Genomic DNA, 51,414 nt, shown 5'->3' with positions numbered 1-51,414 from the left:
AAGCGCGCGAAATTTTGATGGTTTGGAAGGGGGTACCCCCTTCCAAACCATCAAAATTCATAAAAGCTGAAAAACATTGTAACCATAGGAAATACAATTTACACAAAATATAGGACTTGACTCTCTGGGAGGTTGACAGTGCCCGAAGACGTGGAAAAATGTCGGTCGCGGTCCCTCTGAGAGGTTGACAGTGCCCGAAGACGTGGAAAAATGTCGGTCGCGGTCCCTCTGAGAGGTTGACAGTGCCCGTAGTCGAGGGAAAATATCAGTCACGGTCCCTCTGATGAGGGCCTTTCTTTTCGGGATTCACATGAAGGAACTTTTTGGAGATAGAGTACCATTGCGACCTTTGGTATAATGGGAATAAAGTTTAGGATTAAGGGATGGTCATTGAGATGAGATCTGAAAAATTGGGTTTGGTATTAGATGTTGAGACAACCGGTTTAGGTCCGACCAAGGATGAAGTAATTGAGCTTGCCTTAAAATTATTTTCCTATCGGGCAGATACTGGCGAGGTGATCGATATTATCGATGAAGATTCCTTTTTGCGTGAGCCGCTGTCCCGTACAGCTAGGAACAATTATGACTCAGCCTATCGGGTTCATGGTATCCCTTACGAGTTAGTTCAAGGGAAAAGCTTTTATGATGTAAAAATCAAGACATACTTCCATCGTGCCGATTCGGTGTTTGCCCATAATGCTTCCTTTGACAGAAGTTTTCTTTATCATATGTATCCGGAAGTCAACGACCTGAAATGGTATTGCACCATGAGAAACATCCCTTGGAAAAATTACGGCTTTCCAAATGGAAAATTACTAACCCTATTACAAGCACACAATATTACAGACTACCAAACACATAGAGCACTAGACGATATTACATACTTATTGGAACTGCTCAAAAAAACAAGTCCGAACGGTAATCTCTATCTTCAAGAAGTGCTAGAAAAGGCACCAATGCGAAAATATCAGCCTGCCGTTTCGCGTTCAAAAATGGGTTAAAAAACTAATCAGAACTTGATTAGTTTTTTTGTTAGGTTGTCAATAATGGTAGGAACTGTACAAGAGGGAAGGTTGTTGTCTAATGTTTATTATCGGTGCAACACAAAAGGTTTTAAAAGAATTGCAGTTTGCAGTAACGGACGATGTAAAGATTTCTAAAAACCTAAATGAATGGCATTTAAATCTATTTAAGATTGGTCACTATTAAGAACGCAGTTCCAATTGAATTAAATAAATTTAATAATAAGCTCATATATAAGCCAATAAACTATCAAAAGCCTAAAAAATATATGAAAGAACAAATTCTAGAAGTATTTTCCCAGCCTATTTAAATTTATGATGATAGATTTTGGGATATTGACAACAGATAGACGATGGAAATCAGCCAATTAAAGGGAGGATGTTTACAATGTCAAAAGTTACACCATTTTTAATGTTTCAAGGAAATGCAGAAGCAGCGATGAATTTTACATATCTTTAATTGAAGACTCAGAAATAACCAATCTTACTCGTTATGGGGCAAACGGACCGGGCGAAGAGGGAACGGTTATGCATGCATCCTTTTCCCTTAAAGGTCAGGAGTTCATGTGCATTGATAGTAATGTAAAACATGAATTTACGTTTACTCCCTCGTTCTCCATCTATATTACTTGTGATACAGACGAGGAAATAAACCGACTATATGAAAACTTATCAAGTGGAGGTGCCTTATTAATGCCGTTAGATAATTACGGCTTTAGCAAAAAGTTTGGCTGGGTAGTGGATAAATTCGGTGTTTCTTGGCAGGTAAATCTACCTTTAGAAAATTAATGGAACTAAAAAAAGCCCGGTCACAACTGGACCGGGCTAATCTATTTCTTTGGTGTATGTAAGATTTTAATGTTGCTTGCCCTCAGTGAAGATTTGGAAACTTACGCCAAACTTATCTGTTAAATTGCCGTATGCAGGGCTGAAAAACGTTTCTTGAAGCGGCATGGTTACTTGGCCGCCTTCTTGTAAGGCTTCAAAGAATTTATGTGCTTGGTCTGCGTCGTTTGTTGAAATACAAATGGTAACTTGATTTCCGATTTGATGCGGCTGGCCAGGGAATGTATCAGAAAACATTAGTTCGGTTTCGCCCACTTTAATCGTCGCATGACTTACAAGATCTTTCGCTTCAGCAGGAAGTGGGAATTCCGGGTTTTCTGGCATTTCTCCGAAAGATTGAGTAAAGAGAACTTGTGCATCTAAAGCCTTTTCATAAAATTGAATCGCTTCCTTCGCATTTCCATTCATCACTAAATAGGGAATCAAACGTACTGTCATAATCAATCTCTCCTCAATTTAAAAAGTATTTTTCGAGATCCTCATCGGATATAACTGGACAATCTATTTAGAGCGTCCCACTTCTTATTATTACCGATATTTTCATTATAAAACAAAGAACAGGTGTTCGCAATCTTTATTTGAGCAAAATTAAAGCCCGTGAGATTAGATGATTTCACGGGCTTTAATTTTGTTTATTTCAATATTGGCAGATATCTTTCAGTAATAATATTGAAATGGTGGAGTGCATGGCCTGCAATAATATAGGCGATGGCACGGGCGGTGACTTCATTGTTATTGGCAAAGCCAATGTTTGCCCAAGCATCTTCCGGCATATTTTGAAATAAAGTAAGCGTAGCTTTTCTAGTTGCTATAAAATCCTCAAGGATATTTTTGATCGGTAGATTGTTGATCTGTGAGCTTTTTACATAATCGTTCTCGTTAAAACCAGCTAGTGCGGTCTTGTCTCCCCGTCCAACCCGGAGCAGACGATAGCTCATAATTCTTTCCGTATCTGCCATATGACCAAGTACTTCTTTGATGCTCCATTTATTTTCTGCATAACGAAATAGGCCATCTTCCTCTGAGAGCGACTCAAAAAGCTCAATCGTTTTTACCAAATTCTCTTTCACAATTGTTAAGAGATTATCTTCCGAAACTAGATTTACATACGGTGTATAATATTCTGGGTACTCACCATCTAAAGGACGTTTTAACATGTTATTTTCTCCTCTCTACCTTTCATGACATCATTCTCCCCATTTTAAAGCTATGAGGGATGGTTAGAACTTTATTCGTAATTTCAACGACATCCTTGTATCTTTCTTATACTTCACTCATTAAAGCATGGGTGTTTTCTTCTGTATCTTTAAAAAATGTCATCCAGGTTTCTGTTTGGCCAACTTTTGCAACGATGTGCGGTTCGTCGATAAAGTTGACACCTTTTTCAATCATTTTTTGGTATGTCTCTTTAATATTCTCGACATGAAAATAAATGACCGAACTGGAGTGAGCGAATTGTTCATTCTCAGGTAAGCTTAAAAAAAGGCGAAGGCCATTGCATTCAAAGAAGGCCATCGTATCAGTATTAAAAAGTAGCGGTAAATCTAGTAAATCCTTATAAAAATAAATGGCTCTATCCAAATCCTTTACAGGAACACCGATTTGTCCTACTTTTTGAACGTTACCCATGATTATAACTCCTATCAATAAATAAGATTGAATTTTTGCATAACTACCCTAGATAATATTAACACAAATGGTAATTAGTTGATACCATACTAAATGAAACTGGATAATTGAATTTCAAAAAGTGTACGGACAGTTTGTTGGCGAATTCATATGATAAATAGATAGTAGATATCATTTAAAGGGGGAGAAAGAATGGATTTTTTCTTGGTAGGAATCGTCTATTGGCTACTAGTTGGCGCAGCTGCACTGCTGTTTGTTATCGGTGTTTGGAAGAAATCATGGAAAGCATTTTTTTGGAGTGGGATTGCCCTTGCTGTCCCAACCATATCAGTATATGTCGGTGGTGCCGAGGGTTGGTTTAGACTAGCTGGCCTGCTGCCGCTTCTTTTGTGGGGACTTGCTTTTTATACAAAAAAATAGCTTTTATATGGAATTCCAAATTAAAGAAAAGAATATTTTTATAAAATCATAAATAAATTTTTCTAATTTGTGCTTTCTAAAAAGAAAAAGAGAATGGCATATGGATGAGAAAAGATAAAATGATTTTACTCGTTATCATGATATTGCCTTGGTTGTCGATGTCGTTCATAGGGAAACGGACAATCAAGCGATTTTATCCTAGAGCCTTCTTCAAAAACTATTCTCATAGATGACACACTATGTGAAACAGTCAGTATTTGCTGTTTTCATAGGGTGTTTCTTTTTTTGGGCTGTGTTAAAGTTGCCTCTGATCTGAGTTCCATGCGCTTCGGTTTCCTTGGGCTTTGCGGGGAGCCTCCTTGGCTCCAATTAACATAGTAAAAAAATCAACAATGACCTTTAACACAGCTTTTTTTAATTAAATTCGAGAAAAGATAAGGGATGTACATCATATATATCACCATGACCGTTTAAAAAGATAAAGAAAACATTGAACCAGAAACACGGGAGGGATGCGAACGGTGACCACAGAAAGTACGTACATTCAAGAGTTTAGAAAAATGCTGCAAGAAATAAAGCCAATCACGAGGATGGATTCCGAACCTGAAAAGATTGGGAAAGACCGGCAACAGAAAGTGAATGAACTCATCCATTTAACCATCCAAGCGGTCGATGCGATGGATTTAATATTACAATCAGCTCTTAAGATGAATCTCAAAGAATGGGGAGAACAGATAGAAGTAATCATTAATGATTACCTCAAGATACTAGAGTTGCAAGGAATTGAGGAAATTAAATCATTAGGCCAATTTATTAATGGCGATACGATGACAAGTATTGGAACCATACCAGAGAGCTTCCAAGCAGAATTACAAAAGTTCCAAGTATTTGGGGTTCACGAACGTGGTTTCCGTGATAAACATACAGGAAAGCTTATCCGTGAAGCAAAAGTCATCACCATTTATTAATCCACATAGGGGGTTTTTAAAGTGTCTTTATTAAGGTTCAATTCAGGAATGGTAAAACTAGACAAGTTCATGTATTGGGTTTTGAGGAAGATCTGATGGAGGTTCTATCGTATAATCTGGCCATTCAATCCTTACAGGTGGAGAGGTATGACGAGGCAGTCATTATTTTAGAATCGATTGTTAACGAATATCCCTTATGGAGTGAAGCTAGCTGGGCGCTAGGGGTAGTTTATGTTCTTGCGGGATTCCCATATCAAGCAATGAAACAATGGGACAACGTACCAGATGCTAACCTTCTTATTTATAAACAAATGGTTGAGGAGAAAATTCCCCTCTATGATGAGCTTTACCTGAAATACAATCAGGCACTTCATTTCGCTCAGTCCGGAGGAGTCCATAGGGCGAAAAATATTTTTCATGATCTTCTTTCTTTTCAAACGCAAATTCCTTTACCAGTTGATTTTTACCATGCCTATTTATTGACTTTGATTGTTTCAGGGGAAGAAGAAAGTGTATCACAAGCATTAAATCAGTTTCCGCTTTATGTAAAAAACAGTTCAGTCATTCGCGAATTGGAACAAATGTTAGATAAACATCAGTTAACTGAACCGGTTGTTACGGGAAAAATATCCTTCAATAAGGGGTGGCCAAAGCGTCTTTTCATAGGTTCAAGTTTGGTAGCTTCTTTATTAATTGGAGGGGTTGGTGTACGGGTTTTCAGCCAACAAAAAGAAATAAAAGAAACGAAGCCAGGGATTGAGCAACATGGAAGTATCCACAAAACAGACACTTTTGAAAAGGAAATAGCGGTTGTATCAAAGGAACAGAGTGGTGGGCAACAAAAGCAGCCGAAACGAAATGACACCAAAAGTCTTGGGGATTTTGACAGGATAGATTCATCTCCTATTGCTGGTTTAAGCAATTATCGAAAAGGGCTAGCAGCATTTAGAAATAAGGATTACAAGACGGCAGAGGCGCAAATGGAAAAGAGTCTATCACTAATGCCAAATGAATATTTTTCAGATGACGCCTTGTTCTTTTTAATTGAAGCGAAGCAAAGATTGAATGAGCAGGAAAACATTTTCTTCTTTTATGATCGCTTTCTTTCCGAAACTAGTCAGCACTATGTCTTTTCACCATATAAGGATGACCTGCTGCTCGGTAAAGCAAAGAAATTGATTGAGGCTGGAAATACCAAAGCTGCTATGTCCTTGTTGAAAAAAATTCTGACCGATTATAAACAAGAGTGGACCTCAATAGAGGCAGTATTACTTATGAACCAAATTAAAGCAGGTGATAAATAGAAGGAAAGGACCTTGGAACCAAAAACCATTGCAAGGTTTTTTAAAAAATGATAATATTTGAATTAACTTTAATTTAATAGGATTGTTACTGTTAAATCAGGCAAAACCTAAAACTAATATTGTCTTTATTAGTTTTAGGTTTTTTTTTATAAATACTTCCAAAAAAGGTGATTTATATGAAAATCGCAAAAGTGATTAATAATAATGTTATCAGTGTTTTGGATGCGCAGAATAAAGAATTAGTGATAATGGGCCGGGGGATCGCTTTTCAAAAGAGACCCGGGGAAGAAGTGGATGAAAGTAAGATCGAGAAGACCTTCAAATTGGACAATAAAGATGTTTCAGAAAAGTTTAAGACGCTATTATATGATGTTCCATTAGAATACATGGATGTTTCGGAAAGAATCATTTCCTATGCCAAGGAAAAACTGGGAAAGAAGTTAAATGACAGTATCTATGTATCATTAACGGACCATATTACTTTTGCCATTGAGAGAAACAAAAAGGGGTTATTGATCTCCAATGCGTTATTATGGGAAATCAAAAGAATTTATAGTGACGAATTTGCGATTGGCTTAAAGGCGATCAAAAAGATCGAAGAAATGCTTGGGATTACTCTTCCTGAAGATGAAGCTGGCTTTATCGCCATGCATATTGTGAATGCTGAGCTCAACGAAGAAATGCCCAATGTTGTCAGTATGACAAAATTAATACAAGATATCCTAAACATTGTAAAATATCATTTTAAAATCGAAATTGATGAAGAATCTTTGAATTATTTCCGGTTCCTTACTCATTTAAAATTTTTTGCGCAACGCCTTATTAGTGAAAAAAACTTGGAAAGTCCAGACGATTATCTTTATGACATGGTGAAAATTAAGTATCCAGATGCCTTTGTATGTACCGGGAAAATAAAGGAATTTATCGAAAAGGCACATAATCATAAAATAACGAAGGAAGAAATGGCGTATCTTACTATTCATATTGAAAGAGTAGTTAATCGAAACTAGATAAAATTTTTATAAAAGAAAGCGTTGACATGAAATGAAAGCGCATGCTAGTATGGACTTATAAATTAATATTAATTGATTAGGATTGTTACTGATTATGCAGGCAAAACCTAAATTGTGATGTCATATTTTTATGGCGTGCAATTTAGGTTTTTTTTATTCTCTTTGAGAGGCAGATGTACGATCGTAAGTTACTGGCCAAAGCTTCCGATTGAATGAGCGGCTTCTTCAAAACTTAATAATAGCAAAACAGGATTGTTACTGGTAAGGCAGGCAAAACCTGAGGAGCTCGAGTTCTGATTTTTTGTGGACTCCTGCTGCTCAGGTTATTTTTTTTTAATAAATAAGGAGGAATCTCACATGAATTACAATAATTCGGCTAAAGAAATAATTGAACTTGTCGGCGGAGAAGAAAATGTTCAACATGTGATTCACTGTATGACAAGGCTTCGCTTTAACTTACATGATAAAAGTAAAGTAGACCGAAAAAAGATCGAAAAAGTAGCTGGAGTTATGGGGACAAATATTAGCGGTGATCAATTTCAGATTATTATCGGAAATGATGTTCCAAAAGTATATAACGCAATTTTAGGAAACAGTTCCATAAAAGCAGATAGCCATGGCAAGCAATCAGGAAAAAATAAAAATGTGATCAGTGCCATCTTTGATGTGATCTCAGGTGTGTTTACCCCAATTCTGCCAGCCATTGCTGGTGCGGGGATGATCAAAGGGCTATTAGCGATTGCCCTTACATTTGGCTGGCTTTCTGATAAGAGCCAAGTTTATACAATTTTAAATGCGATTGGTGATGGTGCCTTTTATTTCTTGCCTATTTTACTAGCAGTTAGCGCAGCAAGAAAATTTGGCAGCAACGTTTATGTGGCAGCAACCATTGCAGCAGCACTTTTACATCCAACTTTAACAGCTTTATTAGGTTCAGGTAAACCGGTTGCCTTCCTTGGATTACCTGTAACCGCAGTCACCTATTCATCAACGGTTATCCCCATCTTATTAGCTATTTGGATTGCAGCAAATGTAGAAAAATGGGTGGACCGTATTATTCCAAGCATGTTTAAACTGATTCTTGTTCCAACGCTTACGATCTTGATTGTTGTACCTGTTACCTTAATTGCAGTTGGACCACTTGGTTCAGTAATTGGAAACTGGCTTTCATTAGGAGTTGGCGCATTATTCGAACATGGTTGGATCTTTGCAGGTTTAATCCTAGGCGGTACATGGTCATTAATCATTATGACTGGTATGCACTATGCATTTATTCCAATTGCAATGAACAATCTTGCAACAAAAGGCTACGACGTGATCTTGCCTTCTATGTTCATGGCCAATTTGGGCCAAGCAGGCGCCGCATTTGCTGTATCCTTACGTTCTAAAAACAAGTCTTTTAAGTCTCTTGCGATGACAACAAGCTTAACAGCCGTTATGGGTATTACCGAACCCGCAATGTACGGGGTGAACATGCGTTTGAAAAAGCCTTTTATTGGCGGATTAATTGGAGGCGCTGTTGGAGGAGCCTACTATAGCGCAGTAGGTGTAAAATATTTCATTATGGGTGGTAATGTAGGTTTACCAGGCATTGCGTCCTTTATCGGAGAAACTTTTGTATGGGCCGTTTTAGGATTACCAATTGCTTTCGCGGCCGGAGCGATTGCAACTTATCTTATGGGGTTTGAAGATGTCGAAAGTGAAGATGAAGCGGATACATCTGCAACAGAAGAGAAACCAGCAACTTTACATTCAGATTTAGTTGTTGCAGCAGAACAGTTATACAGCCCAATTAAAGGTCTAGTCAAACCACTAAGCGAAGTGAATGATGCCACGTTCTCAAGCGGGATCATGGGTAGAGGATTCGCTATTCAACCAGAAGAAGGGAAAGTAGTCTCTCCAGTAGCTGGAAAAATAACAACCATTTTTAAAACAAAGCACGCCATTGGCATCACAAGTGATAATGGCGCGGAAATTCTCATCCACGTTGGGATCGATACAGTGAAGCTTAATGGTAAACATTTTACATCCCATGTGAAGGATGGGGAATTTGTTGAAGTGGGAGATACACTAGTAACCTTTGACTTAGATGCGATTAGGTCAGAAGGTTATGACTTAATTACACCAGTTATCATCACAAATCCGGATCGATATCAATCTATTAAGCCTGTCAAAGAAGGCAAAGTTAATAGCAGTGAAGCATTCATGGCATTACTAGTGTAGGTTCATAAGGGGGAAATCTTTCCCCCTTACATATTCCAATATATAAGCATTAAAGACTTTATCTACAAAACTATAAAACTTATGAGGTGAAATAAAATGACAACAAATGAAACAAAATTTCCAAAAGGATTTCTATGGGGCGGAGCTACTGCTGCTAACCAAATGGAAGGCGGATTTTATGAAGGTAATAAGGGGTTAAACATTGCAGATGTCTTACCAGGTGGAAAAGAGCGACTCTCCATTCTGCAAACTCCTGGTTTTAATTTTGAAATCGACAAAGAGAAGTACAGCTATCCAAATCATGAGGGCATTGATTTCTACCATCGTTATAAAGAAGATATTGCTCTGTTTGCCGAAATGGGCTTCAAAGCATTCCGGATGTCGATTGCGTGGACGCGGATTTTTCCGAACGGCGATGAGTTAGAAGCAAATGAAGATGGGTTGGCCTTCTATGACCGAGTATTTGATGAATTACACAAGTATGGTATTGAGCCTGTTGTAACCATCTCTCATTATGAAATGCCGGTTAACCTAGTAAAAGAATATGGCGGCTGGAGAAATCGCAAGGTTGTGACTTACTTTGAACGATACGTAAATGCTATTTTCAATCGTTACAAGGATAAAGTGAAAAACTGGATGACATTCAATGAAATCAATAGTGGTTTGGTCATGCCGATCATGGGTCTTGGGTTCTCGATTCATAAAGAGGAAGACAAATATCAGCCAACATTCCAAGCATTCCATCATCAATTTGTGGCTAGCGCGATTGCTGTAAAAGCATGCCACAAAATCATTCCTGATGCAAAAATTGGTTGTATGATTATCTTTGCGCCGGTTTACTCTTTCGATTCGAATCCAGAAAACGTTATGCATGCCCTGCAAGAAGAGCGTTTGTTTAACCATTTCTGTGCGGATGTACAAGTGCGCGGCGAGTATCCTGCATTCATAAAACGCTATTTTAAAGAACATAATATTGAATTAGAAATTCAAGAAGGCGATTTGGAGATTATTAAGGAAGGTACTGTCGACTATATTGGTTTCAGTTATTACATGTCTCGGACGGAGAAGAAAGTAAAATCTGAGCTGGAAGCATCACAAGGAAATATCATCGGCGGAGTGAAAAATCCATTCCTTAAAGCAAGCGATTGGGGTTGGGAAATTGATCCAACCGGTTTACGCATTAGCTTAAACAAATTATATGACAGATATCAGGTTCCATTGTTTGTCGTGGAAAATGGGCTAGGCGCATATGACAAGGTTGAGGAAGACGGTTCGATCAATGATGATTACCGTATAGATTATTTACGTGAACATATCAATGCCATGGGTGAAGCGATTGAAGATGGCGTTGAACTAATGGGCTATACCAGCTGGGGCTGCATAGACTTAGTTAGTGCGTCATCAGGTGAAATGTCCAAGCGCTATGGTTACATTTTCGTCGATAAACATGATGATGGCAGTGGTACATTAGAACGCAAGAAGAAGAAGTCATTTTTCTGGTATAAAGATGTCATTGCTACTAATGGAGAAAAACTGTAACGAAGAGAAAAAGCGTCGATAACCCTTGTGGTTATCGGCGTTTTTGTATAAGGATGTTTTCTGAGATATGGTTTCTCTTTTGATTGAAAATATGTTATCAACCATCAATCGTTAACACCAGCTCCCTTACTAAGGTCACAGAAACTAGGATTTTGTCCTTCATAAGCGGCATGAAGGACAAAAGTGGGAGCAAGAATAAAAGATTTGTCCATCATAAGCGGTATGAAGGACAAAAGTGGCCGCAAGAATAAAAGAATTGTCCATCATAAGCGGTCTGAAGGACAAAAGTGGCTGCAAGAATAAGAGAATTGTCCATCAGAAGCAGTATGAAAGACAAAAGTGCCGCAGGAGCAAGAGAATTGTCCATCATAAGCGGCATGAAGGACAAAAGTGGGAGCAAGAATAAAAGATTTGTCCATCATAAGCGGTATGAAGGACAAAAGTGGCTGCAAGAATAAAAGATTTGTCCATCATAAGCGGTATGAAGGACAAAAGTGGCCGCAAGAATAAGAGAATTGTCCATCATAAGCAGTATGAAAGACAAAAGTGCCGCAGGAGCAAGAGATTTGTCCATCATAAGCGGTATGAAGGACAAAAGTGGCCGCAAGAATAAAAGAATTGTCCATCATAAGCGGTCTGAAGGACAAAAGTGGCTGCAAGAGCAAGAGAATTGTCCATCAGAAGCGGCATGAAGGACAAAAGTAGCCGCAAGAATAAAAGATTTGTTCATCAGAAGCAGTATGAAGGACAAAAGTGGCTACAAGAGCAAGAGAATTGTCCATCAGAAGCGGCATGAAGGGCAAAAGTCACCGCATGAACAAGATTTTTCAAGTTTCTATCAACTTTAGCATGATACAATTAGTATAAATTGTTAATATGGGGTGAAAGCGTGAATCCATCTAATATAAACACTATCTCAAGATCCACCGAAATCGATTTAAAAACTATCCTTAAAAATGAAAACAAAGAAGAATTAATTAGGATTATTCTTGACCTATCAGAAGATTTCCCCGAAATTGAAACACGTTTGCTTTTTAAATACACTCCTCAAGTAGATGAAATTTCATCAGCTAAAAAGCTTATTACAGAATCTATTAATCGTGAAAAAAGAAAAGGATTTATCGACTGGCGACAGGTGGGACCAGCGTTACAAGGTGCAGAATTGACACTCCAAAAGGCAGGGGAAAAAGTAGAGAAAGGTGAATGGGAGAGTGCGGTGTTATTATCACTTGTTGTCATGACGCCAGTTGTAAAAATGTTCAATTTTGCTGATGATTCAAATGGATCTATCGGTGAGGTTATGAATTGGGCGATAAATACAATTGATGATGCAGTTATTTCCAGTATGCCATATCTGAATGAAAATGAGAAAAAGGGTCTTTTTCACGCGATTATGAAAGAAGCTGTAAAAGTACATTATGATGGCTGGAGTGATTGGCGATATGATCTAATAAAAATTTGCACCTATTATTCTCCTCGTAAAGATTTGAGAAAAAAGTTAGAAAAACAGCTGGAAACCCTCTTTTTGAAGACAGATTCATCGTGGAGTGATAGATTTGAAAAAAAACAAATTAAATTGCTTCAGCTCGAAATTATTGAAAGATGTGATGGTGGAGACGCTGCTGATACATTTATTTATGAGAATATCCAATATAGCGAATTTCGTGAAAAGGCTATTGCTAATGAACTAGGAAAAGGCGATTACAAGAAAGTGATTCAACTTTGTCTAGATGGAGAACAAGCAGACACCGAATATCGAGGCCTTGTCCATCAGTGGCAGGAATACCGATTTCAAGCCTATGAATTGCTTGGAGATATCGAACAACAAAAGCAGCTGGCGAGAGAACTGTTATTCAAAAATGAATTTTCCTATTACTTAAAACTAAAAGAGTTATATGCAGCAAGCGAATGGGAAGCAACATTGAAAAAAATTGTTGCAGATTTTAATAAAATGGATAACCAGCCCTCCGCGTACCTTTCTATATTAAAAGAGGAAAATTTAACTGCTGAACTTTTAAAATATTGTCAAAATTATCTCCCAGCTATAACCGATCTCTATCCATATTTAATTAAGGAATACTTAGAAGAGGTAAATGACCTTTTTATAAATTATATTGAATACGCTGCAGAGGAAGCTACGGATCGAAAAAAATATCGTACGGTTTGTTCCATCATAAAAACCTACAAAAAAGCCTGTGGAACGGTCCAGTCACATAAGCTAATTGGAAAATTAAGAGAAAAATATAAGCGCCGGCCTGCGTTTATAGAGGAATTGGGAAAAATAAGGTAAGCCATAAGGAGATTGAAACCATGCTGCATCATTTAGAGATTTATGTTTCCAACCTCAGCAAATCAAGTGAGTTTTGGGGTTGGTTATTAACAGAATTAGAATACAATCCCTACCAGAAATGGGAATCAGGAATCAGCTGGAAACAGGGCGAAACCTATCTTGTTTTTGTTCAGGCGGAAGAACGTTTTTTGGATGTGCCTTACCACCGCTCACGGGTCGGTCTAAACCATCTTGCTTTTCATGCTGTATCCAAAGAACAGGTTGATCAAATAACAACGCAATTAAAAGATAAAGGGGTAAACATTCTTTATAAGGATATCCATCCATTTGCAGGCGGGGATGATCATTATGCTGTTTTTTTCGAGGATCCAGATCGAATCAAAGTAGAGTTAGTAGCACCGAAAAAAGTAAACACATCCAAATAAAAGGGGCTTCCCAGTTATGTGCTAATTCGCCAGATGTTAATTTTGGATTTTGCTTATCTTCTGTCATCATTTGTTCCTTCCTTATACGGTTTTATTGTGTTCAAGTTAACGGTTTAGATACGTTTTATTAGAGATGATAAGGGCACGGAAAAATAAATAGGCATCTCTTGGATATACATACTCATTTCAAAAAAGTTGCTCGTCCTTTTTAGAAAGGGATGGAAAATTATGCTTGGGCCCATATAGTGTGATTTAACTCACGAAACGCCATCCGGAATTTCTTTATAATTAGTAGAAATCAGGGGAAAATGAAAAGTGGATGGTGACGAAATTGGACTACAAATTTAAGACGCTGTATGCAGAAATTGGCGGGCAGAAAACGATTGATAAACTCGTAAATGCCTTTTATCCGCGTGTATATGCTGACCCAGAGTTAAGACCATTGTTTGAAGGGGATATGGAAGAAATTAAGCGGAAGCAGCGGATGTTCCTCCCGCAATTTTTAGGAGGACCAGCCCTTTACAGCCAGGAATTTGGCCCGCCGGCCATGAGAGAGCGGCATCTGCCATTTGAAGTCACGCCAAGAAGAGCAACATGCTGGCTCCGCTGCATGAAAGAGGCATTCGAGGAAATTGGTCTTGATCAACAACCTGCAGGACTTGCCTTTTATGACCGTTTAACTCAGGTTGCGGGCATCATGGTTAATAGCCCTGATCATGAATAATTAAATGTATATAACTATAAATCCTTACTTGCTTTTTACGCTGGTGAGGATTTTTTAAAACAATTATTGATGCAGGAAAGATTAACCCATGTTTTGATTTTGTGGTATAGTGTGGTTGTTTATAGTTAGGAGGGAAACAATTGAATTTGAATGATCAGTGGTGGAAGAAAAGTGTTGTATATCAAATATATCCACGAAGCTTTATGGATTCAAATGGTGATGGAATTGGTGATATCCAAGGAATCATCGAAAAACTTGATTATTTAAAATTATTTGGTGTTGATGTCATTTGGTTAAGCCCTGTTTATGATTCACCTAATGATGATAATGGCTATGATATTCGTGATTATCAACAAATTATGGATGAGTTTGGCACGATGGCTGATTTTGATCATATGCTTGAAGAGATACATAAACGAGACATGAAATTAGTCATGGATCTCGTTGTGAATCACACCTCAGATGAACATGAATGGTTTATCCAATCTAAAAAATCGAAAGATAATCCATACCGTGATTATTATATTTGGGGTGAAGGTGAAGAAGGAAAAGAACCGAATAATTGGGGGTCATTCTTCAGCGGTCCTGCCTGGGATTATGATGAAACCACAAACGAATATTATTTACATTTATTTGCTAAAAAACAACCTGACCTAAATTGGGAAAATTCAACGTTACGACAGGAAGTATACAACATGATGAAATTTTGGCTGGATAAAGGAATCGATGGCTTTCGAATGGACGTTATCAATATGATTTCAAAACAACCAGGTTTACCCGATGGGGTGCAAGCGGAAGGTCAACTATATGGTGATGGCAGTCCATACTATATGAATGGACCAAGAATTCATGAATTTTTAAAGGAAATGAATCAGGAGGTTTTATCGCAATATCCTATTATGACGGTAGGCGAAATGCCTGGAACAACACCAGAAGATGCCATTCTATATACGAATTCTGAGAGAAATGAAGTCAATATGATTTTTACCTTTGAGCATATGGACTTGGATAGTGCGCCAGGGGGAAAGTGGAACTTAAAACCATTAAATCTGGTGGACTTAAAGGAAAACCTGTCAAAGTGGCAAGTGGGTTTGCATAACAAAGGATGGAACAGTTTATACTGGAATAATCATGACCAGCCAAGGATTGTTTCCCGTTTCGGCAACGACCAACAGTATCGTGTTGAATCTGCAAAAATGTTAGCTGCCTGTCTACACTTCATGCAAGGCACCCCATATATTTATCAAGGGGAAGAGATTGGAATGACCAATGTGAAGTTTAACTCCTTAGCTGATTACCGTGATATTGAAACGCTGAATATGTATCGAGAACGGAAATCATTAGGTTATTCACATGAGGAAATCATGACTTCGATTTACGCAAAAGGCAGAGACAATGCACGAACACCAGTTCAATGGGATGAAACTGAACATGGAGGCTTCACCTCGGGAACCCCATGGATAAATGCCAATCCAAGGTACAAAGAAATCAATGTGAAAAGTGCATTAGAAGATCCACAGTCGATTTTTTATTTTTATCAAAGATTAATCTCGCTCCGAAAAGAAATGGACATAATCGTCGAAGGAGATTTTCGACTCTTATTAAAGGACAATCCAGCTTTATTTGCCTATGAAAGAAAGTGGAAGAGCGAAATTCTTCTGGTTTTATGTAATTTTAGTGAGAACGAGTTAATCATTGACGATGAAGAACTTGTTAATAGACTTCCAAAATATAAAATGCTCCTTTCCAACTACGATGGTCAAGAAGCCAATGCACTACGTCCATTTGAGGTAATTGTCCTAAAAAAATAAATATAATTGCGAAAAAGCATCAGAAACGACTGATGCTTTTTCACCCTTTAGAAAAGATAGTTTTTTAAAAAAATGATTGCGCATACATTTTAAAGTGTGCTACTATGAATCTATCGATTAGTGCAAACGTTTTCGCTAACGATATATAAAAAGTATAGGGGGTATTAGTAGAGATTACTGTAAAGTAAGGTAAATTTTTATTGAGAAATAACGTTTTTACAGTTTTTCTGCTATTTCGTGCAAACGATTTCGTTGGAACCTAGTGATTTCACTATTTCTAAGATTATTAAAACAGTTCAACATACTAAAAAAATTATTTTTATTTATTCTTTAGTGCAAACGATTGCATTAAAAAGCAGTATTTTAAATATAATTAGTATGTTTAAGGTTTTCTTAGAATATCTAATTCACGCTAGAACATAATAAAATCAACTATGTTTTCCCACGGTTGCACACACTTTTAGATTCATAAAAATTGTAAGTATGGGGGTAAATCATGAATAAGAAAAAATTATTTTCTGGAGTTGGAGCTGGTCTTCTTTCATTAAGTCTCCTTTTAACGGGCTGTAATAACGCTGATAAAGGTGACGGAGCTAAAGAAGGATCAAAAGGCGGAAATGTTACATTAGATGTATTCCAATTCAAAGTAGAATTCAAAAAGCAATTTGAAGATGCGGCAAAGAAATATGAAGACTCACACAAAGGCGTAAACATCAACATCACAACTGTTGGTGGTGGAGAAGATTACGGTGCAGCTTTAAAATCTAAGTTTGCTTCTGGTAAAGAACCAGCAATTTACAACATCGGTGGACCACAAGACGTGGAAGATTGGCAAAAGAAATTAGCTGACCTTTCTGATACAGAAGCATCTAAAAAGGCATTAAAAGGAACACTTGACGGTGTAACAAAGGATGGAAAAGTATTAGGTTTACCATACAACCAAGAAGGTTATGGCTTCATCTATAACAAAGCTGTATTCGAAAAAGCTGGCATTGATCCAAAATCAATCAAGAGCTTTGCAGAACTTGAAAATGCTGTTAAAACTTTAGATTCTAAGAAAAAAGATCTTGGTCTTAAAGCAGTATTTGCACTTCCTGGTAAAGAAACTTGGGTAACTGGTTTACACTTATCCAACGCTTTCCTTGCGCCTGAATTTGATAACAATGTACTAAATGCATTCAATGCTAAGAAGGTTGACTTTAAATATGGTGATGCGTTTAAAAAGGTTCTTGACCTTCAAAACAGCTATTCTGTACAACCAACTGTAAGCCTTGACTATGCTCAACAAGTAGAAGAATTATTCTCACTTCAAAAAGTAGCAATGATCCAACAAGGTAACTGGGCATATGGCTCAATTGCTGGTATTGATCAAGATTTTGCTGATAAGAGCATTGGTTTCTTACCAATCCCTGTTGAAGGCTACAAAGAAGATGCCATTCCTGTTGGTATCCCAATGTATTGGGGTGTAAACAGCAACAAGGACAAAGATACACAAGCAGAAGCTAAGAAATTCTTAGACTGGTTATACACTTCTGACGAAGGTAAAGAAATTGTTCTCAACGACTTTAAATTTATCCCTGCTTATGATGGCTTTGATGCATCAAAAATCAGTGATCCACTTTCAAAAGAAATTTATCAATATGCTCAAGACGGAAAGACAATCGGCTGGGCATTCATGGGCTACCCAACTGGCTGGGGACAAGATACACTTGGTGTTCAAATCCAAAAATATTTGAGCAAAGAAGCTAAGTGGGAAGACGTAGTGAAGACGTCAAAAGAAGCTTGGGAAAAAGCAAGAAATAAATAATCCCTTTTGAAATTTATATAATGGGTCCTTCTTGATAAAAGCAGGACCCATTATAAATTAGTAGAGAGGCAAGCGGCTGGTTCATAAGGGGGGATAGGTTAGTGTTAGGGTTTTCTTATCAATCAGCCCCTTTTCTTTCAAGAATTTACTAACTTATAAAAATTACAAATATCACATTGGAGGTTTTTCCCATGATGCGTACTCGGGATATATCATATTGGTTATTTTTAGCCCCGGTTCTTTTAGCATTATCTATGGTTGTTATCATTCCATTGCTCTTTGGGGTCTATTATTCTTTTACAAACTGGAATGGTATTGAAGTGGGCGGGTTTATCGGCTTTGAGAATTATTTGAATGTTTTTAAAGATAAGGAATTCTTAGATTCATTATGGTTTACTGTAAAGTTTACAGTTGTATCCATCATTCTTATTAACTTCTTTGGGCTTGCATTAGCACTTATTGTTACATCTAAAATTAAGTCAAGTAAGTTTTTGCGTACAATCTTTTTCATGCCAAACCTGATTGGTGGATTAATTTTAGGTTTTATCTGGCAGTTTATTTTTATCAAAGTATTTGCGGGTATAGGAAATTTATTTGGCATTGAAAGCTTAGAAGGCTGGCTTTCTACGACTCAAACCGGTTTTTGGGGCTTAGTTATCCTAATGAGCTGGCAAATGGCTGGATACATTATGGTTATTTATATCTCATACCTAGAGGGTGTACCAACAGAATTGATCGAAGCGGCTGAAATTGATGGTGCGAGCTCATTACAGCGCCTAAGGTTTATTGTATTCCCGTTAGTTGCACCTGCATTCACAGTTAGTATGTTCTTAACATTGTCGAATACTTTCAAGCTTTACGACCAAAACTTATCATTAACAGCGGGTGGACCTTATAATTCCACGCAAATGGTCGCAATGGAGATCTTCAAAACGGCATTTGGTGAAAGTGAAATGGCTTATGCTCAGGCTAAAGCAGTTATTTTCTTTCTCATCGTTGCAGCTATTTCCTTAACACAAGTGTATATCAACAAGAAAAGGGAGGTTGAAATGTAATGGGAAGAAAATATAAATTGCCGCTTGAAATCCTTGGTGTATTATTAGGACTGTTATGGCTGTCTCCTTTTTACTTAATGCTTGTTAACTCCTTTAAAACAAAGAGAGAAATCTTTTCAGACACGTTAAAATTACCGGAAGTATTTACTTTCGATAACTATATCGAAGCATTTAACGAACTTACCTTTTTAAAAACATTCATGAACTCAGTTATTATTACACTAGTAAGTGTAGCCATCATCATTATCTTCTCATCCATGGCTGCCTATGCTTTATCTAGAAATAAAAGCAAAATGAGTACGGTTATTTTCTTTATGTTCGTCGCGGCGATGCTAATTCCGTTCCAATCCGTTATGATTCCGTTAGTTACGATTTTCGGGAAAATAGAATTGCTTAATCGTGTTGGAATTATCTTTATGTATTTAGGCTTTGGTGCGAGTTTATCTATTTTCTTATACCATGGTACTTTAAGCGGGATTCCAAAATCTTTGGATGAAGCAGCAACGATCGATGGAGCCAATCGTTTTCAAATCTTTTGGTACATCATTTTCCCGATGTTAAAGCCAATTACTGTAACGGTTGCGATTTTAAATACGATTTGGATTTGGAATGACTACTTACTTCCATCTCTTGTTATTAACCAAGAAGGAATGGAAACTATTCCATTGAAAATGTTCTTCTTCTTTGGTGAATATACAAAGCAATGGCATTTAGCACTTGCAGGATTAACAATTGCAATTATTCCGGTAATCATTGCTTATTTCTTTGCACAAAGGGAAATTATCAAAGGAATTTCAGAGGGTGCTGTAAAATAATTTCTATTTTATAATAAAGTAAAAATGAGCGATTTATTGGTATTAGGGGGAAGTAATGGTGGTTACAATTAAGGATGTGGCAAGGGAAGCAAATGTGGCACCTTCGACTGTTTCAAGGGTAATAGCTAATAACCCGCGAATCAGTGAACAAACGAAGAGACGTGTAAAAGAAGTGATGGAACAATTAGGATACTATCCTAATTTGCAAGCACGTAGCTTGGTTGCTAAAACAACTCAAACCATTGGAGTGATCATGCCGAATTCGGCCTACCATGCCTTTCGAAACCCATTCTTCCCTGAAGTATTAAGAGGAATCAGTATGTATGCCCATGAAAGTAAATATGGCATTTACCTTTCTACAGGGTCAACCGAGGAAGAAATCCACGAAGAAGTCATGTCGATGGTAATGGGCAGACGTGTGGATGGTATTCTCCTTTTATATTCACGTGTCAATGACCGGACCATGAACTACCTTGAAGAAATTGGCTTTCCTTTTACGGTAGTTGGGAGGCCAAGTGTGAATGAAGAGAGAATTACCTATGTCGATAATGACAATATTTTTATTAGTAAACAGGTAACCAACTATTTAATTGAGCACGGTCATAAAAATATAGCCTATGTTGGAATCAACCCAGATTTTATGGTGACTGTTGACCGAATTAACGGATATAAATCAGCACTTAAAGAAGCTGGACTTACAGTTAATGAGGCGTATCTCGTTAATGAGGAGATGGTCAATGAACAAGGGATAGACGCCATTTGTTCGCTTATGAAGCTTAAGGATCCTCCAACAGCGTTGGTTACACAGGATGATTTAATGGCGTATGAAATCATTAGCCATCTCGAGAAATTAAACATAATAGTCCCTGAAGATATTTCTGTTGTTGGCTTTAACAATCTCTCGTTATCTGAGCATTCAAGGCCTCCATTAACTTCTGTGGATATCGGTACGTTTCAATTAGGACGTGTTGCTACCGAATGTTTAATTGAAAAAATCGAAAATCCTGAAACGTTGCCAAAACGAATAACGATACCAACAAAGCTAATTGAACGGAAATCTGTGCTGTAAAAATAAATTTTGAATAAAATGTGAATAAATAAACATAAAAAGAGTCAGTGAGGATTTTACATGAATAAATTATGGTGGAAAGAAGCAGTTGCCTATCAGATTTATCCTCGAAGCTTCATGGATTCCAATGGAGACGGGATTGGGGATATCAATGGCATCATCTCTAAATTAGATTATTTAAAAGAATTAGGGATTGATGTCATTTGGGTAAGTCCGATGTATCAATCGCCTAATGACGATAATGGCTATGATATCAGTGACTACCAGGAAATTATGGAAGAGTTCGGAACAATGGCGGATTTTACTATTCTTTTAGAGGAAACACATCGCCGTGGGATGAAACTAATCCTTGATTTAGTGATTAACCATACAAGTGATGAGCATCCTTGGTTCATCGAATCCCGTTCGTCCAAAGATAATCCGAAGCACGATTGGTATATTTGGCGTGACGGAAAAGATGGAGAAGAACCGAATAACTGGGAAAGCATCTTCGGCGGGTCTGCATGGAAATATGACGAACTAACCGATCAGTATTTCATGCATATTTTTTCAAAAAAACAGCCGGACCTTAATTGGGAAAATGGAGAGGTGCGGAAGGCGCTTTTTGAAATGGTCAATTGGTGGCTGGATAAAGGGATTGACGGCTTCCGTGTTGATGCGATCAGTCACATCAAAAAAGAAGAGGGCCTAAAGGATATGCCGAATCCTGAGGGGCTGCCATATGTTGAGTGCTTTGATAAAATGATGAATGTCGATGGGATTCATACTTTCTTACAGGAATTAAAAGAAGAGACATTTGCAAAATATGACATTATGACTGTTGGAGAAGCGAACGGAGTAACGGTAGACGACGTGGAAGATGTGGAGCTTTGGGTCGGAGAAAAAACAGGGAAGTTCAATATGGTCTTTCAATTTGAGCATCTAGCACTTTGGGATGCCGAGGCGAAAAAAGAGCTTGATATTGTGGAGCTTAAGGATGTATTATCCCGCTGGCAAAAAGGCTTGGAGAATAAAGGGTGGAACGCCTTATTCATCGAGAACCATGACCAACCACGAGTTGTATCCACATGGGGAAATGACCAAGAATATTGGCGTGAAAGTGCTACAGCGTTCGCGGCTATGTACTTTCTAATGCAGGGAACTCCATTTATTTATCAAGGTCAGGAAATTGGCATGACAAATGTCCAATTTGACTCGATTGAAGATTATGATGATGTATCTGCAAAAAATATGTATCGCTTGAGGAGAGCGGATGGTGTTCCACACGAGGAAATAATGGAAATTATCTGGGCTTCTGGCCGTGATAATTCGAGGACGCCGATGCAATGGTCCGACGATGTGAATGCTGGTTTCAGTACAGGAAGTCCATGGTTGAAGGTCAATCCGAACTATAAAGAAATTAACGTAGCAGTCCAGCAAAAAGATACCAAATCTGTTTTAAATTTTTATAAGAAGTTGATTGCTTTGAAGAAGGCAAACGAAATATTCACCTACGGTAAATATGAGTTGCTTTTTGAAGATAATCAGCAAATTTACGCCTACACGAGGACGCTAAATGATGAAAAGGTAATTATTATTACGAATCTTTCCACCCAACCAGCTGAGATAGAAGGGGTTTCCCTTGATTATCGTCACTTGCTTCTGAATAATTATGAGGTCTCAAAACATGAACCACTGCAGAAAATAACATTAAAGTCTTATGAGGCAAGAGTTTATCGTATGTAGTAATCGAATATTAATAGACGATATCATATGTCTATATGAATGTGAAATGAGCAGAGCCGAAATCCGGTCTCTGCTTTTTTTTATTTTTACAAAGGCTGTGTTAAAGGTTATTGTAGATATTTTAGCAATGTTGATTGGAGCGGAAGGCGCCCCGAGCCGCTCGCGGAAAGCGAAGCCCCTGGAGCGCAAATCATCATTCCGATATAATAACAGCCTTATCAAAAGGAAAAAGAACGACTTTTTTGTAAATTTTGGAATGCTCATTTACCTATGCTTTTTTACATTTCTTTAATGATCTCTATATGCTAATTAAATTTTCACTTAATATTTTTCTAATACAATTTTATATGTAGTACACATATAAAAGGGAGTTGAGGAAAAATGAGAAAAACAACTTTATTAGGAGCGGGCCTTGCGTTTACTTTATTATTTAGTCCGTTTCAGCATGCTTTTGCTGCAGAAACAAAAGGGGAGTTACGACAAGTGGATATTGTTGCTCATCGCGGAGCATCAGGATATGCGCCTGAAAATACTGTTGCTGCTTTTGATAAGGCGGTAGAAATGAAAGCAGATTATATTGAAATTGATGTACAAAGAAGTAAAGATGGGAAATTGGTTATCATCCATGATACAAAGGTTGATAGAACAACCGATGGTACGGGGTATATTAAAGACCTATCATTTGATCAGATCAGAAGTCTTGATGCAGGCAGCTGGAAGGGGGAACAATTTAAAGGCGAAAAGATCCCCACATTTGATGAAATTTTAGATAGATATCATGGAAAAATTGGTATTTTAATAGAATTAAAGGCACCTGAGCTCTATCCTGGAATTGAAGAAATGGTAGCTCAAGAATTAAAAGAACGAAACTTAGATAAACCGCAAAATGAAAAAATCATTATTCAATCCTTTAATTTTGAATCCATGAAGAAAACGAATAGCTTGTTGCCTAAAGTGCCGATCGGTGTCCTTACTTCGAATAAAGTGGACACAACGGAACAAGCATTGAAGGAATTTGCGACCTATGCAGATTATTTTAACCCAAGTTATGGAATTGTGACGGAAGAATTGGTTAATCAAGTACACGAAAAAGGTTTAAAAATTCAATCCTGGACTGTTCGCAGCCATGAAGCGGCTGACTTTCTCTTAAAAATGAAGGTGGATGGAATTATAACTGATTATCCTGATTATGTAGATCCAAGATAATAAGGAAACAAATGCAAAAAGAGTGTCAAAAAGTAGAAACTTTTTGACACTCTTTTTTTGGGTTTAATAAGTTCTGAACTATAGCACTGATCCTAAATTGGAAACATTCATTATTGGAATATCTCGTGGTAAGTTGATAGGGGATATGTTAAATTGAATAGATAATAATAGTCAAAGCTTATTGATTGAGCAATAGATTGTAAGGGTTTTCTTTTGTCTGGGGGGATACGATGTTTTTTTCCTTACGCAATCGCTTATTTATTATATTTACATGTTTGTTAACGATTCCCTTAATCATTTTATCGATTATTATCCCAAGGTGGTTTACATCTATTATTGAAGACCAGACGCAGGATTTAACTATAGAAGCTATGGACCAGTACTCGCTGTATACTGACTCTATTACAACTCAGGCAGAGGATTTAGGAAAACAGGTCCTGGTAAATCAAACCACACAGCAGTGGTTAAGGTTAGAAAAAAAAGATGAAGAAATACCAAGAGAACAGAGTTTGTTACAGAAGAATCAACTGAAAATGCTACTATCCTCGATGATGGTAAACAATTCTAATGGGATGTCTATCTCGGTCGTACTGAATAATGGTGAAGGGGCATGGGGGAATAATCCCAACTTACACAACATCGATTGGTTCCAAGACTTTACGATTAATGAACAACGATTTGTAAAATCACATATTGATCCTTATATGCCAGGACAAGGAAATAGTAATAGTTATATTTTGCCACTCGTTGACTTGAATACGGTAGTTTCCTATGGATTTATAAAGGTGAATTTCCCTTCAACTTTGCTGGAGACAGCCTTAGGAAAAATCTCGATTGGAAAAAAAGGACATGCATATTTAATAGATCAGCAGGGAGCAAATGTGTTAGAAGGGAAAATTGATACTCCAAAGTGGGTATTAAAAAATAGTTTAACTAATATAAAGAATAATCAAAAGCAAAAAGGGTTATTAGAAACGGATTATCATGGTGAAAAATACTTTGTGTTTTTTCAAAAGTTAGCAGTAGGTGATTGGATTCTAGTTAGTGAAGTAACCAAATCTGATTTATTTTCAAAAGTGAATGTGCTGCAACGCAACCTACTATTAATCAGTGCGTTCGTTTTTATTCTAACAATTGTTGCTTCTTTCGTGCTATCATCCAATATCGTCAGCCCGTTAGGTAAACTAGCAAAGGCAATGAAATTTATCGAACGCGGAGATTTTGTGGGTGCCAAAAGCTTTATGCCAACGATTAAATCGTCAAACGACGAGGTTGGTTACGTGGTAAAGGTTTTTGATCATACAGTCGATCAATTGAAGAATTTAATTGAAACAGAATATGAAGCGAACATCCGCCGAAAAGATGCGGAATACAAAGCATTATTACTACAAATCAATCCTCACTTTTTGAACAATACGCTTGAAATCATCGGGGGATTAGCCGTTCAAGGGAAAAATAAAGAAGTCATGAACGTAAGCATCTACTTAGGCCGGATGATGAGGTATTCATTGAATACACAAAATGATGTTGTGAGATTGAGTGAAGAGATCAGTTATATCCGCAGCTACACAGACATTTTAAAGGTAAGATATGAAGATGCTATTACGATTGATATTGTGGAGGATCCGGAGACCAGGAATCTGCCAATTATTAAATTCGTCCTTCAGCCACTGGTGGAAAATGCCGTCAAATATAGTTTTATAGAAAAAACTACTGCTGAAATATTTATTAAGACAGAAAAAATTAACAATCAAGTATTGATAGTTTTAGAAGATAAAGGGATAGGCATGTCTGAAGAAGTGATAGCAGACTTAGTGAGTGAAGAAACAAAGAATGAAACGCTTAGTGTCTTAGCTAGCAAAGGAAACAGTATTGGGCTAAAGAATGTGCTTGGCCGCTTAAAGCTTTACTACGGTCAAAACTTTTCCTATAAGATTGAATCTGAAAAGAATATAGGCACGAGGATTACATTGTGTATTAATTTTGATCGAGGTGATATACATGATGAAGGTCATCATAGCGGATGATGAGATTCAAATTCGTAAAGGCTTGCGGATGAAGGTGGATTGGGAAGAGGAAGGATTTCAAATTGTTGGCGAGGCTTCCAATGGTAAAGAAGCGCTTGAATTGCTCGGAAAAATGGATATTGATTTGGTTCTTACAGATATGAGAATGCCGATTATGGATGGCCTAGAATTAGCTAAACGTTGTCAGCACGAATTTCCAAAAGTAAAAGTGATCGTATTATCGGGTTATTCCGATTTTGAATTGGTTCGTGGTTCAATGAAAGAAGGGGTTAAGGACTATCTACTAAAACCTGTTGCCCCGGATGAATTAGTTGAAGCCTTACAAAAAGTCGGTAAAGAAATTGAGACAGAGAGGCAAAAACAGGTTGAAACGACCCAGATGCGTCAGCTTGTTCTTACCCAACTACAAGAAGTACAGGAACAATACTTGCTCTATTTAGTAAAAGAAGAATGGTTACAGCTAAATTTAGTCATCGAGAGACTCCGCCAGCTTCAACTCGAGGAACTTGTCAATGACAACACGGTGGTCCAATTTGTCACCGTCGAAATTCGAGAGAGGTTTGGTAATCCCAATCGATTAAAAGAGCTCTGGCTTCCTTTTCAAATGTTATGCAAGGAGATCTCTAAAGAGCATGAAGGAACTTATTCTTTTTACGATCCAAGTTATGCAAATATGGTTCATTTTTTACAGAGGATTGATTTAGGAAGTCTTAATAATTCTTCATGTTTAGTGGATTCTGTACAGCGAAATGTGAAGAAATTGCTAAATTTAGAAACGGTGATTGGAATTGGAAATGTGGTAACCGGTCTGGCTAACTTTAAGACAGGTTATATTTCTAGTTTACTTGCTTGGAGTCAAAGTCAGTTAGGCTCTCAATCACAGGTGATTGATGCGGCGATAACAAAGGAGGAAGCCTTTGAATTTTCACCTGATTTTGAGAGAAAGTTAACCAACGCGATTGAAAATGTCCACTTCGAAGCGTTTAGAGAAAATATTGAATCCTTTTTCCGAGGGAACGGGAACCAATCGATTTTATCGTTTTCGTTTGCTGCCAATCGAGTGTTATTTTTGTTAGGGTCGCTGGCCAAAAAATATGATCTCGAAACAAAGGATATTCAAAAAACGATTTGGAATTGCCAACAAAGTATCTGGGAGCTTAATTCGCAAAGTAAAGTATTTGAAAACCTCCTTCAATTAGCTCAGTTAATTATTGAAAAGGTACGTTTGGCACGGTTTTCAAATGGAAGGGTAATCGTGGATAGTGTTCGGCATTATCTGGACCAGCATTATGCCAGTGAGATTTCCCTGACCATATTATCGGAACTCTTTCATATCAATAGTGCTCATTTATCGGAAACTTTTAAGAATTATGTTGGTCAGAATTTTAGTGACTATCTGGTGAACTTGCGAATGGACAAAGCCCAGCAGTTTCTGAGGGATCGACAGCTAAAGATCATTGATGTAGCAAACTTAGTCGGCTTTTCTAACTCCGGATATTTTAGTACGGTTTTTAAAAAACATGTTGGACAAACACCGGTTGAATTCCGTAATACCTTAGATTCCTAAGTTTTCAAGAAAGAAAGGGAATTTAGATGAAAAAATGGTTCACTATTTTTGCAATTATATTTTTAGGTATTTTAGTGTATGCTTTGTCTTTTTTTGATACATTCTCCGGCAGCAGCCAAAAAGAAAAAGAGGAAACGGTAAAGGATTCCAAACGAATCCAGTTGACGTTCTGGCGAAATAGCGGAAACGCGGCAGAAAATAAAGCATTTGAAGAATTAGTTTCTGCTTTTGAAAAAGCAAACCCAAATATTTTGGTGAATATGAAGTCGATTCCCTATAGTGATTATGAAATCAGGCTGCGAACGGAACTGGCCGCAGGGAACCCTCCGGATATATTGACGATTGACAGTCCTACGCTGGCTCTATATGCAAATACCGGATCGTTATTATCCATCGACCCTTTTATGAGAAAAGAGGGAATGATCGATGATATCCCTGACTCCACCTTAAGAGGATTAAGTTATAAGGGGCAAATTTACCTCGCACCGATTGTAGAGTCAAGTATTGCTTTATATTACAATCGGCATTTATTAAAAGCGGCTGGCATTCCTTATCCATCAGAAGATCCCAATAACCCCTTAACATGGGATGAGGTATTGGAGATTGCTAAAAAAGTGAATAATCCTGCTAAAGGTGTGATCGGTATTGACCCAGCACAGGGATTCAATGATGGAGAATCTCCTGCTTATTTTAAAACACCACTTCTTTGGCAGTTCGGTGCTGATATTTTAAGCCCTGATGGAACTACTGCAAGTGGATATTTGGATTCAAAACAAGCATTAGATGCCTTGCAATTTTACAAAGACTTGTATCATAAATATGGAGTTGCTTGGCTTGAAATACCCGGTGGTGCCTTTGAAGAAGGGAAGCTGGCAATGACCGTACTTGGTTCCTGGACTCTCGAAGATTTGAAAAAAAATCACCCTGAATTCAAGTTGGGAGATGATTTTGGGGTAACGCCTTTGCCAAAGGATAAGTATCAGTTTGTTCCAAATGGAGGATGGGCGCTCGGAATCACATCAAAATCAAAACATCCACAGGAGGCATGGAAGTTTATTAAATTTGTGACAAGTTATGAAGGAATGAAAAAGTATGTCACGATTACTGGTGATGTCCCGGCAAGATACTCTGTAGCAAAAGATTTCCCAGAACTGAACGAATATCCTAAGAATATATTTTTACAACAAACTCAAAAGTTTTCAAAGAACCGCCCCGTAACACCGACCTACCCTGTTGTCAGTGATGCCATTAGGAAATTATTTGAGGATGTTGGAATCGGCGGGAAGGATGTAAAGACTGCGGCAAAAGAAGCAGTTGAAAAAATCAATACAGGTCTTAAAGAAATCCAATAGTTTAGGGGCAGGGGGTAAATTAATTTGAATACATCTGAAATAACCATGAAAGGTCTCATACCAATCCTGCGAATATTTGATGAGGTGAAAGCCAAAGAATTTTATTTGGATTTTTTAGGATTTGTGATCGATTGGGAACATCGATTTGAGGAAAATCTTCCATTGTATTTGCAAGTTTCCTATAAAAATTGTATTCTACATCTTTCAGAGCATCATGGGGATAGCTGTCCTAGTGCGGCGGTTCGAATTGAGATCGGGAACATTGAGCTATATCATGCCCAGCTTCTTTCGAAGGAATACAAGTACGCCCGTCCCGGCATCGAAGAAACCCCATGGAATACCAAAGAGCTATGCATCCATGACCCGTTTGGAAATAGAATAATATTCTTTGAGATTATCTCCTCTAGTTAAGATGCTAGAGGAGTTTTTTTGTGGTACCAGGTTGGAGAAGGCTCCTAGGGACAAAATCTCCTAATGGAACAGAAAAAATGTCTATCGTAAAGGCTCCGAAAGACAAAACCCCCTAGTAGTTCCCCTTTTTCAACTGCTCATAGGTATAAGTCGGGTTCCAAATGGAATCGTTTTCAACTGCCGAAAATTTTAAACCCCTGTTTCCAAATATATTAAACTCTTCTCATTTTTTATTTTGTTAAAGTTAAACCAAGATAAACAATAGATAGGAGGTTAATAGCTTGCAAGAATTAGTAAATGTCCAAAAAGAACCAGCAATACAGGTCCAAGCGGACAAGAAAGCGGCATCGAAACTGAAAGGCAGATTGGAATATATCAAGAAAAACTATCATCTTTATTTGCTTATTGCGCCAGCTGTTATTCTAACAATCATTTTTAAATACATCCCAATGTATGGTGCGATTATTGCCTTTAAAGATTTTAGTACCATCAAAGGTATTTTAGGGAGCGATTGGACCGGATTTGATAATTTCACCAAATTCTTATCCTCACCTAACTTTACTGACATTTTTATGAATACGCTTAAACTCAGTTTTTTTGGCTTAATAGTTGGTTTTCCAGTCCCTATCATCCTTGCATTAATGCTTAATCAACTACGAAGAGCAGCCATAAAAAAGAATATTCAACTTGTGCTCTATGCACCAAATTTTATTTCAGTGGTAGTTATTGTGGGAATGGTGTTTATTTTCTTATCACCAACAGGTCCAATTAATCAGCTGGTTAGCTTCATAACAGGGAAGCCGCTTATGTTCATGTCAAATCCTGATTACTTTCGATCAATCTATATCATCTCTGGCATATGGCAGGCAGCAGGCTGGTCATCGATTATCTACGTAGCAGCTTTAGCAAATGTTGATCCTGAATTGCACAATGCTGCCACAATTGATGGTGCAAATATATTGCAAAGAATGATCCACATTGATTTACCGACACTTAAACCGTTAATGGCAGTTACATTTATTTTGGCTGCTGGAGGGATTATGTCGATTGGCTTTGAAAAAGCATATTTAATGCAAACCGCTATGAATTTACCGGCTTCTGAAATTCTGCCAACTTATGTCTACAAAGTAGGTTTACAGGCTGGTGACTATGCCTATTCAACCGCTGTTGGACTATTTAATTCAGTTATAAACGTAATCTTGTTAATTGTGGTTAATAAAGTCGTTAAAAAATTAAACGAAGGTGAAGGTCTATATTAACTTTAAAAGGAGTCTTGAGATGAATATAAAGCACACCCGCATAGACCGAATCATATTAAGCTTTAATAATATCTTTCTATGCATAGCTGTACTAGTCGTGTTAGTTCCCTTAATATACGTCGTACTTGCGTCATTGATGGATCCAACGGTGCTATTAAATAAAGGGATTTCTTTCAATTTTAATGATTGGAGTTTAAAAGGTTATCAGTTGATTTTATCCAATGATGCGATGCTGCGAGGCTTCCTCAATTCCATTCTCTACTCAGTAGGATTCGCCATTGTAACTGTTGTAGTTTGTATTTTTGCGGCCTATCCGTTATCCGTAAATGGTTTTGTCGGGAAAAATTTCTTCATGACCCTATTTATTATAACCATGTTCTTTGGTGGCGGACTCATTCCAACTTACCTAGTTGTAAAAGACCTAGGAATGTTAAACACTGTTTGGGCCATTTTAATACCTGGTGCCGTGAATGTATGGAATATTATCCTGGCAAGGACTTATTTTAAAGGGATTCCTTACGAATTGCATGAGGCAGCAAAGGTGGATGGAGCATCGGATCTATTAATCTTCTTTAAAATCGTATTGCCGCTTTCAAAACCAATCATCTTCGTTTTAGCGATGTATGCATTTGTTGGTCAATGGAACTCATATTTTGATGCGATGATCTATCTCGAAGATCCAAATTTACACCCATTACAATTAGTTTTGAGATCGATATTAATTCAAAATCAGACAGGTCCAGGAATGATTGGTGATCAGCAGGCGATGGCTGAACTAAAAAAGCTTTCTGAAATGATTAAATATTCATCGATCGTAATTTCTAGTCTGCCGCTCATGGTCATGTATCCGTTTTTCCAAAAGTACTTTGAAAAAGGTGTTATGGTTGGCTCATTAAAATAATGAGTTAATTAAAAATAAAATTTTGTAAATGCTTACACAAAAAAGGTTTAGGGGGATTCTTTATGAAAAATGTAAAAAAAGTTATGGCTGCATCACTGGCTACGATATTACTAGTTTCAGGCTGCAGTAATAGTGGCGGCAAAAGTGAAACAGCATCAAAAGAGTATAAACTAAAAGATGTTTCTTTTCCTTTAAAGGAAAAAGTGACCTTAAACTTTATGACTCAAAGCTCACCATTAGCCCCAGCTGATCCAAATAAAAAATTAGTTTTTAAGCGTTTAGAAGAACAAACGGGTGTTCATATCAAATGGAAGAACTATACCTGGGATACATTTGCTGAAAAAAGAAATCTAGCAATGGCTAGCGGAAGTCTGCCTGATGCAATTTTTGATGCCGCATATAGTGACTATGATTTATTAAAGCTAGCAAAAGATGGAGCAATTATTCCAGTAGAAGATTTAATTGAGAAACATATGCCAAACCTAAAGAAAGTTCTTGAGGCAGCACCTGAATATAAAGGAATGATAACCGCTCCAGATGGGCATATCTATTCTTTCCCTTGGATTGAGGAGCTAGGTTCGGGGAAAGAAAGTATTCACTCAGTGGATGATTTCCCCTGGATCAATGTGGAATGGTTAAATAAATTAGGCTTAAAAATGCCAACAACAACAGAAGAGTTAAAGCAGGTGTTGATTGCTTTTAAAACCAAAGACCCAAATGGCAACGGAAAAGCCGATGAAATTCCAATGTCATTTATTAATAAAACTGGCGGCGAAGACTTAGCTTTCCTATTTGGTTCGTTTGGTCTAGGAGAAAACTGGGATCATACGGTTGTAACGAATGATGGAAAAGTTACGTTCACCTCATCGGATAATGGATATAAAGAGGGGATTAAATTTATCAATGAGCTATTTAAAGAAGGTTTAATTGATGTTGAATCTTTTGAACAAGATTGGAATACGTATCTTGCCAAAGGAAAAGACAATCGCTATGGTTTATATTTTACTTGGGATAAATCGAATATTACAGGTATGAATGATAAATATGATCTGATGCCGGCACTTGCAGGGCCAAATGGTCATAAAAACGTAACCAGAACAAATGGAATGGGCTTTGATAGAGGAAAAATGGTTATCACAAGTGAAAACAAAAACCTAGAATTAACGGCAAAGTGGATTGATCAACTTTATGAACCACATCAGTCTGTACAGAATAACTGGGGTACTTACGGAGATGAAAAGCAACAAAACATTTTTGAATTAGACGAGGCTACAGGGATGTTAAAACATTTACCGTTAAATGGAACATCTCCATGGGAATTAAGACAAAAAACATTTGTTGCTGGACCGTTAGCGTTATTAGATGAATATTACGGTACAGTTACAACTAAGCCAGACGATGCTGCTTGGAGATTAGATTTAATGAAAAAAGTTATGGTTCCAGATATGCAGGCAGAAAATATTTATCCTAAAGTATTTTTCTCTAAAGATGAACTAGATAGACTCTCTGCGATAGAAACCGATATGTTTGCGTATGTGCTTAGAAAACGAGCAGAATGGATTCAAAATGGAAAAGTGGATAAAGAATGGGATGCCTATTTAAAAGAATTGGATCGTTTAGGGTTGCAGGATTGGTTAAAGATTAAGCAATCTGGATACGATAAGTTCACTAAATAATAGATTCAAACAAATAGGTTAAGGCTGTAACAGTATATTGCTAGATACAGCCTTTTCCAATTAATAAACTAAAGGAGAAATAAATAATGAAACTAGAGTATAAAGAAAAGCATCGTCCTCAATATCACTTTTCACCTGAGGAGAAATGGATGAACGACCCAAATGGTATGGTCTTTTTTAAGGATGAGTACCATCTATTTTATCAATATCATCCGTTTGGCAGTACGTGGGGTCCGATGCATTGGGGGCATGCCGTTAGTAAGGATTTGATCCATTGGGAACACCTTCCGATCGCGTTATACCCAGATGAGCATGGAGCGATTTTCTCTGGCAGCGCGGTAGTGGATTGGAAAAATACTTCAGGCTTTTTTCCTGATGGACCGGGATTGGTGGCCATTTATACAAGTGCGGATACGTATCCTGATTCCGACTGGCCGCGTCAGCGGCAAAGCCTCGCCTACAGTAAGGACGACGGGAGAACATGGACAAAATATGAGGGAAATCCTGTTTTATCCGATGTCAATATTACTGATTACCGCGATCCAAAAGTGTTTTGGCATGATGAAACGAATAAATGGGTGATGGTATTAGCGACTGGACAATCCATTACGATCTATACCTCTCTAAATCTAAAAGATTGGGAGTTTGCCAGTGAATTTGGAAGTAAAGCCGGGTCACATGACGGCGTTTGGGAATGCCCAGACCTATTTAAGCTGCCGGTAGATGGTGATAATAATAATAAAAAATGGGTCATGTTTGTCAGCATTGGTGATAACGGTCATTCTAGCGAAGGTTCAAGAACACAATACTTTATTGGTGAGTTTGATGGAATGAACTTTGTGAATGATAACCCGGATGAAACCGTTCTATGGATGGATTTTGGCCGGGATAATTATGCAGGTGTAAGCTGGTCGGATATACCAGCAGAAGATGGCCGAAGAATTTACATCGGGTGGATGAGCAACTGGCGTTATGCGAACCAGGTTCCTACTGAAGGATGGAGAAGCGCGATGACCTTGCCAAGAGAGCTATCTCTTACTTCTACCGAGTCAGGAGTTTGTTTGATACAGAAGGTTGTGTCCGAATTTAATTCCATTCGGAATCATACTGTAGTCACTCATGAATTAACCATTGAATCTAGCACCTCCATAACTTTTGAGATGCCAAGTCACTTAATGGAAGTGATTGTTAAATTTGAGAAGAGGGACGCAGCTTTCTTTGGAATTATTTTTGAAAATGGTGAAAATGAAAGGGTTCTGATTCAGTATGATGCTGAAGGTGAAAACTTAATTGTTGACCGAATGCAAGCTGGAATTAACAGCTTTTCCGAATCATTTCCAGCAATACAGGAAACCGCATTGAAAATGGAGAACGGCAAAATAACCTTACAGATCTTTATGGACGCTTCCTCTATTGAAGTACTAGCCAATGATGGTAAGGCAGTTTGCACAAGCTTAGTCTTTCCGAAGCAGCCATATGATAAAATTCTCCTCTTCTCAAACAACGGAACAACGCAGGTCTCCTCACTAGGGCTAATTGACCTTTATTCAATCTGGGGGTAGGTAAAGGATGAAACCAACTTTTATTAAATGGACTTCTGTATTTATGTCCACCTTACTTATCGCAGCCTCCATGGCAACGATTCTTGTTGTTCCTGCGACAGGCTGGGCCACCGAATCGAATGAAACGGTAAGGAATGAAACAAGGGAGGGGGCCGCTATTTTTGAAAGAGTATCCAAAGCAACTACTAATCTAACAGACTGGCAAATTAAAGGAAAAGGCAAGTTAGAAGACACAGACCAGGGACTATTGCTTACTTCAGAACCTAAAGAGAACGTAATGGCTATATCAAGTGTCACATCTGAAGATTTTATTTATGAAGCAGATGTAAAAGTAATAGACAAGAATGCGGATGCCACCTTAGTATTCCGTTCTAGTGAAGATGGCTGGGACTCCTATATGCTGCAAATCGTTCCAAATGCTGGAATCATTCGTCTTCGTGATGCTCGTGATGAGAGGAAATTAAAAGAGGAACGCCGAGTAAACCTCCAAGAGGGAGAAATCTATCATCTGAAGGTGAAGGTGGTAGAAGATACGATCAAAGTTTATTGGGAGAATAAGTATGCTCCTATTATGGATGTTAACAATCCTGCATACGAGAAGGGGTTTCTTGGTCTTCATGTATGGGATGGAGCAGCGTTGTTTCAAAATGTAAAAGTTAGCGCACTTTCAACAAATTTAGGTCCACCCCTATATAAGGAAGGAAACTGGGAACCTGCCATCAAAGGTTTAAAGGGGATTGCTGTGGATGGTATGAAAGCCATGGAAATTTTCAATAAGAGTACAAGTGATTTTATCCTTGAAGGCAATGTTTCTTTTGATCAAAATTCATCGGAAGCAGCACTTGCATTTCGTACAAATGAACAAGGAACAACAGGTTACCTGGCTGCGCTTATTAAAGAAGGGAGCACTGTCAAAGCGCAATTAAAGAAGGCAGATGGTACTGTGCTCAAAACATCGAACCGCACCTATATAACCCAAGAAGGTACCAAACACCATCTTGAAATTATTGCAAACGGCAATCAAATCGAACTTTATGTTGATGGATATTCTGAGGCAGCCGTAAAGGTGACGGATATGAGCTGCAGAACTGGATTTGCCGGATTAACCGTCACATCAGGTTCTGCTTACTTCCAGGATGTATATCTTGTTCCAAAATCCAGCTATTACAAGGAAAAATATAGACCAGATTATCATTATACTCCAGCTCGCGGCTCTGTAAGTGATCCGAATGGTCTAGTCTACTACGAAGGCGAGTATCATTTGTTCCATCAAGATGGGGGGACTTGGGCTCATGCAGTTAGTAAGGATTTGGTGAATTGGAACCGCCTTCCTATTGCTTTGCCGTGGAATGATCATGGGCATGTTTGGTCTGGTTCTGCTGTAGCAGATCTGAATAATGCTTCCGGCTTATTCGCTAATTCTGGTGGTAAAGGGCTGATTGCGTACTATACTTCCTTTAATCCAGATGGACCTAATGGTAATCAGCGTATTGGTCTTGCCTACAGTTTTGATCAGGGCCGTACTTGGAAATATTCCACAGAGCGGCCAATTGTCATTGAGAATCCGGGCAAGAATGGAGAAAATCCAGGAGGCTGGGATTTCCGTGATCCTAAAGTAGTCCGAGATGATGCGAACAATCGGTGGGTAATGGTTGTATCTGGTGGAGATCACATTCGCTTCTTTACTTCTACTAACCTAATTGATTGGAAGCTTACTGACAATTTTGGTTATGGAAATTATGTACGCGGCGGTGTATGGGAATGCCCTGATCTCTTCGAACTTCAGGTAGACGGTTCAGGAGAGAAAAAATGGGTTTTGATGATTAGCACAGGAGCAAATTCGAAGACAATAGGGTCAGATGCGGAGTATTTTGTAGGACATTTGACACCTGATGGTAAATTCGTCAATGACAACCCAGCTGGTAAAGTACTGAAAACGGATTACGGTAAGGAGTTTTACGCATCTATGTCCTTCTCCAATATGCCGGATAACCGCCGAGTAATGATCGCATGGATGACCAACTGGGATTATCCATTCGCTTTTCCAACTACGGGCTGGAAGGGAGAACTGACGATTCCGAGAGAAGTTAGACTGGTGAAAACAGATCAAGGGATAAGACTTGCACAATCTCCAATTAAGGAACTACAGTCGATCCGCAGTACCATATTCCAGACACAGAACAAAATAGTAAATCATGCTAATGCTTCAAACTTGTTAAAAGGTATCTCTTCAGGAGCCTTTGAAATAGAAGCAGAGATTGAAATTCCATCTGCCAGCAAAATAACCGAATTTGGTTTTCTAGTTCGTGAAGGAGCAGACCAAAAAACGGTCGTAGGATACAAAACATCAGATAATCAAATATTCGTTGATCGTGCTGAGTCAGGAGAAATGGATTTCTCCAGATCATTTTCAACCTTCCATGAAGCTCCTTTAAAACCGGATAATAAACGTATCAAAATGAATATCTTTGTAGATGATTCGTCCATTGAAGTATTTGCTAATGATGGAAAAGTTGTTTTTTCAGATGTTATTTTCCCTGATCCTTCAAGTAGCAGTATGAACTTCTACACCAAGGGTGGCGAAGTGAATCTTGTATCATTAAAAGTTCATTCTCTTGCCGACACTTGGAACCAAAACGCGGATGAGGAAACAAGAATTGTAATGGATACAAATCAAAGAGAGATGAATATTGGCGATGCTCTATCAGTGCATGCTTCCGTGGCGAATGGAAAAGGAAAGGGAGCCCAGCCAATAATATGGAAATCTAGTGATTCGGATGTAGTGAAGGTTGACTCATCTACTAGCTCCGAAGCAGTACTTAAAGCAGGAAGCAAGGGAGAAGCGATTATTACAGCCTCTACACCAAATGGAAAAGCTTCAGCAAGTGTAGTTGTAAGTGTGTATGATGGTGAATTCTATACGAATTTGACTGGATGGAAATCAGATCTTTCTGCCTCCAAATGGACAATTACGGAAAATGGAATCCGTGGTACGCATACAAGTGATGCAAACTATATAGCCAAGGAAATTGCAGGAGACTTTACTTACGAAACAGATATGATGCTGGGACAAGAAGGAGGAGCAGGTTCTATTTTGTTCCGGGCAAATGAGGATGGAAGAAGCGGCTATTACTTCAATTTTGATCCGAATATGAAGGCATTCCGTCTTTTTTACAAAATTGACGGCCGCTTTGAGGTACGTATGGTAATTGGGAAAGTTCCTGCCTTTATACAACCAGGAAAGACGTATAAGGTGAAAATCGAAGCGAAAGGTCCTCACATCCAGATTTATGTTGATGGTCAGAAAATCATGGATTTACAGGATGGATCCTTTGCAGAAGGCCATTTTGGAGTAAATGTATTTGGTGGTCAAGCATACTATCAGAATGTGAATGTCAGTAATGTTTCAAAAGCAAACTTAACCGTAACAAGCTTAACGAATGCACCAACAGGGAAAGCGATTTATACTGCTAATTCTCAAAACGGTGAGCCTGTGATTGTTTCGGATGCAGACAAAGCTACAAACTGGACTTTGATGCCAACAGGTGATCAGCATGGTTCTTATTCCATACGTACAGAAGGCGGCAACGCGCTTGATCTGGATACGGGGCAAAATAAACTTCAGCTGTACAACTATCTTGGCTATAATAATCAACGCTGGGTTATTACCAAAAATGATAATGGAACTGTAAGAATCACTTCAGTCCTTAATGGCAAGGCACTCGAAATATCGGAAGAGGGAAATTTGATTCTTAATGATGTGAATCTGGATCAAAAGCGTCAGCAGTGGACACTTTCGTCTAATATAAAATAAAAAAGTTAAAAAGTGTCTTTATTAACCGTAACGGAGTTGGATGCTATTCAGAAAAAGTAATTTTATTTTTATCCAAAGCTCTAATCGAACATATCGGGTTAGAGCTTTGTTTTTTTAAGAGATATATTTTAATCAAATAAATAGAAAAGGATGGATGAATGTAAATGTATATTAATTCATCAGTCATTTGTATCGGAGAATTGTTAATTGATTTTTTCTGTACAGATGTGGATATTGACTTAGTCGAAGGTCGAAGGTTTGAAAAACAGGCAGGGGGAGCACCTGCCAATGTTTGTGCAGCGATTGTGAAATTGGGGGGCAGAGCTTCTTTCTGCGGCAAAGTGGGAAATGACCCGTTTGGGCATTTTTTAAAGAAAACATTGGATGAAGTGAATGTTGATACCTCCATGCTTATATTCGATGATGAGCATCAAACAACATTGGCTTTTGTTTCGCTAAAGGCAAATGGGGAAAGAGATTTTGTGTTTAACCGTGGTGCAGATGCCTTCTTAACGGAAAACGATCTTGATAAACAAAGAATAATGAAATCCAAGATACTTCACTTTGGTTCAGCGACCGCTTTATTGGTTGACCCATTTCGAACCAATTATTTAAATATGATGCAGGCAGCCAGGGATGAAGGAAAATTTATCTCGTTTGACCCTAACTTTAGACATGACCTTTGGAAGGGCAGAAATGACCATTTTATAGACCTGACGAAAAAGGGAATCGCGATCGCTGATTTTGTCAAAGTCAGTGATGAGGAATTAAAGATTATCACTGGAGCAGATGTTTTAACAGAAGGAATTGCTGCCCTTCATCAAATAGGGGCAAAAGCAGCAGCCGTCACGTTAGGGAAAAAAGGAACATTGATCTCAAATGGCCAACAGATTGACACCGTTCCTAGTATTGAGGTTGAATCAATCGATTCTACCGGTGCCGGGGATGCATTCGTAGGCGCAACGCTTTATCAGTTAGCTGGAGAAAAAGAACCGAAAAGAGTGTTGGAAGACTTCGAACAGTTAAAACAAATTATTTTCTTTAGTAACAAAGTGGGCGCGATGGTCTGTACGAAAGTAGGGGCAATTTCGGCTTTACCAGCCCAAGAGGAAGTAAATAGTTTCCAAAATACTCGGATTAATAGTCTTTAAGATCGTCAAATTCTTTAAGGGGAGTGAGATCATGAAACTAGGCTTTATCGGTTGTGGTGTTATTTCGATTGCACATGTGGAAGGATTGGAAGAGTTAAAGCGAAAAGGACTGGAAACATTTGAATTGTCAGCGGTTTGTGACATTCAACATGAAAGAGCCGACCAGTTTGCTTCAGCGGTGGCAAAGCGATTAGGGAAACGCCCTGCAGTCTATACGGATTATCGTGTAATGGTAGAGAAAGAACGATTAGATGCTGTATCCGTCCTGATCAATCATGATTTGCATCATACAGTGGCTGAAGATTGCTTTGCTGCAGGGGTCCATGTACAAATGCAAAAGCCGTTGGCCATTTCACCGTCTTTTGGGTGGAAAATAATTGCTGATGCGAAGAAGTTTAATAAAGTCTTAACCTTATCTGAACCAAGTGTTTTAGGGGCAGAAAATGTGGCCATGGTGAAGGCAATAAAAGATGGTGTATTAGGTTCAATTTCTTTAATTTTGGATTATGCCACTGTTACATTGAATCGCGGATTTTTTGCGGGTACTCCATGGCGGCATATGAAAGGTCAAGCAGGGGCGGGCTGGATTAATGATCATGGAGTTCATCGAACTCACTTCTTTACTGAGATTAACGGTTCGATTGATGAGGTTTTTGCCTATACGGAAATTTTTGAAAAAGAATTAAGTAATGGGTATGTGTCCATTAAACCTACCGGAGAAGATACGACAGTTACAGTTTTCAAATATACCAACGGCGGACTCGGACATTGGATGTGTGCAACATCGGCTCATGGTGAAAAGACCGGAGGTGCATGGATTTATGGAAGTAAGGGGTGCCTTCGCCCGGGACAGCACGTAACTCTTGCAGATGGAAAAAAAATTCTGTTGCCGGAATTAATTGAACGTTATGCACCAGATATCGTGGAACATCCTTTCGCCCATTCCTATGTGGAATTATGGGGAGCCATTGCTGAAAATAAGCCAACAATTTCAAGTGCAGAACGAGGGCTGGAAGCACTTGGAGTTGTGTTTGCTGCACTTGAATCAGCAACGATAGGCAAGCCGGTTAAAGTTCAAGACATACTTAGTGGAGAAAAGCATGCCTATGAAGATACAGTACTTGAAGAAATGAAAATATTGTAAGTTGATTGGAAAATACGAGAGGAAAAAGTTTATACAGATAAAATTTTTCCCTAACCGTCTACTTGCTCACCACAAGCTTGGTTAATACCCTCTTGATCTATCAAACATCAAGGGGGTTAATTTATTTTAGAGGAATATTTTCCTGATCCCCCAAGATATTCAGAGTCCCTAAATATTATTTGAATTATTCAATTTTTCTGAAAAAATATTGAATTTATGTTTTAAATCTATTAAAGTAGTAATGTAACCGTTTTCTGAAATCGATTACAAGAACTGGTGACTTTTATAAAGGAGGGAAAGGGGGGGGATTTTGTTTGGCAACGATTGCCGATGTAGCTAAAAGAGCAGGGCTTTCAAGGGCTACCGTCTCAAGGGTGCTTAACAATCACCCAAATGTGACAGAAGACAAGAAAAGGTTAGTTCGAGAAGCAATGGAGTCGTTAAAGTATGTTCCAAATACAACTGCTCAGAGGCTGAGGAATCAAAAAACAGATACTATTGCCATATTAGTTCCAGTCCTAACAAATCCATTTTTCGCTTACTTGCTGGAAGCAATGGATATGGTAGCAACGAAGAACCATCTTCAGTTACTTATTTGCCAAACGAGATATAGCAAACAAAAGGAACTGGATTTTCTGGAGCTATTAAGAACAAAGCAAGTAGATGGTCTCATCTTAACTTCCTATGAAAACGAGTGGAAACTAATTGAGCCATTTTCAGCGTTTGGCCCCATGGTTTTATGCAATGAATATGAAAGAGATACAAAGGTGCCAATCATCCGGATGGATCAATTTGAGGCCAGCTACATAGGAACACGGCATTTGATTGAACAAGGCCATATAAGAATTGCATGTACCTGTGGCGATAAAAGTAATTTAGCAAAAGATAGACAGGCCGGGTACAGGAAAGCACTTGTGGAAACAGGAATTTCGGTTCAAGAGGACTGGATCTTCTCTAATGTATTCGACATCGAAGACGGTAAAAGGGTATTAAGAACGATTATGAATTTAAAAGAAGCACCTACAGCCGTTTTTACAGGGAGTGACCAGGTGGCAGCCGGAATGATTATGGCAGCCAAGGCGTTAGGTAAAAATGTTCCTGATGATATCGCCATCATTGGTTTTGATGACCAGCCAATTGCCAGGGTGGTAGAGCCGGCTCTTACAACCATTAGACAACCAATCGAAGAACTTGGAAAGACAGCAATGGAAGCAATGATTGATTTCATTGCCTTTAAGAAAGAAGTCAACCACCAAGAGATTCTATTACCCTATGATTTGGTAATTAGAGATTCAACTATGTCAAAATTGAAATCGATTTCAATATAGGGGGAATAACATTGAAAAAGTCGAAAAAAGCAAAACTTCTAGCCGTATTTGCTACATTATCCTTAGCACTTGCTGCCTGTAGTTCCGATCAAACAAGCACAAAGGAAAAGCCAGCTGGCGACAAAACAAAGACAGCAACTGAGCAAAAAGTAAAAATTATCTATGCACGCGGGAAGGATGTAACAAAGGGAACGGAAAAAATGGTAGAAGCATTTGAAGCATCCCATCCAAATATTGATATTGAATTCCGTGAAATGCCTTCCGATACCGGGCAGCAGCATGATGCCTATATAACCGCTTTTAATGCAAAATCTTCTGAAATTGATGTTATTGATATGGATGTAATTTGGCCTGCCGAATTTGCCCAGGCTGGCTATGTGCTTCCGCTTGACCGTTTCATTCAGCAGGATGGAGTTGACTTAAGTGAATATAACCAGGGTGCCTTAGGGGCTGCCCAATTTAACGGGAAACAATGGGCCCTTCCTAAATTTGTCGATGCTGGTCTATTATACTATCGAAAAGATTTAGTTAAACCAAATGAAATACCAAAAACATGGGATGAGCTATTGGCACAAGCTAAGGCAAAGAAAGGACAAGGTAACACGAAATTTGGTTATGTTTTTCAATCGAAGCAATATGAAGGGCTTGTCTGTAACGCTGTAGAATTTGTCGCCTCCTATGGCGGAGCATTTATCGATAAAGATGGTAACGTAGCCGTGAATAGTCCTGAAGCCATCAAAGGATTGAAGAAAATGGTCGAAATTGCCAAGTCGGATGTAGTTCCTGGCAACGTCACAACATTTACAGAAATAGAATCAGACCAAGCCTTTATTGAAGGACAAACCGTATTCTTGCGCAACTGGCCATATGAATATGCAAGTGCAAATGATAAAGAAAAATCTAAAATTGTTGGCCAAGTCGGTGTAGCACCACTTCCAGCAGGTGACAAAGGATCTGCTGCGGCACTAGGCGGTTGGATGGCTGGTATCAATAAGTATTCCAAGCATCCGAAAGAAGCTTGGGAATTCTTAAAGTTCATGGCGGGAGCTGAGGGTCAAAAGATTGATGCAATCTACGGCGGACATGCTCCAACAATTACAAAGCTATACCAAGATCAAGAGATTCTTAAAGCGAACCCAACTTTTGCTGATAAGGGTTTCGTAGATGGTTTAAGTGCAGCAGTTTCTCGACCAGTCGCTCCGAATTATCCAGAAATTTCAGAGATTATTCAAATTAATATTTCAAAAGCAATTGCAGGGGAACAAACCGTTGAACAAGCGGCTCAAAATATGGAAAAAGAAATGAAGGCAGCCCTTAATAAATAATATTTAAAAGCTAGGATTAGCCTTCTCCTTGGGGGCTAATCCGTTTAAATCCCTAAAAAAGGAGGGGTTAACGTGAAAAATAGTGCCCTTAAAGTAGAAATAGATGACTATAAAGCATCGGTTAGAAAGACTTCTATTACCCCGAAGAAGAAAAGAAAAAAGCTCTTTACTGAGAAAACGGCCGGGTATTATCTTGTGGCACCTGCTATGATTTTAATCTTCCTCATTGCCATTTGGCCTGTCTTGCAATCCTTTTATTTCAGTTTGTTTGATTTAAAGTTAAACAATCCCACTAAATCGGAAGTCCATTTAAGTTATAATCTCGACCTAGAACGATATCTGAATAACTATCCGTTTTTAATCGGAACCATTGATAATGAAATTAAGAGTGGGAATGGCACCGAGGAGCTTCAATCCATAAAAGACAAGCTGCAATCATTAGATAAGAAGATTCGCAGCAGATCTGAGATCAGCACAAAATATGATTCCGTAAACGATAAGTTAATGAATTTTGAACAGGTGAACTCTAAGCTTAGCATTGCAAGAATTGATAGAAAAATGGCAAAAGAATATGAAAATACTTCTGAAATTATTAATAATAAAATGAAGAAATTGTCCGTCAATGTTAAGTTCACTCAAGAAAAGAAACTCCTTGGTTTAGTCACAGGATATGGAGATGCGCTCATTCAGCCTAATTTTATCGGTTTGCAACATTACAAAGATAATTTAACATCTAGCAGAATGTGGAAGGCGATTGGAAATACTACTACATTTACGATTATCTCTGTCTTTGTGGAGCTTGTTCTTGGACTAGCGATTGCCCTTTTGATTAATAAGGCTTTCATTGGACGCGGGCTTATTAGGGCGAGCATTCTGATTCCTTGGGCCATTCCGACCGCGGTCTCCGCCCTTATGTGGAAGTTTTTATATGATGGGCAAAATGGCATTGTTGCCAAAATTTTCGCAGATATCGGGTTCGTGGATAAGATGGAAAAACTTCTAGTAACTGACACCGGTGCCATGTTTTCAGTCATCTTTTCTGATGTCTGGAAGACCACTCCATACATGTCTTTGCTGTTATTGGCCGGGCTTCAAACCATTCCAGACTCACTTTACGAAGCAGCTTCCATTGATGGTGCAGGTAAATGGAAGCAATTTATGAAAATTACATTGCCTTTGTTAAAGTCAAGCATACTTGTTGCACTTCTATTTAGAACACTTGACGCTTTTCGTGTTTTTGACTTAATTTACGTTCTAACTGGCGGTGGGCCTGCTAACTCTACTGAAACCATTTCTATCCTCGCTTATAAGGTGATGTTTTCTCAAACTAATTTTGGTGACGGTTCTGCCCTCTCTGTCATTGTATTTATATGCGTAGCCATTATTTCAATGATATATATCAAATTTTTGGGCAGAGATTTACTAAATGACAGATAAGGGAATTCGACAGTACACCATTTTTTTAGGGGGAATTTTAACATGCAGAAAAAAGCAAGCCCGTTCTTTTATGTGTTTCTCATCGTGTTTGTATTTGTTGTAATGTTTCCATTTTTATGGATGCTAATTAGTTCAATAAAACCGGCTACTGAATTGTTCGGGGACAAGGCATTTACTCCCTACACCTCACATCCGACAATGGAAAATTATAAATCCGTTTTCTTTGATCATCCGTTTTTAAGATATTTATGGAATAGTACGGTGGTTTCAACTATTACAACTGTGTATGCGGTTACAGTTGCGTCATTTGCTGCTTATGCCATTGCGAGGCTTCAATTTAAAGGAAAAACTTTTATTCTTGGGATTGTACTATCTGTCTCGATGTTTCCACAAATCGCAACCATTACACCTATTTATATCTTTTTAAAGAACCTTGGACTTACCAATTCCTATTTAGGATTGATTATTCCTTATTCAACCTTCACGCTGCCACTGTCTATTTGGATATTAGTAACCTTTTTCCGCAAAATACCGCTAGATCTTGAAGAAGCGGCAAAAATAGACGGAGCTACCTTAATGCAAACTTTTTGGAAGGTCATCATGCCGCTTGCAGTACCAGGAATATTTACAACCGCTATCCTTGTTTTCATTGCAGCATGGAACGAGTTCTTTTTTGCCCTTACCATCAATACAGATGAAAAGTTTAAGACAGTACCGATTGGGATAGCGATGTTCCAAGGGCAATTTACCATCCCATGGGGTGAAATTGCAGCCGCAACAGTAGTTGTAAGTGTTCCTCTCGTAATTATGGTTTTAATATTCCAACGGAGGATAGTTTCGGGCTTAACCTCAGGATCAGTAAAAGAATAATAGGTAAAGGCTTACAAAAATGTTTGGAATTTAAGTCACTACTTGTTTACATAGGCTGTTTTAGGAGTATCACTTAATCTAGTATTCTTGACGCCTATAAGATCCTGGAGCCTGGCCATACTTCTTTTTAAATACTTTGTGAAAATATGGGTAGGTTCCGAATCCACAATCAACGGCAATCTGCTCAAGCGTCATCGTCGTGTATTTCATTCGTTCGATTGCCGCAGATATGCGGATTTCCTGCGCATACTCCAGCATCGTTTTCCCGACGCTGCTTTTGAATAAATGAACCGACCTGGAGACGCTAAGGCCGGCATGCCCAGCCACATCCTCCACTTTGAATGCGCGCGTGGCATGTTCTTCAATATAGCGCATCATCCGTGTAACCGTATACGGGTGATGGGAAGAAGGGACCGTTTCGTTGACGGCTCTTTCCAGAGATATACATAATGCTTGCAGTAAATATCCGGTGAGCTCTTCGTTTTGGCTGGATGATGGCCGGCGCTTTTCAATCATAATATGGCGCCATAAATTAAGCAGTTTTTCATCAAGGTCGATTCGGGAGACAGCTGGCTTTTCGGATCGGCTCCACCATTCGTCGATCCATGCGCCTTCGCAGCCCAAGTGATAGTCACCGCTATTTTGGCCTTCCTTTACCAGCAGTTCATAATGGTCCCCTGGTTTAATGAACAGGAGGTCTCCTTTCTTAAGCTCATTTTTTCTGCCCTTTACCACAACTTCGCAGAGACCTTCAGTTTGCAGGCGGAATAGATAGGCCGGATAACCGGATTTATATTGGGAATGATACCCATTTGCGTGATAAGAATAGCCGCAAAAAAATATTTTTGTTGTCATAATCATCCTCTGTTCCAAAACATAATAGCAAAATTGTAGATGTTTTAATTATATCATCTATATTTATTTCCTAGATAAACAATATATCATGTAATTAAATAAGAAATGTTATTAGGGGTGAAGAGGTAGGATGGCAAGAATTCCGATAGCTGTACAAATGTATACATTACGAGAAGAAAGTGCCAAGGATTTTGCGGGCACTTTAAAAAAAGTCGCTGAGCTTGGGTTCGACGGTGTTGAGTTTGCGGGATATGGAGGATTGACTGCAAAAGAAGTAAGAGTGTTATTGGATGAGTTCGGTCTTCAGGCAGCGGCCAGCCACATACCGCTGGAAGATTTGGAAAACAATCTTTTCCAGGTTATTGAAGACCAGAAAATAGTAGGGAGCAGCTATGTGGTGTGCCCTTACTTAATGCCAGACCGTCGCAGCAAGGAGGATTATAAAGCTCTTATTTCATTTTTGGATCAAGCAGGTGAAACATGCCGCCGGCAAGGTATCACTCTTTGCTATCATAACCATGATTTTGAACTAGAGCGCCTGTCCAATGGCATGACCGTACTTGAAGGAATTCTTGAAAGAACAAACGCGAACAATTTGAAGGCGGAGCTGGATGTGTATTGGCTTACAAAAGCGGGCGAAAAGCCGGTGGATTGGATGAATCGTTATAAAAATAGAACACCGCTCATTCACCTGAAAGACATGACAACAGATGGAGAACAATTTTTTGCGGAGCTTGGAACTGGTGGTGTTGATATCAAAGCAGTGCTAAAAACAGGAGCAGAAAACGGTGTAGAGTGGTGGGTGGTTGAGCAGGATATGAGCCGCCGCTCTCCCTTCGAAAGCATAGAAATCAGTATGAATTATTTGAAGACGCTGCAGATTTAATAGTTTTTTGTTTAATATTTTCCACCTTTTTTGTCAATGTAAGCTATTTCAATAATGTTCTCAATCTCTAAAATAAAGGTAAAGTAATCGTTATCAAAGGAGTAGATTGTTATGTTGAAAGTTACTATATGGAACGAAAACCGTCATGAGCAAAAAAATCCGGTTGTCAGGGATATTTATCCGAACGGCATCCATGGTACGATCGCTGAATTTCTTCAAGCTGAAGGCTTCGAAACAGGAACAGCAACTCTTGATGAGCCGGAGCATGGCTTAACAGATGAAGTACTCGCTGCTACCGATGTCCTAGTTTGGTGGGGACACCTTGCACATGGTGAAGTAAAAGATGAGATTGTTCAAAAAGTCCAACAGCGTGTTCTCGATGGAATGGGGTTAATTGTTCTTCACTCCGGTCATTTTTCAAAAATCTTTAAAACCTTAATGGGTACCAGCTGTGATTTAAAGTGGCGGGAAGCCGATGAAAAAGAACGTCTTTGGGTGGTTAGCCCGAGTCATCCCATAACAGAAGGGATCTCTGAATATATTGAATTAACGAAAGAAGAAATGTATGGCGAGCACTTTGATATCCCACAGCCGGATGAGCTTATCTTTACGAGCTGGTTTGAAGGCGGCGAAGTATTCCGAAGCGGCTGTACCTTCAAGCGTGGAAATGGAAAAGTATTTTACTTCAGACCTGGTCATGAAACGTACCCGACCTATCATAACGAACAGATTCAACGTGTCATTATCAATGCTGTCAAATGGGCAGCACCTGTCAAACGGGAACGTCCAGTCTATGGGAATGCGAAACCACTAGAACAAATCAAAGGGGGACATCAATAATGGAAAAGTTAAGAGTTGGCATAATCGGCTGCGGCAGTATAGCTCAGCATCGACATATACCTGAATATCAAGCCAATAGAAATGTCGAAATAGTGGCTGTTTGTGATATTGATGAAGAACGGGTTAAAGAAATTGCTGAGAAATATGAACTCGCTGCTTACACCAGTTTTGATGAGTTAATAAGCAGCGGCACGGTTGATGCAGTCAGTGTTTGTACACCGAATTATCTTCATGCCCCAATCTCAATTGCTGCGTTAAATGCAAACTTGCATGTTCTTTGTGAAAAACCGATGGCTACTTCTAAACAGGAAGCAGAAGCGATGATTGCTGCAGCAAAAGAGAGCGGTAAAAAGTTAATGATTGCCCATAATCAGCGTTTTGTCCCTTCCCATCAAAGAGCCCGTCAGTTGATTGCAAGCGGAGAAATCGGTAAGATTTATAGTTTCCGCACAGCCTTCGGACATGGCGGTCCCGAGGGATGGAGTGTAGATGGAAAAGATAGTTGGTTTTTCCAAAAAGAAAAAGCATTTGTTGGTGCTATGGGGGACCTAGGGGTTCACAAGACAGATTTACTTCGCTATGTGTTAGGGGAGGAAATTGTCGAAGTGGGTGCCTTTGTAGAAACTAGTTCTAAGGAGTTTGCTGATGTTGATGATAACGCAGTTTGTGTGTTAAAAACTGAAAGCGGCATGATTGGAACCCTTGCTGCCAGTTGGTCCTATAAAGGCAAGGAAGATAATTCCACGATTATTTATGGAGAAAAAGCGATCCTCCGTTTAGAGGATAACCCAACCTATTCACTAGTTGTACAATATGCGAACGGTGAAGTCGTGAATTATGAGCTGGGAAAAATCCAGTCCAATGATGAAGGCGGTCAAAATAATACACATGTCATCGAGAAGTTTGTTGATTCCGTTCTTCAGGATCAAGAACCGCCGGTACCTGGTGAGGAAGGTATGAAGTCACTAGAGGTTATATTAGCGGCACTAGAATCAAATGAAACTAAAAAAATTGTCAAAGTGAATGAGCTATGACAAAACTTCGAATTGGAATCATAGGGGTTGGCGGTATTGCACAAGGCCGTCATATCCCTGCTTTTCTTCAATTAAATGCAGTTTGTGAATTAACAGCTGTAAGTGATGTCAATATCGAACGAGCGAAGGAAATTGCCGAAAAATATAACATCCCTCACGTATTTGAGGACTATCGAGACCTCTTTTCAGAAGTGGATGCTGTTTGCATTTGTACACCCAATAAATTTCATGCGGAGATTACGCTTGCCGCATTCGAAGCAGGAGTTCATGTTCTATGTGAGAAACCGATGGCTCTCAGCGCAGAAGAATGCGAGAAGATGATTGCATCGTCTAAAAAAGCAGATAAAGTGTTGGCTATTGCCTATCATTATCGTTTCATGAAGGAATCGCAGGCGGCTAAGAAGGTAATGCAAGAGGTAGGCACTCCGCTTGTTGTGAGGGTCAAGGCCTTAAGACGCCGAAAGGTACCGGGCTGGGGCGTTTTTACCAATAAAGACCTCCAAGGCGGCGGCAGCCTGATTGATTATGGTTGTCACCTTCTCGATTTAGCTCTTTGGCTGATAGGAAATCCAAACCATATTGCGGTGTCAGGCACCACTTATAACACGCTAAGTAAAATGCCCAACCAAGTGAACCAATGGGGATCATTTGATCATGAAACTTTTAATGTGGATGATCATGTGACAGCTTACATGAAATTTGAAAATGGAGCGTCTATGCTATTCGAAACCTCATGGGCGGCCAATATAAAAGACGACAACGAGCACCTGAGCATTTCAGGAGTAGATGGTGGTTTAAGTGTATTTCCTTTAGAACTCTATACAACAAAAAATGGCATTCTGTTTAACAGTGAGGCAGCCTGGATTCAAGCTGAAGTTGATCCAGGCCTGCTTCAGGCGCGAAATTTTATTGAAACCTGTCTTGGAACAAGTGAATTGATCGTTAAGCCTGAAGAGGCACTTCAAGTTTCTCAAATTATCGATCAAATATATAAGAGTGGGGGAACTCAAATATGAAATTAGGTGTATTTACTGTCTTATTTGCGGAAAAAACATTCGAAGAAATGCTGGATACAGTAAAGGAAGCAGGACTCCATGCAGTGGAAATTGGAACCGGCTGTTACCCTGGTAACCACCACTGTGACTTAGACACGTTATTAGAAAGTGGTGAAGCACGCCAACAGTATATCCAAAAAGTAGAGGAACGCGGACTAATCATCAGCGCCTTCAGCTGCCATGGAAACCCGATTTCACCAGAGAAGGAATTTGCGAAAAACTCTCATGAAACACTCTTAAAAACAATTCAACTTGCATCTCTACTCAAAGTGCCGGTTGTAAATTGTTTTTCAGGTACAGCGGGGGATCACGAAGGAGCTAAATATCCGAACTGGCCGGTTACCCCTTGGCCGAATGAATATGGCGATGTCTTAAAGTGGCAATGGGAAGAAAAATTGATTCCGTATTGGAAAGAAGTAGGTCAATTTGCTAAGGATCATAATGTGAAGATCGGGCTCGAACTCCACGGTGGTTTTTTAGTACACACTCCCTATACACTTTTAAAACTGCGCGAGGAAACGTGTGATGCGATTGGTGCTAATTTAGACCCAAGCCATTTATGGTGGCAAGGCATTGACCCTGTTGCGGCAATCAAAATTCTCGCCAAAGAAAATGCCATTCATCATTTTCATGCGAAAGACACTTACATTGATCAGGAAAATGTGAATATGTATGGATTAACGGATATGCAGCCTTACGGGGAAGTGAAAACGAGGGCTTGGTCTTTCCGGTCTGTCGGTTGCGGGCATAGCCTAAAAGAGTGGTCTGATATGATGAGTGTATTACGAACCTATGGCTATGATTATGTGGTCAGCATCGAACATGAGGATCCAATTATGTCAATTGATGAGGGATTCAAACGAGCGGTAACCAACTTGAAATCGGTTTTAATTGAGGAATCCGTCTCGCAAATGTGGTGGGTGTAGGGTTCTGGGAAGTATATCTAAGGCTACTTCTGAACTCATCCTTCAAAATTGACGTTGCTTCAAAGACATTACAGAAAAATTTCACCTTAAAACCGTATGAAAC

44 protein-coding genes and 1 pseudogene are annotated in these 51,414 nt (G+C 38.7%); 41 read left to right on the top strand and 4 right to left on the bottom strand.

Features of this window, described 5'->3' with window-relative positions:
• Window positions 1–395 precede the first annotated feature (395 nt).
• From KW850_RS24620 to KW850_RS24615, 3 genes and pseudogenes are all read left to right on the top strand, one after another.
• Window positions 396–1,001 carry an exonuclease domain-containing protein gene (locus KW850_RS24620; RefSeq protein ID WP_218350393.1) on the top strand — a complete coding sequence of 202 codons (606 nt, stop codon included), beginning with the start codon at window positions 396–398 and terminating at the stop codon, window positions 999–1,001.
• 82 nt (window positions 1,002–1,083) lie between these two features.
• Window positions 1,084–1,209, top strand: coding sequence for a hypothetical protein (locus KW850_RS33515; RefSeq protein WP_256358427.1), 126 nt, complete (start codon window positions 1,084–1,086; stop codon window positions 1,207–1,209).
• Between the two features lie 201 nt (window positions 1,210–1,410).
• Window positions 1,411–1,811, top strand: a pseudogene (locus KW850_RS24615) (VOC family protein).
• Between the two features lie 66 nt (window positions 1,812–1,877).
• On the opposite strand, the gene KW850_RS24610 reads toward KW850_RS24615, so the two are convergent.
• From KW850_RS24610 to KW850_RS24600, 3 genes are all read right to left on the bottom strand, one after another.
• The gene (locus KW850_RS24610; protein ID WP_218350392.1) at window positions 1,878–2,306 is read right to left on the bottom strand and encodes a VOC family protein; all 429 of its coding nucleotides are present in this window, start codon (window positions 2,304–2,306) and stop codon (window positions 1,878–1,880) included.
• Window positions 2,307–2,500: 194 nt separating this feature from the next.
• Window positions 2,501–3,025 carry a DinB family protein gene (locus KW850_RS24605; RefSeq protein WP_218350391.1) on the bottom strand — a complete coding sequence of 175 codons (525 nt, stop codon included), beginning with the start codon at window positions 3,023–3,025 and terminating at the stop codon, window positions 2,501–2,503.
• Window positions 3,026–3,131: 106 nt separating this feature from the next.
• A complete protein-coding gene (locus tag KW850_RS24600; RefSeq protein ID WP_218350390.1) occupies window positions 3,132–3,497 on the bottom strand; it encodes a VOC family protein in 366 nt (121 codons plus the stop codon).
• A 192-nt stretch (window positions 3,498–3,689) separates the two neighbouring features.
• On the opposite strand from KW850_RS24600, the gene KW850_RS24595 reads away from it, so the two are divergent.
• The 33 genes from KW850_RS24595 to KW850_RS24435 all read left to right on the top strand — a co-directional run bounded on the left by KW850_RS24595 (window position 3,690) and on the right by KW850_RS24435 (window position 45,715).
• A complete protein-coding gene (locus tag KW850_RS24595; RefSeq protein ID WP_218350389.1) occupies window positions 3,690–3,917 on the top strand; it encodes a hypothetical protein in 228 nt (75 codons plus the stop codon).
• A gap of 521 nt (window positions 3,918–4,438) precedes the next feature.
• On the top strand, window positions 4,439–4,885 hold the full coding sequence (grpE, locus tag KW850_RS24590; protein ID WP_218350388.1) for a nucleotide exchange factor GrpE: 447 nt from the start codon (window positions 4,439–4,441) through the stop codon (window positions 4,883–4,885).
• A gap of 95 nt (window positions 4,886–4,980) precedes the next feature.
• Window positions 4,981–6,189 (top strand): tetratricopeptide repeat protein, encoded by a 1,209-nt coding sequence (locus tag KW850_RS24585; protein ID WP_218350387.1) that lies wholly within the window; start codon window positions 4,981–4,983, stop codon window positions 6,187–6,189.
• A gap of 176 nt (window positions 6,190–6,365) precedes the next feature.
• Window positions 6,366–7,199: a BglG family transcription antiterminator LicT gene (licT, locus tag KW850_RS24580; RefSeq protein WP_218350386.1), complete on the top strand. Its 834-nt coding sequence runs from the start codon at window positions 6,366–6,368 to the stop codon at window positions 7,197–7,199.
• A gap of 360 nt (window positions 7,200–7,559) precedes the next feature.
• Window positions 7,560–9,425, top strand: coding sequence for a beta-glucoside-specific PTS transporter subunit IIABC (locus tag KW850_RS24575; RefSeq protein ID WP_218350385.1), 1,866 nt, complete (start codon window positions 7,560–7,562; stop codon window positions 9,423–9,425).
• A 96-nt stretch (window positions 9,426–9,521) separates the two neighbouring features.
• Window positions 9,522–10,964, top strand: a complete 1,443-nt coding sequence (locus KW850_RS24570; RefSeq protein ID WP_218350384.1) for a glycoside hydrolase family 1 protein — start codon at window positions 9,522–9,524, stop codon at window positions 10,962–10,964.
• 287 nt (window positions 10,965–11,251) lie between these two features.
• Complete coding sequence (locus KW850_RS24565) at window positions 11,252–11,422, top strand: hypothetical protein (protein ID WP_218350383.1); 171 nt, start codon at window positions 11,252–11,254, stop codon at window positions 11,420–11,422.
• 36 nt (window positions 11,423–11,458) lie between these two features.
• Window positions 11,459–11,656 (top strand): hypothetical protein, encoded by a 198-nt coding sequence (locus tag KW850_RS24560; RefSeq protein ID WP_218350382.1) that lies wholly within the window; start codon window positions 11,459–11,461, stop codon window positions 11,654–11,656.
• A 197-nt stretch (window positions 11,657–11,853) separates the two neighbouring features.
• Window positions 11,854–13,254: a hypothetical protein gene (locus tag KW850_RS24555; protein WP_218350381.1), complete on the top strand. Its 1,401-nt coding sequence runs from the start codon at window positions 11,854–11,856 to the stop codon at window positions 13,252–13,254.
• Between the two features lie 20 nt (window positions 13,255–13,274).
• Window positions 13,275–13,679 carry a VOC family protein gene (locus tag KW850_RS24550; protein WP_218350380.1) on the top strand — a complete coding sequence of 135 codons (405 nt, stop codon included), beginning with the start codon at window positions 13,275–13,277 and terminating at the stop codon, window positions 13,677–13,679.
• 319 nt (window positions 13,680–13,998) lie between these two features.
• On the top strand, window positions 13,999–14,403 hold the full coding sequence (locus KW850_RS24545; RefSeq protein WP_218350379.1) for a globin domain-containing protein: 405 nt from the start codon (window positions 13,999–14,001) through the stop codon (window positions 14,401–14,403).
• Window positions 14,404–14,606: 203 nt separating this feature from the next.
• Window positions 14,607–16,214 carry a glycoside hydrolase family 13 protein gene (locus KW850_RS24540; RefSeq protein WP_374226387.1) on the top strand — a complete coding sequence of 536 codons (1,608 nt, stop codon included), beginning with the start codon at window positions 14,607–14,609 and terminating at the stop codon, window positions 16,212–16,214.
• 496 nt (window positions 16,215–16,710) lie between these two features.
• Entirely contained in the window at window positions 16,711–18,021 is a 1,311-nt protein-coding gene (locus KW850_RS24535) for an ABC transporter substrate-binding protein (protein ID WP_218350378.1), read from the top strand.
• A gap of 194 nt (window positions 18,022–18,215) precedes the next feature.
• Window positions 18,216–19,076 carry a carbohydrate ABC transporter permease gene (locus KW850_RS24530; protein WP_218350403.1) on the top strand — a complete coding sequence of 287 codons (861 nt, stop codon included), beginning with the start codon at window positions 18,216–18,218 and terminating at the stop codon, window positions 19,074–19,076.
• Entirely contained in the window at window positions 19,076–19,891 is an 816-nt protein-coding gene (locus KW850_RS24525; RefSeq protein WP_218350377.1) for a carbohydrate ABC transporter permease, read from the top strand. The genes KW850_RS24530 and KW850_RS24525 overlap by 1 nt, the downstream gene beginning before the upstream one ends.
• A gap of 55 nt (window positions 19,892–19,946) precedes the next feature.
• Complete coding sequence (locus KW850_RS24520) at window positions 19,947–20,960, top strand: LacI family DNA-binding transcriptional regulator (RefSeq protein ID WP_218350376.1); 1,014 nt, start codon at window positions 19,947–19,949, stop codon at window positions 20,958–20,960.
• Window positions 20,961–21,020: 60 nt separating this feature from the next.
• Window positions 21,021–22,685 carry a glycoside hydrolase family 13 protein gene (locus KW850_RS24515; protein WP_218350375.1) on the top strand — a complete coding sequence of 555 codons (1,665 nt, stop codon included), beginning with the start codon at window positions 21,021–21,023 and terminating at the stop codon, window positions 22,683–22,685.
• A 381-nt stretch (window positions 22,686–23,066) separates the two neighbouring features.
• Entirely contained in the window at window positions 23,067–23,891 is an 825-nt protein-coding gene (locus KW850_RS24510) for a glycerophosphodiester phosphodiesterase (protein WP_218350374.1), read from the top strand.
• Window positions 23,892–24,121: 230 nt separating this feature from the next.
• A complete protein-coding gene (locus KW850_RS24505; RefSeq protein ID WP_218350373.1) occupies window positions 24,122–25,918 on the top strand; it encodes a sensor histidine kinase in 1,797 nt (598 codons plus the stop codon).
• Window positions 25,896–27,485 carry a response regulator gene (locus KW850_RS24500; protein ID WP_218350372.1) on the top strand — a complete coding sequence of 530 codons (1,590 nt, stop codon included), beginning with the start codon at window positions 25,896–25,898 and terminating at the stop codon, window positions 27,483–27,485. The genes KW850_RS24505 and KW850_RS24500 overlap by 23 nt, the downstream gene beginning before the upstream one ends.
• A 26-nt stretch (window positions 27,486–27,511) precedes the next feature.
• Complete coding sequence (locus tag KW850_RS24495) at window positions 27,512–28,837, top strand: ABC transporter substrate-binding protein (RefSeq protein ID WP_218350371.1); 1,326 nt, start codon at window positions 27,512–27,514, stop codon at window positions 28,835–28,837.
• Window positions 28,838–28,882: 45 nt separating this feature from the next.
• Entirely contained in the window at window positions 28,883–29,248 is a 366-nt protein-coding gene (locus tag KW850_RS24490) for a glyoxalase superfamily protein (protein WP_218350402.1), read from the top strand.
• 317 nt (window positions 29,249–29,565) lie between these two features.
• Window positions 29,566–30,507, top strand: a complete 942-nt coding sequence (locus tag KW850_RS24485) for an ABC transporter permease (protein WP_218350401.1) — start codon at window positions 29,566–29,568, stop codon at window positions 30,505–30,507.
• 19 nt (window positions 30,508–30,526) lie between these two features.
• Window positions 30,527–31,408: a carbohydrate ABC transporter permease gene (locus KW850_RS24480; protein ID WP_218350370.1), complete on the top strand. Its 882-nt coding sequence runs from the start codon at window positions 30,527–30,529 to the stop codon at window positions 31,406–31,408.
• Window positions 31,409–31,470: 62 nt separating this feature from the next.
• A complete protein-coding gene (locus tag KW850_RS24475; RefSeq protein ID WP_218350369.1) occupies window positions 31,471–33,084 on the top strand; it encodes an ABC transporter substrate-binding protein in 1,614 nt (537 codons plus the stop codon).
• 86 nt (window positions 33,085–33,170) lie between these two features.
• Complete coding sequence (locus KW850_RS24470; RefSeq protein WP_218350368.1) at window positions 33,171–34,646, top strand: glycoside hydrolase family 32 protein; 1,476 nt, start codon at window positions 33,171–33,173, stop codon at window positions 34,644–34,646.
• A gap of 7 nt (window positions 34,647–34,653) precedes the next feature.
• Complete coding sequence (locus tag KW850_RS24465) at window positions 34,654–38,460, top strand: GH32 C-terminal domain-containing protein (RefSeq protein ID WP_218350367.1); 3,807 nt, start codon at window positions 34,654–34,656, stop codon at window positions 38,458–38,460.
• Between the two features lie 164 nt (window positions 38,461–38,624).
• Window positions 38,625–39,611, top strand: a complete 987-nt coding sequence (locus KW850_RS24460; protein WP_218350366.1) for a carbohydrate kinase family protein — start codon at window positions 38,625–38,627, stop codon at window positions 39,609–39,611.
• 31 nt (window positions 39,612–39,642) lie between these two features.
• Entirely contained in the window at window positions 39,643–40,755 is a 1,113-nt protein-coding gene (locus KW850_RS24455; protein ID WP_218350365.1) for a Gfo/Idh/MocA family protein, read from the top strand.
• Window positions 40,756–41,069: 314 nt separating this feature from the next.
• Window positions 41,070–42,083, top strand: a complete 1,014-nt coding sequence (locus KW850_RS24450; RefSeq protein WP_218350364.1) for a LacI family DNA-binding transcriptional regulator — start codon at window positions 41,070–41,072, stop codon at window positions 42,081–42,083.
• An 11-nt stretch (window positions 42,084–42,094) separates the two neighbouring features.
• Window positions 42,095–43,408, top strand: coding sequence for an ABC transporter substrate-binding protein (locus tag KW850_RS24445; RefSeq protein ID WP_256358425.1), 1,314 nt, complete (start codon window positions 42,095–42,097; stop codon window positions 43,406–43,408).
• Window positions 43,409–43,615: 207 nt separating this feature from the next.
• Window positions 43,616–44,845: a carbohydrate ABC transporter permease gene (locus tag KW850_RS24440; RefSeq protein WP_218350399.1), complete on the top strand. Its 1,230-nt coding sequence runs from the start codon at window positions 43,616–43,618 to the stop codon at window positions 44,843–44,845.
• A 42-nt stretch (window positions 44,846–44,887) separates the two neighbouring features.
• Window positions 44,888–45,715 (top strand): carbohydrate ABC transporter permease, encoded by an 828-nt coding sequence (locus KW850_RS24435; RefSeq protein ID WP_218350363.1) that lies wholly within the window; start codon window positions 44,888–44,890, stop codon window positions 45,713–45,715.
• A 78-nt stretch (window positions 45,716–45,793) separates the two neighbouring features.
• Here KW850_RS24435 and KW850_RS24430 read toward each other — a convergent pair whose 3' ends face one another.
• Window positions 45,794–46,570, bottom strand: a complete 777-nt coding sequence (locus KW850_RS24430; protein ID WP_218350362.1) for an AraC family transcriptional regulator — start codon at window positions 46,568–46,570, stop codon at window positions 45,794–45,796.
• Window positions 46,571–46,700: 130 nt separating this feature from the next.
• Between KW850_RS24430 and KW850_RS24425 the strand changes: the two genes are divergently transcribed.
• The 5 genes from KW850_RS24425 to KW850_RS24405 all read left to right on the top strand — a co-directional run bounded on the left by KW850_RS24425 (window position 46,701) and on the right by KW850_RS24405 (window position 51,311).
• Window positions 46,701–47,456, top strand: a complete 756-nt coding sequence (locus KW850_RS24425; RefSeq protein WP_218350361.1) for a sugar phosphate isomerase/epimerase family protein — start codon at window positions 46,701–46,703, stop codon at window positions 47,454–47,456.
• Window positions 47,457–47,567: 111 nt separating this feature from the next.
• Window positions 47,568–48,296, top strand: coding sequence for a ThuA domain-containing protein (locus KW850_RS24420; protein WP_218350360.1), 729 nt, complete (start codon window positions 47,568–47,570; stop codon window positions 48,294–48,296).
• Complete coding sequence (locus tag KW850_RS24415; protein ID WP_218350359.1) at window positions 48,296–49,330, top strand: Gfo/Idh/MocA family protein; 1,035 nt, start codon at window positions 48,296–48,298, stop codon at window positions 49,328–49,330. The genes KW850_RS24420 and KW850_RS24415 overlap by 1 nt, the downstream gene beginning before the upstream one ends.
• A complete protein-coding gene (locus tag KW850_RS24410; RefSeq protein ID WP_218350358.1) occupies window positions 49,327–50,346 on the top strand; it encodes a Gfo/Idh/MocA family protein in 1,020 nt (339 codons plus the stop codon). Before KW850_RS24415 ends, KW850_RS24410 begins: the two co-directional genes overlap by 4 nt.
• The gene (locus KW850_RS24405; RefSeq protein ID WP_218350357.1) at window positions 50,343–51,311 is read left to right on the top strand and encodes a sugar phosphate isomerase/epimerase family protein; all 969 of its coding nucleotides are present in this window, start codon (window positions 50,343–50,345) and stop codon (window positions 51,309–51,311) included. The genes KW850_RS24410 and KW850_RS24405 overlap by 4 nt, the downstream gene beginning before the upstream one ends.
• The last annotated feature ends 103 nt before the right edge of the window (window positions 51,312–51,414 follow it).

This window comes from Bacillus sp. sid0103 (assembly GCF_019219025.1).
This window is presented reverse-complemented; position numbering and strand designations above follow the sequence as displayed.

Coding starts and splice junctions, on each gene's coding strand:
- KW850_RS24610 (WP_218350392.1), bottom strand. CDS start 2,306: ATGACAGTACGTTTGATTCCCTATTTAGTGATGAATGGAAATGCGAAG.
- KW850_RS24505 (WP_218350373.1), top strand. CDS start 24,122: ATGTTTTTTTCCTTACGCAATCGCTTATTTATTATATTTACATGTTTG.
- KW850_RS24620 (WP_218350393.1), top strand. CDS start 396: ATGAGATCTGAAAAATTGGGTTTGGTATTAGATGTTGAGACAACCGGT.
- KW850_RS24475 (WP_218350369.1), top strand. CDS start 31,471: ATGAAAAATGTAAAAAAAGTTATGGCTGCATCACTGGCTACGATATTA.
- KW850_RS24405 (WP_218350357.1), top strand. CDS start 50,343: ATGAAATTAGGTGTATTTACTGTCTTATTTGCGGAAAAAACATTCGAA.
- licT (WP_218350386.1), top strand. CDS start 6,366: ATGAAAATCGCAAAAGTGATTAATAATAATGTTATCAGTGTTTTGGAT.
- KW850_RS24540 (WP_374226387.1), top strand. CDS start 14,607: ATGGATTCAAATGGTGATGGAATTGGTGATATCCAAGGAATCATCGAA.
- KW850_RS33515 (WP_256358427.1), top strand. CDS start 1,084: ATGTTTATTATCGGTGCAACACAAAAGGTTTTAAAAGAATTGCAGTTT.
- KW850_RS24585 (WP_218350387.1), top strand. CDS start 4,981: ATGGAGGTTCTATCGTATAATCTGGCCATTCAATCCTTACAGGTGGAG.
- KW850_RS24525 (WP_218350377.1), top strand. CDS start 19,076: ATGGGAAGAAAATATAAATTGCCGCTTGAAATCCTTGGTGTATTATTA.
- KW850_RS24480 (WP_218350370.1), top strand. CDS start 30,527: ATGAATATAAAGCACACCCGCATAGACCGAATCATATTAAGCTTTAAT.
- KW850_RS24515 (WP_218350375.1), top strand. CDS start 21,021: ATGAATAAATTATGGTGGAAAGAAGCAGTTGCCTATCAGATTTATCCT.
- KW850_RS24545 (WP_218350379.1), top strand. CDS start 13,999: ATGGTGACGAAATTGGACTACAAATTTAAGACGCTGTATGCAGAAATT.
- KW850_RS24535 (WP_218350378.1), top strand. CDS start 16,711: ATGAATAAGAAAAAATTATTTTCTGGAGTTGGAGCTGGTCTTCTTTCA.
- KW850_RS24420 (WP_218350360.1), top strand. CDS start 47,568: ATGTTGAAAGTTACTATATGGAACGAAAACCGTCATGAGCAAAAAAAT.
- KW850_RS24575 (WP_218350385.1), top strand. CDS start 7,560: ATGAATTACAATAATTCGGCTAAAGAAATAATTGAACTTGTCGGCGGA.
- KW850_RS24550 (WP_218350380.1), top strand. CDS start 13,275: ATGCTGCATCATTTAGAGATTTATGTTTCCAACCTCAGCAAATCAAGT.
- KW850_RS24495 (WP_218350371.1), top strand. CDS start 27,512: ATGAAAAAATGGTTCACTATTTTTGCAATTATATTTTTAGGTATTTTA.
- KW850_RS24430 (WP_218350362.1), bottom strand. CDS start 46,570: ATGACAACAAAAATATTTTTTTGCGGCTATTCTTATCACGCAAATGGG.
- KW850_RS24470 (WP_218350368.1), top strand. CDS start 33,171: ATGAAACTAGAGTATAAAGAAAAGCATCGTCCTCAATATCACTTTTCA.
- KW850_RS24425 (WP_218350361.1), top strand. CDS start 46,701: ATGGCAAGAATTCCGATAGCTGTACAAATGTATACATTACGAGAAGAA.
- KW850_RS24570 (WP_218350384.1), top strand. CDS start 9,522: ATGACAACAAATGAAACAAAATTTCCAAAAGGATTTCTATGGGGCGGA.
- KW850_RS24440 (WP_218350399.1), top strand. CDS start 43,616: ATGATTTTAATCTTCCTCATTGCCATTTGGCCTGTCTTGCAATCCTTT.
- KW850_RS24605 (WP_218350391.1), bottom strand. CDS start 3,025: ATGTTAAAACGTCCTTTAGATGGTGAGTACCCAGAATATTATACACCG.
- KW850_RS24435 (WP_218350363.1), top strand. CDS start 44,888: ATGCAGAAAAAAGCAAGCCCGTTCTTTTATGTGTTTCTCATCGTGTTT.
- KW850_RS24510 (WP_218350374.1), top strand. CDS start 23,067: ATGAGAAAAACAACTTTATTAGGAGCGGGCCTTGCGTTTACTTTATTA.
- KW850_RS24600 (WP_218350390.1), bottom strand. CDS start 3,497: ATGGGTAACGTTCAAAAAGTAGGACAAATCGGTGTTCCTGTAAAGGAT.
- KW850_RS24455 (WP_218350365.1), top strand. CDS start 39,643: ATGAAACTAGGCTTTATCGGTTGTGGTGTTATTTCGATTGCACATGTG.
- KW850_RS24530 (WP_218350403.1), top strand. CDS start 18,216: ATGCGTACTCGGGATATATCATATTGGTTATTTTTAGCCCCGGTTCTT.
- KW850_RS24460 (WP_218350366.1), top strand. CDS start 38,625: ATGTATATTAATTCATCAGTCATTTGTATCGGAGAATTGTTAATTGAT.
- KW850_RS24415 (WP_218350359.1), top strand. CDS start 48,296: ATGGAAAAGTTAAGAGTTGGCATAATCGGCTGCGGCAGTATAGCTCAG.
- KW850_RS24490 (WP_218350402.1), top strand. CDS start 28,883: ATGAAAGGTCTCATACCAATCCTGCGAATATTTGATGAGGTGAAAGCC.
- KW850_RS24595 (WP_218350389.1), top strand. CDS start 3,690: ATGGATTTTTTCTTGGTAGGAATCGTCTATTGGCTACTAGTTGGCGCA.
- KW850_RS24410 (WP_218350358.1), top strand. CDS start 49,327: ATGACAAAACTTCGAATTGGAATCATAGGGGTTGGCGGTATTGCACAA.
- KW850_RS24465 (WP_218350367.1), top strand. CDS start 34,654: ATGAAACCAACTTTTATTAAATGGACTTCTGTATTTATGTCCACCTTA.
- KW850_RS24520 (WP_218350376.1), top strand. CDS start 19,947: ATGGTGGTTACAATTAAGGATGTGGCAAGGGAAGCAAATGTGGCACCT.
- KW850_RS24500 (WP_218350372.1), top strand. CDS start 25,896: ATGAAGGTCATCATAGCGGATGATGAGATTCAAATTCGTAAAGGCTTG.